33 protein-coding genes and 1 pseudogene (2 of these 34 running past the window's edge) are annotated in these 57,671 nt (G+C 71.8%); 6 read left to right on the top strand and 28 right to left on the bottom strand.

The genetic code is table 11. The annotated features are described in order from the left end of the window. Positions 1-1,222, top strand: the 3' portion of a protein-coding gene (locus tag ACGFNN_RS05670) for an allophanate hydrolase (protein WP_393553276.1). It extends 404 nt beyond the left edge of the window; the window shows 1,222 of its 1,626 coding nt (coding positions 405-1,626); the start codon falls outside the window, past its left edge; the stop codon is at positions 1,220-1,222. Positions 1,223-1,411: 189 nt separating this feature from the next. Here ACGFNN_RS05670 and pntB read toward each other — a convergent pair whose 3' ends face one another. From pntB to ACGFNN_RS05655, 3 genes are all read right to left on the bottom strand, one after another. Beyond that, the gene (gene pntB / locus ACGFNN_RS05665; protein WP_393553274.1) at positions 1,412-2,830 is read right to left on the bottom strand and encodes a Re/Si-specific NAD(P)(+) transhydrogenase subunit beta; all 1,419 of its coding nucleotides are present in this window, start codon (positions 2,828-2,830) and stop codon (positions 1,412-1,414) included. 1 nt (position 2,831) lies between these two features. Beyond that, positions 2,832-4,364: a Re/Si-specific NAD(P)(+) transhydrogenase subunit alpha gene (locus ACGFNN_RS05660; protein ID WP_393553272.1), complete on the bottom strand. Its 1,533-nt coding sequence runs from the start codon at positions 4,362-4,364 to the stop codon at positions 2,832-2,834. Between the two features lie 295 nt (positions 4,365-4,659). Continuing rightward, on the bottom strand, positions 4,660-7,827 hold the full coding sequence (locus ACGFNN_RS05655; protein WP_393553270.1) for a LuxR C-terminal-related transcriptional regulator: 3,168 nt from the start codon (positions 7,825-7,827) through the stop codon (positions 4,660-4,662). Between the two features lie 264 nt (positions 7,828-8,091). Between ACGFNN_RS05655 and ACGFNN_RS05650 the strand changes: the two genes are divergently transcribed. Continuing rightward, complete coding sequence (locus ACGFNN_RS05650; RefSeq protein ID WP_393553268.1) at positions 8,092-9,699, top strand: S8 family peptidase; 1,608 nt, start codon at positions 8,092-8,094, stop codon at positions 9,697-9,699. Between the two features lie 199 nt (positions 9,700-9,898). Here ACGFNN_RS05650 and ACGFNN_RS05645 read toward each other — a convergent pair whose 3' ends face one another. The 3 genes from ACGFNN_RS05645 to ACGFNN_RS05635 all read right to left on the bottom strand — a co-directional run bounded on the left by ACGFNN_RS05645 (position 9,899) and on the right by ACGFNN_RS05635 (position 13,267). After that, complete coding sequence (locus ACGFNN_RS05645; protein WP_393553266.1) at positions 9,899-11,647, bottom strand: glycoside hydrolase domain-containing protein; 1,749 nt, start codon at positions 11,645-11,647, stop codon at positions 9,899-9,901. Between the two features lie 254 nt (positions 11,648-11,901). Next, positions 11,902-12,636, bottom strand: a complete 735-nt coding sequence (locus ACGFNN_RS05640) for a D-Ala-D-Ala carboxypeptidase family metallohydrolase (RefSeq protein WP_393553264.1) — start codon at positions 12,634-12,636, stop codon at positions 11,902-11,904. 220 nt (positions 12,637-12,856) lie between these two features. Then, positions 12,857-13,267, bottom strand: a complete 411-nt coding sequence (locus ACGFNN_RS05635; RefSeq protein WP_362556395.1) for a transcriptional repressor — start codon at positions 13,265-13,267, stop codon at positions 12,857-12,859. A 366-nt stretch (positions 13,268-13,633) separates the two neighbouring features. On the opposite strand from ACGFNN_RS05635, the gene katG reads away from it, so the two are divergent. Together katG and ACGFNN_RS05625 are read left to right on the top strand one after the other, a co-directional pair. Next, positions 13,634-15,889 (top strand): catalase/peroxidase HPI, encoded by a 2,256-nt coding sequence (gene katG / locus ACGFNN_RS05630; RefSeq protein WP_393553262.1) that lies wholly within the window; start codon positions 13,634-13,636, stop codon positions 15,887-15,889. 270 nt (positions 15,890-16,159) lie between these two features. Then, complete coding sequence (locus tag ACGFNN_RS05625; RefSeq protein ID WP_362556399.1) at positions 16,160-16,663, top strand: lamin tail domain-containing protein; 504 nt, start codon at positions 16,160-16,162, stop codon at positions 16,661-16,663. Between the two features lie 150 nt (positions 16,664-16,813). On the opposite strand, the gene ACGFNN_RS05620 is transcribed toward ACGFNN_RS05625, so the two are convergent. The 21 genes and pseudogenes from ACGFNN_RS05620 to ACGFNN_RS05520 form a co-directional block, all read right to left on the bottom strand. Next, positions 16,814-20,134 carry a S8 family serine peptidase gene (locus ACGFNN_RS05620; protein WP_393553260.1) on the bottom strand — a complete coding sequence of 1,107 codons (3,321 nt, stop codon included), beginning with the start codon at positions 20,132-20,134 and terminating at the stop codon, positions 16,814-16,816. A 152-nt stretch (positions 20,135-20,286) separates the two neighbouring features. Further along, positions 20,287-24,087, bottom strand: a complete 3,801-nt coding sequence (locus ACGFNN_RS05615) for a S8 family serine peptidase (RefSeq protein WP_393553258.1) — start codon at positions 24,085-24,087, stop codon at positions 20,287-20,289. Between the two features lie 245 nt (positions 24,088-24,332). Beyond that, positions 24,333-24,554, bottom strand: a complete 222-nt coding sequence (locus ACGFNN_RS05610; RefSeq protein ID WP_362555250.1) for a helix-turn-helix transcriptional regulator — start codon at positions 24,552-24,554, stop codon at positions 24,333-24,335. Then, positions 24,554-25,039 carry a DUF2975 domain-containing protein gene (locus tag ACGFNN_RS05605; protein ID WP_393553256.1) on the bottom strand — a complete coding sequence of 162 codons (486 nt, stop codon included), beginning with the start codon at positions 25,037-25,039 and terminating at the stop codon, positions 24,554-24,556. Before ACGFNN_RS05605 ends, ACGFNN_RS05610 begins: the two co-directional genes overlap by 1 nt. Positions 25,040-25,217: 178 nt before the next feature. Further along, the gene (locus tag ACGFNN_RS05600) at positions 25,218-27,449 is read right to left on the bottom strand and encodes a PQQ-binding-like beta-propeller repeat protein (protein ID WP_393553254.1); all 2,232 of its coding nucleotides are present in this window, start codon (positions 27,447-27,449) and stop codon (positions 25,218-25,220) included. 117 nt (positions 27,450-27,566) lie between these two features. Beyond that, positions 27,567-28,514, bottom strand: coding sequence for a methionyl-tRNA formyltransferase (locus tag ACGFNN_RS05595; protein ID WP_393553252.1), 948 nt, complete (start codon positions 28,512-28,514; stop codon positions 27,567-27,569). 122 nt (positions 28,515-28,636) lie between these two features. Beyond that, on the bottom strand, positions 28,637-30,049 hold the full coding sequence (locus ACGFNN_RS05590) for a DHA2 family efflux MFS transporter permease subunit (RefSeq protein WP_393553251.1): 1,413 nt from the start codon (positions 30,047-30,049) through the stop codon (positions 28,637-28,639). Continuing rightward, positions 30,046-40,038 carry an amino acid adenylation domain-containing protein gene (locus ACGFNN_RS05585; RefSeq protein ID WP_393553249.1) on the bottom strand — a complete coding sequence of 3,331 codons (9,993 nt, stop codon included), beginning with the start codon at positions 40,036-40,038 and terminating at the stop codon, positions 30,046-30,048. Before ACGFNN_RS05585 ends, ACGFNN_RS05590 begins: the two co-directional genes overlap by 4 nt. A 1-nt stretch (position 40,039) precedes the next feature. Continuing rightward, positions 40,040-40,825 (bottom strand): ABC transporter ATP-binding protein, encoded by a 786-nt coding sequence (locus tag ACGFNN_RS05580; RefSeq protein ID WP_393553247.1) that lies wholly within the window; start codon positions 40,823-40,825, stop codon positions 40,040-40,042. Next, positions 40,822-41,751 (bottom strand): FecCD family ABC transporter permease, encoded by a 930-nt coding sequence (locus tag ACGFNN_RS05575; protein WP_393554029.1) that lies wholly within the window; start codon positions 41,749-41,751, stop codon positions 40,822-40,824. The genes ACGFNN_RS05580 and ACGFNN_RS05575 overlap by 4 nt, the downstream gene beginning before the upstream one ends. A 95-nt stretch (positions 41,752-41,846) precedes the next feature. Next, a complete protein-coding gene (locus tag ACGFNN_RS05570) occupies positions 41,847-42,863 on the bottom strand; it encodes a FecCD family ABC transporter permease (protein WP_393553245.1) in 1,017 nt (338 codons plus the stop codon). A gap of 5 nt (positions 42,864-42,868) precedes the next feature. Next, complete coding sequence (locus ACGFNN_RS05565; protein WP_393553243.1) at positions 42,869-43,873, bottom strand: ABC transporter substrate-binding protein; 1,005 nt, start codon at positions 43,871-43,873, stop codon at positions 42,869-42,871. 128 nt (positions 43,874-44,001) lie between these two features. Next, positions 44,002-44,886, bottom strand: a complete 885-nt coding sequence (locus ACGFNN_RS05560) for a siderophore-interacting protein (protein WP_362555232.1) — start codon at positions 44,884-44,886, stop codon at positions 44,002-44,004. Beyond that, complete coding sequence (locus ACGFNN_RS05555) at positions 44,883-45,122, bottom strand: phosphopantetheine-binding protein (RefSeq protein ID WP_362555230.1); 240 nt, start codon at positions 45,120-45,122, stop codon at positions 44,883-44,885. Before ACGFNN_RS05555 ends, ACGFNN_RS05560 begins: the two co-directional genes overlap by 4 nt. 88 nt (positions 45,123-45,210) lie before the next feature. Continuing rightward, the gene (locus ACGFNN_RS05550; protein WP_393553240.1) at positions 45,211-46,407 is read right to left on the bottom strand and encodes an isochorismate synthase; all 1,197 of its coding nucleotides are present in this window, start codon (positions 46,405-46,407) and stop codon (positions 45,211-45,213) included. A 163-nt stretch (positions 46,408-46,570) separates the two neighbouring features. Next, positions 46,571-46,789, bottom strand: a complete 219-nt coding sequence (locus ACGFNN_RS05545) for an MbtH family protein (protein WP_362555226.1) — start codon at positions 46,787-46,789, stop codon at positions 46,571-46,573. A gap of 70 nt (positions 46,790-46,859) precedes the next feature. Next, positions 46,860-48,251, bottom strand: a complete 1,392-nt coding sequence (locus ACGFNN_RS05540; RefSeq protein WP_393553238.1) for a lysine N(6)-hydroxylase/L-ornithine N(5)-oxygenase family protein — start codon at positions 48,249-48,251, stop codon at positions 46,860-46,862. Positions 48,252-48,414: 163 nt separating this feature from the next. Further along, positions 48,415-49,047, bottom strand: coding sequence for an isochorismatase family protein (locus tag ACGFNN_RS05535; protein WP_393553236.1), 633 nt, complete (start codon positions 49,045-49,047; stop codon positions 48,415-48,417). Positions 49,048-49,061: 14 nt separating this feature from the next. Continuing rightward, positions 49,062-50,696 (bottom strand): annotated as a pseudogene (locus tag ACGFNN_RS05530) ((2,3-dihydroxybenzoyl)adenylate synthase); the annotation flags it as partial. 145 nt (positions 50,697-50,841) lie between these two features. Next, entirely contained in the window at positions 50,842-51,645 is an 804-nt protein-coding gene (locus tag ACGFNN_RS05525; RefSeq protein WP_393553234.1) for a 2,3-dihydro-2,3-dihydroxybenzoate dehydrogenase, read from the bottom strand. Positions 51,646-52,012: 367 nt separating this feature from the next. Next, positions 52,013-53,824, bottom strand: a complete 1,812-nt coding sequence (locus ACGFNN_RS05520) for a flavin-containing monooxygenase (RefSeq protein WP_393553232.1) — start codon at positions 53,822-53,824, stop codon at positions 52,013-52,015. 203 nt (positions 53,825-54,027) lie between these two features. Here ACGFNN_RS05520 and ACGFNN_RS05515 point away from each other — a divergent pair, with 203 nt between their 5' ends. Both ACGFNN_RS05515 and ACGFNN_RS05510 read left to right on the top strand, forming a co-directional pair. Next, positions 54,028-55,050 carry an SMP-30/gluconolactonase/LRE family protein gene (locus tag ACGFNN_RS05515; RefSeq protein ID WP_393553230.1) on the top strand — a complete coding sequence of 341 codons (1,023 nt, stop codon included), beginning with the start codon at positions 54,028-54,030 and terminating at the stop codon, positions 55,048-55,050. Between the two features lie 78 nt (positions 55,051-55,128). Continuing rightward, a complete protein-coding gene (locus tag ACGFNN_RS05510; RefSeq protein WP_393553228.1) occupies positions 55,129-55,284 on the top strand; it encodes a hypothetical protein in 156 nt (51 codons plus the stop codon). 117 nt (positions 55,285-55,401) lie between these two features. On the opposite strand, the gene ACGFNN_RS05505 is transcribed toward ACGFNN_RS05510, so the two are convergent. Next, positions 55,402-57,671: the 3' portion of a hypothetical protein gene (locus tag ACGFNN_RS05505; RefSeq protein ID WP_393553226.1), read on the bottom strand. It continues 733 nt past the right edge of the window; only the last 2,270 of its 3,003 coding nucleotides appear in the window; its start codon lies off the right edge, out of view; it ends in the stop codon at positions 55,402-55,404.

Below are 57,671 nucleotides of genomic sequence, written 5' to 3'. Positions count from 1 at the left end.
GATGGCCGACTTCGCGCTCGGCACGGACACCGCGGGGTCGGGGAGGGTGCCCGCCGCCCTCAACGGGATCGTCGGCCTCAAGCCGACCTACGGCACCGTGTCCACCGAGGGCGTCGTCCCGGCCTGCGCGAGCCTGGACTGCGTCACCGTCTTCGCCCGCACCCTGGCGGAGGCCGAGACCGCACTCGCCCACATGACGACAGGGGTGAGCCACCCGCCCGAGCGTGCCCCCGGTCCCTGGCGGGTCGCCGTCCCCGGGCCGGGACAGCTCGGCGAACTGGACCCCGGTGTGGGCGACGCGTACGAGGACGCGGCGGCCCTCCTGGCGGCCGGGGGCGCGCGGTTGCGTCCGCTCGACCTCACGCCGTTCACCGAGGCCGCGGCCATGCTCTACGAGGGCGCGTTCGTCGCGGAGCGCTACACGGCGGTGGGCGAGTTCGTCGACGAGGGGCACCCGGATCTCGACCCGACGGTCGCGGCGATCATCTCCGGGGCCCGTGACGTGGCGGCCCACCGCGTCTACGCCGACCGCGCCCGCCTGGCGTCCCTCCGGACCCGGGCCCTGGACACCCTCGGCGAGGCGGACGCCCTGCTCCTGCCCACGGCGCCGGGCCACCCCACGCTCGCGGAAGTAGCCGCGGACCCTCTCGGCACCAACGCCCGGATGGGCCGCTTCACCAACTCCACCAACCTCTTCGGGCTCGCCGCGGTCGCCGTACCCGCGGGTACGGTGCGCGGTCTGCCCTTCGGGGTCATGCTCATCGGCCCGGCGCACACCGAGTCGCGGCTCACCCGCATCGCCGCGCTGCTCACTGACCCGCCGGTGCGCCTGGCCGTCGTGGGGGCGCATCTGACCGGCCAGCCGCTCAACCCGCAGCTGCTGGCCCTCGGCGCCCGGCAGGTCGCCACCACGACGACCGCGCCGTCGTACCGGCTCCACGCGTTGTCCACCGATCCGCCGAAGCCGGGCCTGGTCCGGGTGACGGACGGCTCGGGGGCTCGGATCGAGGCGGAGGTCTGGGAGCTGCCGGCCGCCGGACTGGGCGCCCTGGTCGCCTCGCTTCCCCGGCCGATGGCGATCGGGCGGGTCGCCCTCGCCGACGGCACGTCGGCGCCCGGCTTCCTCTGCGAGCCGGAGGCGGTCGGTGACGCGCGGGACATCACCGGGTACGGCGGCTGGCGCGCGTACCGCGCCTCCGTCGACCGCGAACGCGACTCCTGACACGCGGAGGCGGCCGGCTCCCCGCCCCGGGCGGGCGAGGGGCACAGCACCCTCCGGTCCCGCGCGTGTCGCACACCGCGCCGGACCGGAGGGCCCTCGCCCCGGGCTCTACCGCTCAGCTCCCGGCCAGGGGCTGTCCGGCGGAGCTTCGCGGGCCCGCGCGGATCCGCCGGACAGGCCCTGAACGCCTCAGAGCGCGCCGACTATGTCCTCGACCCTGGCCTTCGCGTCGCCGAAGAGCATCGAGGTGTTCTCCTTGAAGAACAGCGGATTCTGAACGCCCGCGTATCCGGAGGCCATCGAGCGCTTGAACACGATGACCTTCCCTGCCTCCCAGACGCTGAGGACCGGCATCCCGGCGATCGGGCTGCTGGGGTCCTCGGCGCCCGCCGGGTTGACCGTGTCGTTGGCGCCGATGACGAGGACGACATCGGTACCGGCGAAGTCCTCGTTGATCTCGTCCATCTCCAGGACGATGTCGTACGGCACCTTGGCCTCGGCGAGGAGCACGTTCATGTGGCCGGGCAGCCGGCCGGCCACCGGGTGGATGCCGAAGCGCACGTCGACGCCCTTGGCGCGCAGCTTCGAGGTCAGCTCGGCGACGGGGTACTGGGCCTGGGCGACCGCCATGCCGTACCCGGGTGTGATGACCACGGACCGCGCCGAGCCGAGCAGTTCGGCGGCGCTCTCCGGGGTGATCTCCGTGTGCTCGCCGTAGTCGGTGTCCTGCGCCGATGCCGCCTCGATGCCGAAGCCGCCGGCGATCACCGCGAAGAAGGACCGGTTCATCGCCTTGCACATGATGTAGCTCAGGTAGGCGCCGGACGAGCCGACGAGCGCGCCGGTCACGATCAGCAGGTCGTTGCCGAGCAGGAAGCCCGAGGCCGCCGCGGCCCAGCCGGAGTAGCTGTTGAGCATCGAGACCACGACCGGCATGTCGCCTCCGCCGATCGAGGCCACCAGGTGCCAGCCCAGTGCGAGTGCCAGGACCGTCACGGTGATCAGCAGCCAGAGGTCCGGGGTGATCACGAACCACACCGTCAGGGCGACGAACAGGCCGAGGGAGCCGAGGTTCAGCGCGTTCTTGCCCGGCAGCACCAGCGGCTTCGAGTCGATCTTCGCCGCGAGCTTCAGGTACGCCACGACGGAGCCGGTGAAGGTCACCGCGCCGATGAACAGCCCGATGAACACCTCGGCGTGGTGGATGCCCAGCAGCCCGAGCGTGTCCAGGGTGCCGGCCTCGTGGCCGTCCGGGTCGTGCTCGACGTTCAGGTAGCCGTTCCAGCTGACCAGTACGGCGGCCAGACCGACGAAGGAGTGGAGCAGCGCGATCAGTTCGGGCATGCCGGTCATCTCGACACCCCGGGCCCGCTGCAGGCCGATCGCGGCGCCGATCAGCATCGCGACGGTCATCAGGACGATGCCGGCGGTGCTGACGTCCCCGTCGACGGCGAGCACGGCCGTCGCGGCGAGCGCGACGCCCATGCCGAGCATGCCGAAGGCGTTGCCCAGACGGGCCGTCTCGTGCTTGGAGAGCCCTGCCAGCGCGAGGATGAATAGCAGCGCGGCAACAAGGTAGGCCGCCTGGGCGGCGGTGGTCGCAGACATGTCAGCTCCTGTTGAACATCGCGAGCATGCGGCGGGTCACCGCGAAGCCGCCGAAGACGTTGATACCGGCCAGCAGGATCGCCACGGACGACAGCACGGTGACCGCCGTGCTCGAGTGGCCTATCTGCAGGAGCGCGCCGACGACGATGATCCCGGAGATCGCGTTCGTCACGGACATCAGTGGTGTGTGCAGTGCGTGGTGCACATGGCCGATCACGTAGTAACCGATCACGATCGCCAGCACGAAGACCGTCACATGGGGCAGCAGCGCCGCGGGGGCGAAGCCGGCGGTGAGGAACAGCGCGAGCGCGGCGACTGCCACCCCTCCAAACTTCTGACGTGCTGTCATGGGCTGCTTTGGCGCCGGGAGTTCCGCGACAGCCTTCGAGGGCGCGGGGGCGGGGGCGGGGGCCGCCGAGACCTCCACCGGCGGGGGCGGCCAGGCGAGTTCGCCCTCCCGTACGACGGTGATCGAGCGCTGCACGGGATCGTCCCAGTCGAGGACCAGCCCGGAGTCCTTCTCCGGTGTCATCAGCTTCAGGAGGTTCACCAGGTTGGTGCCGTACAACTGCGAGGCCTGCGCGGGCAGGCGCCCCGCGAGGTCGGTGTAGCCGAGGATCGTCACGCCGTTCTCCGTGACGGTCTTCTCGCCCTTCACGGTGCCTTCGACGTTGCCCCCGTTGGCCGCGGCCATGTCGACGATCACCGAGCCGGGCTTCATGCCCGCCACCATCTCCGCCGTGATCAGCGTGGGTGCGGGGCGGCCGGGTATCAGGGCCGTGGTGATGACGATGTCCGCCTCGAGGCACTGGGCTGCGTAGAGTTCGGCCTCGCGGGCCTTGTAGCCGTCGTCCATCTCCTTGGCGTAGCCGGTCCGGGAGACCTCGGCCTCCGCCGATTCGATCGCCAGGTACTCGCCGCCCAGTGAGCGGACCTGTTCGGCCACCTCCGGACGGGGGTCGGTCGCACGCACGATCGCGCCCAGCGAGCCCGCGGCGCCGATCGCCGCCAGGCCGGCGACTCCCGCCCCCGCGACGAGCACCCTTGCGGGCGGCACCTTGCCCGCGGCCGTCACCTGACCGGTGAAGAACCGCCCGAACTCGTGCGCCGCCTCGATGACGGCCCGGTAGCCGGCGATGTTCGCCATCGAGGACAGTACGTCCATCGACTGGGCACGGCTGATGCGCGGAACGGCGTCCATCGACAGCGCGGTGAATGAACGCCGGCCGAGGTCCTCGGTCATCGCCGGGTCGAAGGCGGGCGAGAAGAGCGCGATGACCGTCGCCTCCGGCCGGACGCGGTCCAACTGGTGCGGAGCGGGGGCGTTGACCCCCAGCACCACGTCGGCCGTCGCCGCGTCGCCGGTGGTCGCTCCCGCGGACTCGTAGGCGCTGTCGACGAAACCGGCGGCGGCTCCCGCACCCGGGTCGACGACCACGCCGTACCCCAGTTTGCGGATCTGTTCGACCGTGCTGGGCGTGGCCGAGACGCGACTCTCACCTGCCCGGGCTTCCTTGAGGACTCCGACAATCACGAGTGTTCTCCGTTCGCTGCGATGGCGGTCAACGGTGTGTTCCCAGATCGATCAGCAGTGCGCGCACCGGCGTCGGCCGGGGCGCGCGGCTCAGCTTGACCGCCCGGAGGTGCTCTTGAACAGCACCCACCGGTGAGGTACGCGGCACACTTCGAGCGCTCCGCGGGTATGCCGCGCGGCCTGCGAGAGCGACGGCGCGTGTTCCGGGGGCGGGCGGGGCGCGCGGGAGCGGCCGGTCGGCGGACCCGGCCCGGCAGGCGCCCGCCGTGCGGGCACGGGGCGCCGCCCGGTCAGGTCAGCGGTGCCGGGAGGGGAGGTTCCGGGCGGCCGGGGCGAGCGCGATGTCCGTCCGGGAGGTGACGTTCAACTTGCGCATGATGCGGGCCACATGGTGCTCGACCGTGCGGGTGGAGAGGACCAGGCTCTCCGCGATGTCCCGGTTGGCGCGGCCCTGGACGACGAGGCCGGCGACCTCCTGCTCGCGGGGGGAGAGCTGGTCGCCGTAGCCGAGGCGGCCGCGCCGGTGCGTGGTGACGATGTCGTGGCGGCGCAGCAGCCGGCCGCAGCGTGCCACGTCCCACCGGGCGCCGAGCGCCCGGTAGACCTCGGTGACCTCCTGGACGGCGGACACCGCGCCTTCGGCGCCCAGGTCGAGCAGGCAGTGGCCCCTGGCCTCGTCGGCCCGGGCCGCGTCGAAGGGCCGGCCGAGCAGGCGCCAGGCGGTCGCCGCCTCGGTCAACAGGGCGCCTGCCTCTTCGGCGCGGCCCTCCGCCCTGGCCAGCAGGGCGCTCGCCGAGGTGAGCGCGGCTCGTGCGGCGGGGGCGTCGCACGCGGCGATCCCGTCCGCGAAGTCGGCGACCAGGTGCCGGGCCCGGGCGGTCTGACCGCTGTGGTGCAGGGCCTCCACGGCCGTCGGCACCACCTCACCTGCCCACACCCAGCCTCCGGTACGCGCCAGACGCCCCAGGGTCTCCTCCAGGGCCTCGCACGCCTGCCCGGGCCGTCCGGCCTCCAGATGGACGCGGGCGAGGGCGGCCGCGGAGGCGGTGAGGATGACTCCGGTGTCGTAGCAGGTGACGCGCGCCGCCTCGGCCAGGTCCTGGCGGGCGCGGGGTACGTCGCCCAGCACGTGCAGGGCCGTCAGGCCGCGCACCAGCAGGGCCTCGGCGGTGAGGTCCGGGATCTCGGCGTAGTGGACCGCGGTGCGGTCGGCCGCCTCGTGGAGCCCGTTCCAGGCACCTTCGTGCCAGGCGAGCACCAGTCGGCCGGTCCGGGTGAGCCCTTCCACATAGGGGCTGCTGGAGTCCGCGAGTCCCGCGGCCGCCAGCCGCAGGAACTCGTGTGCCCGCTCGCCGTACCCGAGTGCGGCGGCGGCGTGTGCCAGGTTGGTCCAGCCGCGGGTGTGGTGCGCGGCCTCCATCGCGGAGGCGGCGGGTCCGCGGAGCGCCTCGGCGGCTTCCCAGCAGTGCGGGTCGCCCAGCAGCATCAGCGCGGTGGCGCGGTTGGCCGCTATGGCCGCCGCGGCCACCGGATCGGTGACATGGGGTCCGAGTGATTCGCAGCGCTCCAGCCAGGCACGGCTGCGGCTCACGGGCCAGCCTTTGATGGAGGGGATGGCGGCGACCGCAGCCGCCCGGGCGGCGGTCTGCGGATCGGAGACGGCGAGGTCGGGAACGGCGCGGGCCACCTCGTTGAGGCTGTCCAGCGCCATGCCGCTCTGGTTGCGCAGTACGACGCCGAGGTGGAGCCGGATCTCGCCGCGCAGCCGGGGCGGCGGGTCGTCCTCGTCCAGTACGCGCCGTACGGCGGCCAGCACCTCCTCGCCGGCGCGGGCGAGTTGCGCGGTGCGTACGAGCTTCACGGCGGTCCGCACCCGCCCATTCGCACCCGGATCCTCGGCGATCGCCCTGGTGTAGAGCTCTGTGGCGGTGGTGTAGTCGCCGGTGGCCGCGGCCCGGTCGGCCGCCGCCACGAGGCACAGCGAGGCCTCACCGGCCCGGCCCGCCGATCCGTACAGCCGTGCCAGCTCCGTCAGGGACGGTGTTCCGTCACAGCCACGTCGCAGTGCCCGGGCGGCCCGCAGGCTCAGCCGGGCGAGGCGGGGCCCGGAGAGCCGGGCCAGCGCGGCGAGGCGGTCCAGCGGATGCCGGAAGCCGCAACGCGGTCCTTGGGCACGCAGCACGGACCCGCGCAGACACTCCTCCACCGCCGCCTCGGCTCTCCGGGGGGTCAGCCCCGCGACCTCGGCCAGCACGTCGACATCAACTTCCCTGCCGAGTACGGCCGCTGCACCGACGACGAGCCGGGCGTCCTCGGTGAGCGGTCCGCACCTCCGCTCGAACTCCCGGGCCACGGTGGCCGGCACACCTGCCGCCCGCACGCGGGCGAGCAACGGCGCAGGAGTGTCGGCTCCGGGCAGGGGCGTGCCCGCCCCACGGCCGGCCGTGGTCATCGGGCCGGGGAGCCGTCCCCGCGCCTGCCCGGGGGCTGGCACCGGCCCGACGGGTGGGCCGGTGTCCACGGCCGGGAGTGAGGAGCGCGGCCGGAAGGCCACGAACTCCCCCCGCGCATGGCCCTGTTCCGCACCTGCGTCCTGAACGGCGCTGGACCAAGGGCCCCCGTACCCGTCGGGCCACAGCTGGGGGGCTTCCGACTCGCACTCCACAGCCCTCAACAGGGCCTCTACAGTGCCTGGCAGACCACCCGTCAGCTCGTGCACGAGTGCGCCGAGGGCCTCTTCCTCGTCCGGTTCCTCCGGACGGTACGGGGCCGGCCGGCGTCTCACGAACTCGACCGTCTCCGCCCGGGTCCACGGCAGGACCGAGACCTCTGTGACGGGCAGCCGCGCCCCTGACTCCACGGCGAAGAGCGGCAGCCCCGGTGCGCTGCACTCGGTGACGAGGAACCTGAGGCCCGGCGGTGGCGCCGACAACAGGTGCCGCAGCAGCGCGAGGGTCTGCCCGTCGGCCCGATGGACGTCCTCGACGACCAGGATCACGTCCCCCAGCGTGTCGAGCAGGGAGGTCACCGCCCGCGGGAGCAGGCGTCGCTGCACCTCCGGGTCGGCCGCGGCGGCCGGGGGCGGCGGGAGCAGATCCGCGAGTTCGGGGACGAGGAGGGCCACCGTACCGGTCGACGGCGGGAGCACCGCCCGGCCCGCCCGATGCGGCAGCCCGGCCAGCGCGTCGGCGACGGGCGCCAGGGGGACCGCGCCCGCCGGGTCCGGGTCGGTCACCTCGGGGCAGCTTCCCCGCAGTTGTGTCCACGCGGCGGCGGCCTCGCTTCGGAGTACCTCGTCCACCAGCCTCGACATACCGGCGCCCCGCTCCCCTCGGACCACCGCCAGGCACGGTCCCTCCCGGAAGGCCTCCCGCAGCCGCCGCAGCGCCGCGTCACGGCCGACGAAGCAGCGCCCGCCCGGTTCCTGCCCGTCCTCCGCCGTAGCCAAGGAGTGTCCCTCCACGACCCACCTCCTGCCGGTGCACGTGGTCTACCGGTCCTCGACGCGGGTCGCAATAGGGGGCCGTTACCTACGGAATGCCGCCCGCCCACGGCGGCGGCGCAGCGCACTTTATGGGTAGCGCTACGGATTGCTGGGCTCCGCGGTCCTGTCCCAGGCTCTGCAACACCGCCGGACCGCACAGGCGGTCGCTTGGGTGTCATGCCCATGGCATTGGCCTGCCGCCCCCACCGCCGGGCCGGCCGTCACGTCATCGAGGGAGAATCCATGAATCTCGACGCCAGAGCCCTACGGCGCCTGTTGGCAGCCTGCGCGGGTGCCGCCGTGCTGGTCACCGCCGGCCAGGCCACGGCGGCGTCCAGCGCCCCCGTGCCACCGCCGAACGGCGAGGGCCGCATCGTCGGTGCCGACCGGCCGGGGGCGATCGACGGGTCCTACATCGTCACCTTCGAGGACTCGGTCGCCCGCGCCGAGATACCCGCCACCGCCAAGGCCCTCGCGAGGGCGCACGACGGCAGTGTGCGCCACACCTACACGGCCGCCCTCCGCGGCTTCGCGGTGCGGATGAGCGAGGCCGACGCCATGGAGCTGGCCGCCGACCCGTCGGTCGCCCGTGTCGAGGCCGACGGCGTGGCGTACGCCGTCGACACCCAGACCGGTCCGCCCTCCTGGGGACTGGACCGCGTCGACCAGCGGGATCTGCCCGTCGATCGCAGCTACAGCTACGCCACGGGTGCCGCGGGCGTGAACGCCTACATCGTGGACACCGGAATCCGCATGACCCACCGCGACTTCGGCGGCCGCGCGGTCAGCGGGTACGACTTCATCGACAACGACTCCAACGCCTCCGACTGCCAGGGCCACGGCACCCATGTCGCCGGCAGCGTCGGCGGAGCTTCGTACGGCGTCGCCAAGAGCGTCAAACTGATCGGCGTACGCGTGCTCAACTGCCAGGGGACCTCCGGCAGCACCTGGGCTCCGGTCCTCTCAGGCATCGACTGGGTGACGAGGAACGCCACGAAGCCCGCCGTGGCCAACATGAGCATCGGGGGCACCAAGCTCCAGTCCGTCAACGACGCGGTGGCGTCCTCCATCGCGTCCGGCGTCACTTGGGTGGTGGCCGCCGGCAACAACAACGCCGACTCCTGTTCGTACTCCCCCTCCTCCACCCCGGCCGCGATCACGGTCGGGGCCACCGACAGCCGTGACGCCCGCGCCTCCGGCTGGAGCAACGGCCAGGGATCCAACTACGGTTCCTGCCTTGACATCTTCGCCCCCGGCGACAGCATCGTCTCGTCCTCCAACTCCGGTGACACCGCGTCACAGACGATGAGCGGCACCTCCATGGCCGCACCGCACGTCGCAGGCGCAGCCGCTCTGCTGCTCGCGGCCAACCCCGGCTGGTCACCCGCGCAGGTACGCGACCGCCTCGTGGCCGACGCCACGGCGAACAAGGTGACCGACGCCCGCACCGGTTCGCCGAACCGGCTGCTGTACACCGGCGCCGGCGGCACCACCCCGCCGCCCACCGGCGCCAGGTTCGAGAGCACCGACGACTACCAGATCCGGGACAACGCCACCGTGGAGTCGCCTCTGCCGGTCACCGGCGTCACCGGCAACGCCCCGGCCGGCCTGTCCGTCACGGTGGACATCCGCCACACCTTCCGCGGAGACCTGAAGGCCGAACTGGTCGCCCCCGACGGCACCGCCTACCTGCTGAAGAACTACAACAGCGCCGACGGCGCCGACAACGTCCAGGCGACGTACACCGTGGACGCCTCCGGCGAGACCGCCGACGGCACCTGGAAGCTGCGCGTCACCGACAACTGGGTCAACGACACCGGCTACATCAACGCCTGGTCCCTCCAGTTCTGACCCCGCGTCGGCCGGCTCCGCAAGCCACCCCCACGCGCACGTCAGGAGAGGGCCGGCCGGTGAAGGAGGCGAGCCGGCTGCGGGACCACGGGTGACACCCGGGTCCCGCAGCCGGCTCACGAACAGCCGCAGGAGCGGCGACCCGGTGCGGGTCGCGGGGATCCCGCGCCCGCGCGGCGCCCTCGCCCAGCTCTCCCGATCACCTGCCGGCCTGGAGGGCGCCCCAGGTGGCGGCTCCGACGACCCCGTCGGAGCCAAGCCCGCGCGAGGACTGGTAGTCGCGTACGGCCTGCTCGGTGCCCGACCCGAAGACACCGTCGACGGACACCGTCCGGCCGAGCGCGGCGGTCAGCGCGCGCTGCAGGCGGCTGACGGCCTCCCCCGTGGAACCGTTGCGGACGGTCGTGGTGGCTCCGCGGGACAGCAGTGCGGTCCAGGTCTTCGCCCCGACCACACCGTCAGCGGTGAGCCCCTTGGAGGACTGGAAGTTCCGGGCCGCGGTGGCGGTGCCGGACCCGAAGATCCCGTCAGGGGTACCGGGGTCGAACCCCGCGGCCTTGAGCAGGCACTGGGCCGCCTTGACCTGCTCCCCTGTGGAGCCACTGCGGACGGTGGGGTAGGCGGTGAAGCCGAGGTTCGCCCCCGTGCAGGTGGGCGCGGGCGTGGCGACGTCGCCGACATCCAGGTAGTCGCGGTCGATGTTGATCGAATAACCGCCGTAGGACTCGGTGACCTCGCCCGCGTACTGGTGGATCCTCTGATGGCCCGACCAGTACGAAGCCGGCACGTAGGAACCGGTGCCGGTGTCGGCGGCGCCGTTCCACCACGCGTAGAACAGGTGGTCCACCCGGGTGTAGGCGCCGTTGCCGTACTCGGCGGCGGCGTCCTTGATGCCGGAGGCCGCGCTGGAGTAGAAGCCCGAGAGATAGCCGCTGCTGTGCAGCCGCTCGGTCCAGCCGGAGAGGTACGACAGCACGGACGCCTTGCAGGACGGCGTGGAGGTGTAGGCCTCGATGTCGCTGTAGATGGCGCTGCCCGCCGGGATCCCGAGGCCCGACGCGGCGCTGATGGCCCCGGCTGCCGCCGTGACCCCCTGGGCCTTGGCCGTTGCCGGATCGGTGGACATCTTCAGCGAGTAGTTGGTGCACGGTGCCTGCCGGCCCACGTCGATGGGGAACAGGTGCCACCCGTTGCCGGTCTGGTGGGTCACCCAGCTCGCGGTCAGATTCGGCTGCGCACAGCCGCGGAAGGAACCGCTGATGTAGACCCCGACCGCGCTGTACGGCGAGCTCGCCTGCCATGCGTCCATGGCGGCCTGCGAGGGCGCGGCACAGGCGTCGAAGCCCTTGCCGAGGTAGTCGCCGGGCTGCGGTCCGGCCGCCGCCAGGGGCACGGCGTCGGCCCGCCGGGCCGTGCTCGGCAGTGCGGCGGGCTCGGCGCCCTCGGTGAGTTCGGCGGTGGCGAGGACACCACGGACGAGCGTCTCGGTCCCGGGTGTGTGGGCGGCGGTCACCAGGACACCCGCGTCCTCGACAGCGACCTGGATGCTGTCGTTGCTGGACGCGGCGGAAGGGGCGACGGCCGTGCCCCGAGGGGCACGCGCGGTCGCCGCCGTGGTCCGGGCGGCCGCACCGGCGGTGAGGGGTTCCACGACGATGCCCGCCGAACGGCCGACGACCCCGGCGGGGCAGTCGCTCTGCGCGGCGGGCTCGCCCAGGTAGACGGCCGGTCTGTCGAAGCGCAGGCACGCGCGTGGGTTCTCGGTCAGATCGACGACCTGCCAGTCGGACGGCACCTCGATGCGGTAGCCGTGGTAGGCGACACTCCGGGTGGTCCCGGGCGCGGGATCCGCCTGGGCGGGGCCCGGTACTGCCAGGGCTCCGACAACGGCGAGCACCGCCGGAAGGGCTGCTCGGGCGCGGGTGCGCCAAGGGGTCCGGAACGACATCGGTTCACTCCTGCTCGGACGCGGGGAAGGTTCGGACGCGGGGAAGGTTCGGGACAGCGGGGCATCGGACGCGGAGAAGGTTCGGGACAGCGGCGCGGCGGGTCGGCTCCGGTTCGGCCGCCGGCGGCGACCCGGCCGCGGCCGGATGCCGATCCGCCGTACCTCTGCGGGACGGTGCGGGCCCGACGCCACCGGACCTGGGCCGGCCCGGAAGAATCGTGCCGTTCGTGCGTACGTGTACGCGAACGCTTGGATCAGACCCCGCAGTTGGGCGCGGACCAGGAGCGGCCGGTGCGTCCGTCCACATGGGTGTGATCGTTGTGGTCGGGGTAGCCGGGGCCGAAGATGCCGCCGAAGCCGTGCGAGCGGGCGCGCTGGGCAAGTGCGCAGAAGGACGGGCTCCCGATCAGGTCCGCGGCGTCGCCGTAGAGGTGCCGGCTGTTCGAGGCGCCTCCGGCAGCGTTGTTGCAGGCCGTCGAACGGAATCCGCTGGAGACGGTGATGGGCACGTCACCCATGGCGTGCCGCAGGGCCTCCAGCTTCCACATCGTGCGCAGGCCGTTGGACTTGGCCGTAGCGGCGCTGACGGCACCGCCGGACCAGTCCGAATTGCACTTGTTCAGCTCCGCGTAGGTGAAGTGAACGGGCGTGCAGTCCGGGTCCTGGAGCGCGTAGATCTCGGCGAACGTCCGGGAACCCGCCACACCGTCCGCGCCGAGGCCGTAGGCCTGCTGGAACTTGACGACGGCCGCCTTGGTTCGCGGGCCGAAGTTCCCGTCGACAGTAAGGATTTCGCCTTGGTCGACATGTCCGGCGACCCGGATCTGCAGTTCGGTCACATCCGCTCCGGACATCCCCTCGGAGAGGGTGCGGCCCCAGGTGTAGCACTCGTCGGCCTGGGCCGGGGCGGCGGTGGCGAGCATCCCACCCAGAGTGGTAGCCATGATCATGACAAACGAGAGTCCGAGCTGGATCGTACGCCTCAGCATGGCGCCTCCATCGTGAGCGCTCCCGATTCCCACCGGGCGGTCTGAGGCGAGTGTGACCTCCCCGTCCGCACCCTGTCCACAAGGTCACCATCTGCCACAGGACCAGACCTTCGGAACAACACCCTTGAAGTATGGGGAAGTTGGCGGCCTCACCGGCGTCCGGCGTCTCGATCCGCCCGGACCGGGGGCACACCGCGGCCCGCGGCGGGCGAGGTCGATGTCAGGCGCAGTCCGGGCACAGGCCTCGGTAGGTGATCTCCGCCGAGCCCACGGTGAACCCGAACCGTTCCGCCTCCGGAAGGTCGTCCAGGGCGTTGCCCACCGGGTGGACGTCACGCACCGCGCCGCAACCTGAGCACACCAGGTGCTGATGGGGGCGGTGTGCGTTCGGGTCGTAGCGCTTGGCCCGGCCCACCGTGGAGACCTCCAGCACCTCACCGAGGGCCACGAGCTCCCCCAGCGTGTTGTAGACGGTCGCGCGGGAGATCTCGGGCAGCCGCTCGGCGGCCCGCAGATGCACCTCGTCCGCCGTCAGATGGACATGATCCCCGTCGAGGACCTCCGCCACGACACGCCGCTGCGAGGTCATCCGCCAGCCACAGCCCCGCAGCCGTTGAAGGAGGTCACTCATCCCGTTTCACCTGCTCCGCCTCACGGGGGCGCTCCGCCGGACCGGAAACGGAACCGACTACGCCGCACCTCTGCCGCCATCACTTTGCGTACTTCTTGACTTGGACGAAGTCCATCGTAGGATCGATCCCGGCGACATCCAAGAGACAGGAAGACTCCGGTACGGCAGCAGAGACATGTGACGGGTACACCGCCGGTCGAGCGCCGTCCGCGTGGCACCCGCCGGGAAGCACCCGGTCAGCCGGCCCTCCAGGCGCCGGTCCCCGCCCGCGGTGACCCCGGCACACAGCGTGCCTCTTCTGCACGGCCCGAATCCTCCTCCCCTGTTCAGCGCTCCCATGACCCACCGGGTCCGGAAGGATTGGCCATGCCTGAGAACCACGAGTCGCACATCTTCGATCCCGTCACCCCGGATTCGCCCGAGACGGCCGTCCCCGAGGTGCCCGAGGCGCAGGCGAGCGGGTGCCCGGTGGCACACGGCCGCGCCCCGCACCCCACCCAGGGCGGCGGTAACCGCCAGTGGTGGCCGGACCGTCTCAACGTGAAGATCCTCGCCAAGAACCCCGCGATCGCGAACCCGCTCGGCGAGGACTTCGACTACGCGGCGGCGTTCCAGGCGCTCGACCTGCCCGCGGTGAAGCGCGACATCGCCGAGGTCCTCACGACGTCGCAGGACTGGTGGCCTGCCGACTTCGGCAACTACGGCCCGCTGATGATCCGGATGGCCTGGCACAGCGCCGGCACGTACCGCATCAGTGACGGCCGCGGTGGCGCGGGCGCCGGTCAGCAGCGTTTCGCCCCGCTGAACAGCTGGCCGGACAACGGCAACCTGGACAAGGCCCGCCGCCTGCTGTGGCCCGTCAAGAAGAAGTACGGCCAGTCGATCTCCTGGGCCGACCTGATGATCCTCACCGGCAACGTCGCCCTGGAGACCATGGGCTTCAAGACCTTCGGCTTCGCCGGCGGCCGCGAGGACGTCTGGGAGTCGGAGGAGGACGTCTACTGGGGCCCGGAGACCACCTGGCTCGACGACGAGCGCTACACCGGCGACCGTGAGCTGGAGAACCCGCTCGGCGCCGTCCAGATGGGCCTGATCTACGTCAACCCCGAGGGCCCCAACGGCAACCCGGACCCGATCGCGGCCGCCCGCGACATCCGTGAGACGTTCCGCCGGATGGCGATGAACGACGAGGAGACCGTTGCCCTCATCGCCGGTGGCCACACCTTCGGCAAGACGCACGGTGCGGGCCCGGCCGAGAGCGTCGGCGCGGACCCCGAGGGCGCCTCGATGGAGGAGCAGGGCCTCGGCTGGCGCAGCTCCCACCGGACGGGCAAGGGCGGGGACGCGATCACCAGCGGTCTGGAGGTGACCTGGACCAGCACCCCGACCAGGTGGGGCAACGAGTTCTTCCACAACCTCTTCGCCTACGAGTACGAGCTGACCGAGTCGCCGGCCGGTGCGAAGCAGTGGATCGCCAAGGACGCCGAGGCGACCGTCCCGGACGCGCACGACCCGTCGAAGAAGCACAAGCCGCAGATGCTCACCACCGACCTGTCGCTGCGCTTCGACCCCGCCTACGAGCAGATCTCGCGACGCTTCCACGAGAACCCGGAAGAGTTCGCTGACGCCTTCGCCCGCGCCTGGTACAAGCTCACGCACCGCGACATGGGCCCCATCCAGCGCTACCTCGGCCCCGAGGTCCCCTCCGAGGTGCTCCTGTGGCAGGACCCGCTGCCGCAGCGCACCGGTGAGCCTCTGGACGCCTCGGAGATCGCCGCGCTCAAGGAGCAGGTGCTGGCCACCGACCTGACGGTGTCCCAGCTGGTCTCGGCCGCCTGGGCCTCCGCCTCGACCTTCCGCGGCAGCGACAAGCGCGGTGGCGCCAACGGTGCCCGGGTCCGTCTGGAGCCGCAGCGCGGCTGGGAGGCCAACAACCCGGACGAGCTGTCCCAGGTGCTGCGCGCCCTGGAAGGCATCCAGCAGTCCTTCGACGCCAAGGGCGGCAAGAAGGTCTCGCTGGCCGACCTGATCGTCCTCGCGGGCAACGCGGCCGTCGAGCAGGCGGCCAAGGACGCCGGCGTCGAGGTACAGGTCCCCTTCACCCCGGGCCGCGTCGACGCCTCGCAGGAGCAGACGGACATCGAGTCGTTCGCCGCCCTGGAACCCTCCCACGACGGCTTCCGCAACTACGTCGGCAAGGGAACCCGCCTTCCCGCCGAGTACCTGCTCCTGGACCGGGCCAACCTGCTGACGCTGAGCGCCCCGGAGACCACCGTCCTGGTCGGCGGTCTGCGCGTGCTGGGCGCCAACACCGGCGGCTCGAAGCACGGTGTACTCACCGACCGGCCGGGCACCCTGACCAACGACTTCTTCGTGAACCTGCTCGACATGGGCGTCACCTGGAAGTCGACGTCCTCGGCTCAGGACGAGTTCGAGGCGCGCGACGAGGCCGGTCAGGTCAAGTGGACCGGGACCCGCGCGGACCTGGTCTTCGGCTCGAACTCCGAGCTGCGCGCCCTCGCCGAGGTGTACGCGAGCGACGACGCCCGCCAGAAGTTCGTGACGGACTTCGTCGCCGCCTGGGCCAAGGTCATGGACCTCGACCGCTACGACCTGGGCTAGGCAGCCCCTCCGGGAATCGCGCCGCTCGCCGCACCGACCCGTGCGACACCGCGTGACGCCCGGCTGGAATTGCGCCGCCGGGTACAGGGCATCAGCCCTGTACCCGGCGGCGTTCTCGTTCCGCGACCGCGGGGGCCGTCCGGGTGTCCTCGGCTGCCGGCCCCCTGACGCCCGGAGCGTTAGTCACATTTTCTTCACATGTACTACATCTGTTGATCACATTGGATAAGCTCCGGTCGCTCCATCCGCACCAATGAGGGGGGATTCCTCATGAGCTTTCGTCGCACCCTGTTCACCTGCGCCGCCACCGCGGCCGTTGCCGCGCTCGGCCTGTCCGCGGCCGTTCCGGCGCAGGCCACCGAGTACACCTCGGCCCTGAAGGTCAAGGGCGTGCAGTACAACGCCCCGGGCACCGACTCCAACAAGTGCTCCGGCGGGAACACCAGGAACGAGTACCTGACGATCAAGAACTACTCGAAGACGAAGTCCGTGAACCTGAAGGGCTACAAGGTCAGGGACGCCACGGGCAACACCTTCACCTTCACCAACAGCCACACGCTCCAGCCCGGCGACTACGCGAGCCTGCGCGGGGGCCGCGGCACCGACTCGGACAGCGGCAACGTGGTCTACCGCCAGAACTGCAACTTCATCTGGAACAACGACAAGGACACCATCTACCTCTACAAGCCCACCGGCGACCGCGCCGACGTCCACTCCTACACGGCCACGGGCAACGACCGGGACGGCAACGGGTACATCACCTACCACGGCTGACCGGAGACCGCCTCGGCAACGGGCGTTGCCGGCACCCCCTGGGGGCCGCGATGAGACCGGACGGGGCCGCCCGTGCGTGGATCCCTCCACACGCGGGCGGCCCCTCAGGCCGTCGGCTCCGGTGGCGGCGCGCCACCCGGGCCGTCCGGCCTACGGTCCGGCGAAGGAGACCTCGGCGGTGGCTGAGCAGTGGTCCTTGCCCACGTCGCACAACCGGTAGGTGTAGGACCGGCGCCGGGGGCCGGGGATCAGATCGGTGAAGCGCCCGGTGTTCGCCACCCTCGCCACCACCCGGCCGTCACGGACCACCTCGACCTCGGCGGTCGTCGCTCCGTTCCAGGCGAGGGCGGCCCGTCGCAGGAGTGAACCCTGACCTGTGGCGGTCAGTTCGTAGCGTGCGCCCACCCTGACCTTGACGACCCGGCCGGGCGCCGTCTTCGTTCCGAAGTACGCGTAGTCGCCGCGCGGGTCGATGACGGCCGAGATGAGGGCGTCCTCCTTCTCGGCGAGAGCGACGTAGCCGGCTGACTCGAAGCGTTCGAGGTCGACGGTGACCACCCTTCCCGGCAGACTGAGCGTCCCGAAGACGGCGTACCGGCCGGTGGGGTCCATCACCGCCGAGAAGAACGCCCCACCGCCCGTGGGTGCCAGTACCTGATCGCGGGTGAAGCTCTTCAGATCGAGCCGGATGATCTTGCCGCTGCTCCCCTCGCCTGTGCCGAAGTAGGCGTACCGGTCGTCGGGAGCGATGACCGCCGAGCGCAGGGGGCCTTCCCCGGGATCCAGGGTGACCGACCCCACCTCCCGCATGGCCGTCAGGTCGATCTTGGCGACGCGTCCCTGCGGACTGGTGACCGTGCCGACGTAGGCGAACTGACCCTTGGAGTCGATGACTCCCGCGTCCAGGTAGTCCTCCCCGGCTCCGAGCGTGACCGCGCCGACCCGGGTGAACGTGGCCAGGTCGACCTTGACGAGGCGGCCCGGACTGGTTCCCGTGCCGAAGTAGGCGTAGGCACCCGACGGGTCCATGAGCGCCGAGCGGAGGTTGTCCTCACCCGTGCCGAGAACCAGGATCTTGTCCAGGGTGAAGGTCTCCAGGTCGACGCGGACCACCCGCCCCGGGGACGCGGCGACGACGAAGTAGGCGTACTTCCCCGCCGGGTCGATGACCGCGTCCTGGAGCATCTTCTGGCCGATGCCCACGGAGAGGGTGGCGACCCGCTTGAAGGTCTTCAGGTCGATCTTCGTGATGTAACCGGGCAGCGGATCCTGGGCGTTGTCCGTGCCGAAGTAGGCGTAGCGGCCCTCGGGGTCCACGGCCGCGGCATGCAGGCTCTTCTGCAGGCTCGATGTACTGAGGCTTCCGGAGCGGGCAGGTATCGGTGTGCCGCTGCCCCGCACCACTACCGTGTGCGCCCATCCGGCGGCATTGTTCCGGATGGTGATCGACCCGTCCTGGTCGCCGTCCGCGGTGGGCCGGAACGAGATGCCGAGGGTGCAGTGCTCCTTGCGGGCGAGAGTGAAGGGCGCCCTGCCGCAGGTGCCGGGCTCGGAGACGAAAGCCCCGTCGTGGTCGGTGACATGAATGACCGTCACCGGCTTGCTGCCGAGGCTGGTGAGTGTGACGGTGACGGGCCCGCCCGTCGTGCCGATGGGCACGGCGCCGAAGTCGGCGTCGTCCGGTGTGACGGAGAGGACCCTGCCGGGGCGGGCCGCCAGTGCGAAGTCGGCTGTCGCGTGCGCCGATTCACCGACGGTGACGCCGGACTTCGCGGTGGTGTAGGCCGCTTGCGCCACGGACATGGTGTAGTCGCCGGCTGTGGCGGTCATCGAGTAGCCGCCGTCCTCACCGGTCGCCACCGGCAGCCCCACCGCTCCCGCAGCCGTGGTGAGCTGCACGGTGGCTCCCCCGACAGGCTCCCCCGTCCGCTCGTCGGTGACGGTTCCGCTCACCGTGCCCGTGATGCCTCGCGGCGCGTTCTCCACGGCCGAGTAGGCGTCGAGACGCCCTTGTCCGTACACGTTGTTGTTCTCCGGGGTGCCACCACAGGTCACATCGGGTACGTCGGCGGCGGTCTCGTCGAGGAGACGGCGGGTGGCATCGATGTTCCGGCTGACCGCGGGGGCCGCCGACCACAGCAGTGCGATGGTGCCCGCCACGTGCGGAGCGGCCATGGAGGTCCCGCTGGCGACGGCGTACTTGCCACCCGGGTACGTGGAGCGGATCGCCACGCCAGGTGCGGACACGTTCGGCTTGATCAGGTCGTCGCCGTTCTCCGACGGTCCCCGGCTGGAGAACGAGGCGACGGCGCCATCGGCGTCGAAGGCGCCGACCCCGTAGCTCTCCTCCATGTTCGCCGGGTTGGCGTCGGTGCCGCAGTCCGGTCCCTCGTTGCCGTTGGAGAAGACCGGGAAGATCCCGGCCGCGACCCACGCCTGCACGGTCTGCTTGAACCACGGGTCGCTCCCCGCGGCTGCGCTGCCCCACGAGTTGTTCACCACGTGCGGTCTGAGCTCGGGGCGGGGGTTCTTGCCCCTGGCATCGGTGGGCGCCAGCATGAACTGGCCGGCGGCCAGCAGGGCGCTCTGGGTGCAACTGCTGGACGCGCAGCCCTTGGCGGCGATCCACTGTGCACCGGGGGCCACCCCGACGTGGTTGCCGGGGCCGCCGTCGCCGACCATGGTGCCGACGGTGTGCGTCCCGTGCCCTACGTTGTCGCACGGGACGCTGGTGACGATCCCGCAACTATGCGTGGGGTCGTACCAGTTGTAGTCGTGGGTGAAGGAGCCGTCGGCGTTCGCCCCCCGGTACCGCTTCACCAGCGCCGGGTGGTCGAACTGGACACCGGAGTCGATGCTGCCGACGACGATCCCCTCCCCGGTGGCCCCGAAGTCCTCCCACGCCTTCGGGGCGCCGATCCTGTCGACGCCCCACTCGACGTCGTCGACGGTCGGCTCGTCGTCGGTCTCCCGGAGTTCCGGGAGCGCGTACGTCCGGTCGCCGGTGACGCTTTCGACGTCCGGGAGAGCGGTGATCCGCTTCAGCAGCTTCGCGTCACCCTTCACCTGAACGGCGTTGGCGATCCAGAAGGACTTGTACGTGGCGCCGGCGTCCCGGAGTACGTCGATGAGGGCGGACTGGCCCTCCCGCGCGTTCTCCTGGAGACGGCTCCGCACCTCGTGGCCCTGGCGCGTCCTGTCCTTGATCCTCCCGGCGCTGCGAAGATCGGCCTTCCCGCGGAGGTAGACCCAGAACGTCGAGGTGTCGTCGCCCTTCAGGTCGTCGACCACCTCACGCTCGACGGAGGGTGCGGAGAGGCTGCTCGCGGTGGCGACGGGAGAGGCGTGTGCCGCCTGGGGAAGTCCGGCCGCGGCGAGTCCCGCGGCGAGGAGGAGTGCCCAGGCGCGTGGGAGGCGCCGTCGTGCGGGTCGTGGGGTGAGTGCGCCCCGTCGGCCTGCTCTCGGTCTCATGGAATCGGAACCCTTCCTCGGTCGTGGGCTTCGTCGTCGGGCGGTCCTTGCGGGTGAGCGGTGCCGGCCGGCGAAGCGTGCCAGTGTCCGACGCACGCCCCGGGTGCTCGGGGCAGGGGCGTGCCCGACGGCACGCCCCCTGGCCCCGGGGGTCAGCCGCGCAAGGCGTAGGCGCGGAGCACGGTCTGCTGTGTGCGGCTGCCCGCGTCGTCCCACGCCGTGACACGGAGCGCAACGTGCGCCGCGCCGTCCGTTCGCGGGTGGTGCAGGACGGCGGTGGCCGATCCGTCCGCGCGCACGTGCGGCTCGACGGGCCGGCTCCAGGTGACGCCGTCGTCGTACGAGGCCTCGACCCGGATTCCCTTGACGCGTGCTCCGCGGTGCCCCTCGGGGCGGAGGGTGCCGATCCGCACCGGGAACGCCCTCCCCGCGGGTGCGGTGTTGGCTCCGTCCACGCCGAGGCCGTAGCTGAGCAGGATCACCGGCAGGACGGCGCACGGGTGGCCTGCGCCGTAGACCTCGGCACACCCCGGAGCCGTGTCACCCGCCTCAGGCGCCTTCGAACGGAATGTGTACGAGGTGTCCGTCCGGGTTCCGAGGGTCTCCAGGGCGTTGGTCATTCGGAGCACGGTCTGGTCGATGCGGTACTCGGCCTCCTCGTGGACGAACAACTGGGCCGCGGGGACCTCCTGGCCGTCGCGCCGGTAGGTGAAGGCACTGGTGGAGGCGCCCATGCCGAAGTGTCCGGGCTCGCCGTCGCCGTAGGGAGCGAGCAGGAATGCGGCGCCCTGGTCCGCGCGGCACAGGGGGCAGCTGATGCGACGCGGCAGGGTCGGGTGCACGGCTGCGCGCCCCCATGTCAGGCGCTCGGTGCTGCCCGCCCGGTACTCGGCCGGGTACTCCTCCATGTAGGTGCTGGACAGGTCGGAGGCGCGGACGGTCCGCATGTAGCGGCTGTCCGCCGCGTACACGTGGTCGGTGCGTGTCCCGGGGGCGAGGTGGCGGGCGCCGAGACGGAAGCCGGCCTTCTCCCACGGGTGCCAGGTGGTCAGCACGTCATCGGCGATGCGGGCCGCCCCGTCGGCGTGGAAGGTGCTGACCAGGCTCGCGAAGCGGTCGGCCCGGGTGATGAGGGCTGTCTGCTGCGGCACGGCGCCGGCGGCGTGGAAGGGCGCCGTGTAGGTGAAGCGGCTGTCGGAGCGACCCGTGAGGGTCACCGTGACCGGCTGCGCGGTGAGGGCTGCGAGCAGCTCCGCGCCCTCGTCGCGGCCGGTCGCAAAGGCCGGAACGACGCTGTTCCCGTCGTCCTGGACGAGGGTGGTGCCGTCGTCGGGGCGGATCGCGAGCACGGCGGCCGCTCCGTGGCGGGCGGCGGTGGCGAGGGCCGGCACCAGCCAGCCGTTGGCGCGGACCACGGCGATCTTGCCGGTGAGGTCGCGGCCCGCGTAGTCGGCCTCGGTACCGGTGCCGACGTCGACCGCGGCCAGCCTCCGCGTCCCGACGAAACGGCGCCCCAGGTCCGGCGTGAGCACCTCGTCGATCCGGTGGGTGCGGCCCGCGGCCGTCCACGTCGCGCGGAGGAGCGGATCGCGCAGCCTGTGCTCGGCGGTGAGGTGGAAGGTGCCGCGCACGGCCTCGGTGTGCGAGGCGATCGCCCCGTACCGGGTGGTGCGGTCACTGACCCCGGTGCTGAGGCCGATCGCGGCGGTCGCTCCGTCGTCCAGGGTGCGGCGCGCGGTGACCGCCAGAGCGGCACGCTCCAGCGGGCGGGACTCCCCCTGCACCCGGGCGGTCAGCGGGTGTGCTTCGCGGGCGTCGATGTGCACGGTGCGGTCGCCGTCCACGGTGAACTCCGGTTCGGCGAAGGTGTCCACGGCGAGTGGGATGCGGTTCGAGTCATAGGTGGTCACCAGCGCCTGGAGGGCGTAGTGCCCCTCGCGGAGCCGGGTCTGCCAGGTGTTCTCTCCCATGAAGGTGACGCTGCTCAGCTCGGCCTCGCCGGTGGTGAGGTCGAGGATCTGCAGGTTGGTCTGTCCGCCGGCCTTTCCGTCTCGGCCGGTGAAGGTGAAGTCGACTGTGTGGCGCGGGGGTTGCTCGGTCCAGCCGACCACGGTCGTCAGGGTGGTGCCGTCACCGGTGGCGGTCAGGTAACCGTCGTACCGGCCGGGTCCGGTGCGGGACGGGTCGACGGTGAGGGTCACGGCGGCGGTGCCGTGCGCGGGGACCGTGACCGTGTCATCGGCGAGGACGGCCGCGCCCTCGGGTACCTCTGCTCCCCGGTCCAGGGCGAGGTCGAGCGCGAGGGTCACGTCGTGGTCGCCGTCGTTCGTGTAGACGATGTCCCGGCCGGAGGGCTGCTGCTGGTCGCGGAGGTCACCGAAGTCGGCGGTCGCGGAAGCGGTCACCTGTTGCGCGGACGCACGGTCGACGGCCAGGCGGCCGGCGCCCTGCTCGTAGACGTCCTGGTCCGGAGCGGTCTTCGCGGCGGAGACCAGGGCGTCCTTGAGTCGGGTGCCGTTCCACCCGGGGTGCTGCTGGGCGAGGAGTGCCGCGGCGCCGGCGACGTGCGGGGTGGACATGGAGGTGCCGTCCAAGGCCGTGTAGTACTCGCCCACGTTCGTGCCGAGGCGGGTCCCCGCGGCGCGAGCGGCGACGATCCCCACACCCGGCGCGGTGATCTCCGGCTTGAGTGCCCCGCTCGCGGTCGGACCACGGCCGGAGAACCCGGCGAGGCGGTCCCGTGCGTCCACCGCGCCGACGGTGAGCGCGGTGCGGGCCGTGCCCGGGCTGGCGACGGTGGACCTGCCGGGTCCGGTGTTGCCCGCGGCGATGACGAAGAGGGCGCCGGAGGACTCACTGAGCGCGTCGACGGCGTCGCTCAGCATGTCGCTGCCTTCGTCCGTCGGAGCGCCGAGGCTCATGGAGACGATGTCGGCACCTTGGGCGACGGCCCACTCCATCCCGGCGATGACGGTGGACTCGTCACCGCTGCCCGAGTTGTCGAGCACCTTCCCGACGAGCAGGCCGGCCCCGGGGGCGACTCCCTTGTACCTGCCCTCGGATGCCGCCCCGCTGCCGGCGACGGTGCTCGCCACGTGGGTGCCGTGGCCCCGGCCGTCCTGCACCCCCTGGCCGTCGATGAAGCTCTTGGAGTCCAGTACCCGCCCCGTGAGGTCGGGGTGGGCGAGGTCGATGCCGGTGTCCAGGACCGCCACCTTCACACCGCTGCCGTCGTAGCCGCTCTTCCAGACCGCGGGGGCACCGATCTGGGGCACGCTCACGTCGAGGGTGGCCCGCACCCTGCGGTCGGGGCGCAGCACTGCCTCGGGTCCGTCGAGCACATCCTGGTAGAAGGCCCGCGCCTTGCCCTTGTCGACATCGACGGCGGTGGCGCCGAGCGAGGTGAGCGCGGTGCGGTCGACGACTCCGGGAGCCTCCTCCGCACGGGCCGTCAGGGTGGCCCGGGTGGGGGCGGCCGCGTAGTCGACGATCAGCGGAAGGGTGTCGCGCTCCCCTGCGGCCCGCTGGTCGGCGACGAGCCGGGTGACGTTGAACAGCTCGCGGTCGAGCCTTCCGTCCGCGAGCCCCTCCCCCGCACCGTCCGGGATCACGTAGGTGTCGCCGGAGGGTGCCTCCTCGGTGTGGAAGGTGGCCGATGTCCCTGGCGCGGCTTCCGTGTCGAACGACGTACGCCCGTGGGCCGTGGTGACGCGCACGGTGTCGCCGGTGACGAGAGTGACGGTGTCGGTCCTCGCCGCGGGAGAGGCGGCTCCGGTGGTGATGCCGACCGGGCCTGGATCCGCCGTGGCGGCCGCCTGAGCGGGCAGAACGGGTCCGACGAGGGCCAGGACGAGCGCGGCGGTGAACAACCCGGTTCTTCGGTGGCCGCCGCGACCGGGCGCGGCGGCTCCACGGATACGTCTGCCGGTCTGCGGGACGGAACAGGTCGGCATGGCGGCCTCCTGGCGGGTGCGGCCGCGGCACCGGCGGCCGGGCGGGGGACGGACGGGTCCGGGCCCGCCACTGCCCGGGGGCAGCCGCACGGCTCGACGGCCGTAATCCTCGGCCCCGTGTCATGGCGACGACAAGGGGTGCCTGTGGCGAGCGTGCGACATGTCGCACGCTCGCCGTCGGCCGGACACACCGTCACAGAGACGCTGCCACGGAGACCGCCGCCCGCGAGACGCGCGACAGGGCATCACACCCCCGAGGCGTCCTCGGCCTCCCAGCGCAGCAGATCGGCCGGCTGGCACTCGAGCACCTCGCAGAGTGCGGCGAGCGTGGCGAAGCGAACCGCCTTGGCACGGCCGTTCTTGAGCACCGCGAGGTTGGCCGGGGTGATGCCCACGCGTTCCGCCAGTTCACCCACGGACATCTTCCGCCTGGCCAGCATCACGTCGATGCTGACGACGATCGGCATCAGATCACCTCGTCGAGCTCGGCCCGCATCCGTGTCGCCTCGGCATCGCGCGCGACGGCCTGGGCGAGGAGCATGCGAAGCACGAGCACGATGAGCGCGACTCCCAGGATGGCCAGGCCGATCCCGCCCATGATGACGGTGACGCCCGGGTCCTCACGCTGCCCCGGCGCGTTGAGGGCGGTGACGGTGAACCACACCAGGGCGACCGCCACGATCGCTCCGATCACGACGTCGACGTGCCGGAAGGCGGCGAAGGAGAAGACGGTTCCGCGCCGCACCATGGTCACCAGCTTCCACACGCTGACCAGGGCGACCTGGACCGCCACGACTCCCAGGACCGTCACCACGCGCAGCGCGTCCAGCGGAAGCGTTCCACGCTCCGGGTCGGTCGCCAGCGCCCACACCATCAGCACCTGTACGCCCGCGCTTCCGGCGAGCACCACAGCGAGCACGGCGCGCAGCGCGCGCACCGTCATCGTTCCCATAACTCGTCCCTCCCATCGAATGACGATATGAATCTATCGAAAATCGATAGATCTGGCAATGACGGTCCGCTCGGGGACTCAGCAAGGGCTCTCACCGGAGGCGAAGCAGCTCCGGAAGGGCGCCAGCGCGTGCACGGTCCGGAAACGGCGTCGGCGCGGGCGCGGCCGGGAAACGGCGTCAGCGCGAACGCGGCGGCTTCTTCCCGTCGAAGGCGAAGAGGGTGTTCCCGTCGGCGGCCACGACCACCACACGCCCCGCGACGGTCACGCGCGGGCTCGCGCCCTGCTCGCCCGTCAGCCCGTCGGCCCGCGGGTCGGTGGCCCACAGTCGCTCGCCGTCGTCCGACGACAGCGCGATCACCCTGCCGGTGGCCGAGCTGAAGTACACCGCGCCAAGACCCGCGACGGGACCCGAGGCGCCCTCCACCTCCGTCTGCCTCGTCCACTTCTCCCGGCCGGTGGCGGGGTCGAGCGCCGCGATGGATCCTGTCTGCCCGCTCACGTAGACGGTGTCGCCCGCCATGCCGGGCGTGCCCCCGTACGTCTTCGCCAGCGGGGACCGGTCGACCTTCCGCGTGGCGGGATCGACCCGCACCACTCCGTCATAGCCCGTGAGGGCCGTGCCCTCCCGGTGCTCCTGGAGGAGTACGAGCCTGCCGCCGGAGTCGCCGACCGGCACGGCGGGGCCGTCGACCGCGATGGGCCCGCCGAGCTCCCCGGTGGCACCGTCGACCGTGCGGATCGTGGGACGGCGCACCTCCAGGGCGTCCACTTCCGCACGCGTGGCGCACATCGCGAGGATCTGTGCGCCCATCAGGACGGGAGCGCACTGCGCGCCCGCGGGGAACTCGGCCCGCCAGGCCGTGTCACCGCTGTGGGCGTCGCGTGCCTCGAAGCGGGAGTTGGCGGCGTCGACGGTGACGACGAGCGAGCCGGCCACGACGGCGTCCTGGGTCCGGCCCGTGACCGCCGTCGACTGGGCACCGGTCGGCACGGACCACAGCTCGCGGCCGCTCACCGCGTCGAGGGCCACCACCTCGGCCCGCGGGTCCTGCGGGGCGTCCTCGGCGGCGAAGCGGTACCCGAGCACCGCGTCCTCGGTGGCGCCCACCAGATGAAGCCCTTGGACGGGTACGCCCGGGCTCTTCGCCGTCCACTCGGACGAGCCGTCCAGGACGCTGACACGGGTCGCCACGACACTGCCTCCGCCGCAGAAGAGCGCGTCGCCGCGGGCGACGCAGCGCAGTTCGTCGGGGATGTCCGCACGGCCCCCCTTCACCGTCCTGCTCCACGGTTCGAAGCCGTCAGGAAGCGCGGGGCCCGGTGCGACGGCACTGTCGCCCTTGCCGCCTTCACCGCTGCCCCCGACGTCACCTGCCCGCAGTGCGGCGACTCCCCCGCCGATCACCGCCACGGCCGCGACCGCCGCGAGCACCGGCCGCCAGCCACCGCGCAGGCGACGGCCCGCCGGAACACCGACACCGGTCACGGGCGGAACGGGAGGAGCGACAGGCACCGGGGTGGGCGCCACCGCGAGGTGAGGCTCGGTGGCCATGTCACGGACCCGGCCCGCGGCAGCGCCGATCGCGGCGGCCCCGCCGAGATCCGCGGGCAGGTCCCGCAGCAGTACGAGGAGTTCGTCCGCCGACGGACGCCCCTCGGGTTCCTTGTCCAGGCACAGATCGACGATCGCCCGCAGGGCCTCGGGCACCGCGCCCAGCGACGGTTCCTCGTGCACGACCTGATACGCCGTCATATACGGGCTGTCCGAATCGAAAGGGCCGCGACCGGTCGCGGAGTACACCAGCAGTGTCCCCAGGGAGAAGACGTCGGACCGCGGCCCCACTCCTCGCGGCTCCCGCAGCTGTTCCGGTGACATGAAGGGCGGGGTGCCGATCACCCGGCCTGTCATCGTCAGTGTCTGCTGGTCGGCGGCGCGCGAGATACCGAAGTCGATGACGCGTGGCCCCTCGGACGAGAGCACGACGTTCGACGGCTTCAGGTCCCGGTGGACGACCCCCGCACGGTGGATGTCGCGCAGTGCCTCCGCCAGCCCGATGGCGAGACTCCTCAACTCCGCCCCGCCCAACGGACCTTCGGCGGCGATTCGCTGGGCCAGCGTGTCACCCGGGATGAAGGCCGTTGCCATCCAGGGCTGTTCGGCCTCCGGAGCGGCATCGACCACGGCGGCGGTGAAGGCACCGCTCACCCGCCGAGCCGCCGCCACCTCCTGCCGGAAACGGATGCGGAACTCGTCGTCGGCCGCGAACTGCTGGTGGATCAGCTTGATCGCGATGGGCCGCCCCGAACTCGTGCGGGCGAGGAAGACGGTGCCCATGCCGCCCGTACCGAGCCGCGCCTCCAGCGGATAACCGCCGATCTCGGCTGGATCACCTACGCGCAGCGACACTCTTCCCGCCCTCCCGCCCCATCCGTCTCCGGGCGCGCCTGACCGCCCTGCACACAAACTAGTCGCAGGGCGGTCGGCCCGCTCGACGCGGGTGACGCTCCGGAGGGTCCGAGGAGGTCAGGGACGGTCGGTGAGGTATCCGCCCATCCTGGCGAAGTACTCGGAGGCGGGCAGCTCCAGACCGTCCTCGGTGCGCACCCGTGTGACGGCGAGACCGTGGTTACGGCCGGCCCTGGCGTCCGCACCCGCGACGATCACGACGCCCTCGCCCTCACGGTAGAAGATCCGGCCGGGAGTTCCCCCGTAGCGCTGCTCGGAGACGAACGCGGAGAGGATCTCCAGCCGCTTGCCCTTGTGGTAGGTGAAGGCGGCGGGATAGGGCGCCGACTGTGCCCGGATCAGGCGGTGGAGTTCCTCCGCCTGCCAGCCCCAGTCGATCCGGATGTCCTCCTCCGCGCGCTTGTGGAAGAAGGTGGCCTGCGACCTGTCCTGCGGGGTGAACTCGGTCTGCCCCGAGGCGATCAGGTCGAGGGAACCGATGGTGACGGGGGCGATCAGGTCGACGGTCTTGTGGAAGAGGTCGGTCGCCGTGTCCTCGGGGCCCACCTTGACTGATCGCTGGACCACGATGTCCCCGGCGTCGAGGGTCTCGTCCATCAGATGCCCGGTGACCCCGACCTCGGGCTCGCCGTTGATGAGCGCCCAGATGATCGGTGAGAAGCCGGCGTACTTCGGCAGCAGCGAGTCGTGGACGTTGAGGGTTCCGTGCCGCGGCAGGTTGTAGATGCGCGGCGGGATCCAGGTACGCCAGTTGTTGGCCACGATGATGTCCGGGTCGGCGTCCTTGAGGAGCTCGAAGAGCTCCTCGTCGTCCGGCCGGTTGCGGATGATGACCGGGACACCGTGCTCGGCGGCCAGGTCGGCGACGGAGTCGCTCCAGATCTTCTCGTAGGCGTGCTCGCTCTTCGGATGGGTCACCACCGTGACCACTTCGTGGGTGGAGTCGAGCAGTGCCTGCAGGGTGCGATGACCCCAGGTCTGATAACCGAACATGACGACGCGCATGAATCGCTCCTTGGGGGTGGTGCGGGAGGTGATGGGGTGGTTTCGGGAGGGCCGGCGCTCAGGCTGCGCTCGCCGACGTCGGGGACAGGGCCGTCACAGCTCGGCCCATGTGTGGGGCGGGGTCATCCGCGCACGGTGGCTTGGGTTCCGGGCAGCCGGGTGGTCCCGGCCGCGGCGAGCAGTCCGAGACCGACCACCCACCAGAAGGTGTCGGAGAACGCCGCGGTGACGTCCTGGTGCCGCGCGTCGAGCCGGCTCTGCAGGACCACGGCCAGGGCGGCGGTGCCGAGCGAACCGCCGACCGTGTTCAGCATGTTGAGGGCACCGGAGGCACGGGCCACGTGCGCGGACTCCATCCGGCTGTAGACGATGTTCATCAACGGGGCACTGATCATGGCCATCCCGAAACCGCGCACCACGAGGGATGCGAGCATCGCGGCGTCCGGCAGCCCGTGATCGAGCTGGGTGAACGGGACGGTACCGGCGAGGACGAGGCCGACTCCGCTGACGACCAGGGCCCGGGGGGACACCGCGCTGACGGTCCGGGTGACCAGCACGGAGCCCGCCGCCGCTCCCACCCCCTGGGGCGCCATCATCAGCCCGGCCTCCCAGGCGGACAGTCCTTCGCCCGTCTGCAGGTAGAGGGGCAGCAGGAAGGCGGTGCCGAAGACCGAGGCGCCGAGGACGAGCAGGGCGAGCGCGGCCGGGCCGAACGGCGGACGCGCGAAGAGTCGCGGGTCGATCAGCGGGGTGCCTCGCGTGCGCAGTCCGTGTACCACGAACGCGACCAGCATCAGCACCCCCGCGCCGGCGCCGAGAACGGCGGGGAGCCGGTGCCCGTCGGCCGCCTCGGTCAGCCCGTAGACGAGTGCGGCGAGGCCCGGGGAGAGCAGCAGGGCTCCCCGCACGTCGAAGGGGACGCCCTTCGACGCGGGCGGTACCACCGGCACGTACCGTCGCGCGAGCAGCATCGCGACGGCCCCGATCGGCAGGTTGACCAGGAACAGCCACTCCCAGGACGCCACCGAGAGCAGCGCGCCGCCCGCCACGGGACCGAACACCGGGGACAGCAGCGGCACCACGGCCACGACGCTGATCACCTTCCCGATGCGGGACGGGCCCGCGATCCGGGCGAGCAGTGCCTGCCCGGTCGGCGGGAGCAGCCCACCGCCGAGTCCCTGGACCACGCGGAAGACGATGAGGCTCGTCGCCGACCAGGACAGGGCGCACAGTGCCGAGCCGGCCAGGAACAGGGCCACGGCGGCCAGCCAGACCCGCCGGCCGCCGAAGCGGTCGGCGAGCCAGCCGGAGGCGGGCACCGCGGTGACGACGGCCAGCAGGTAGGCGGTGCCCACCCACTGGATGTCCCCCACGTCGGCGTCGAACTCCCCGGCCAGGGTGTCGATTCCGACGTTGACGATGGTGGCGTCCAGGGTGGCCATGAAGGTGCCGAGCACCAGGACGAAGGCGATGCGCAGCAGGTCCTTGCCGACCTTCACCGGCGGGGTCTCGGCCGGAGCGGTCTGCTTGCTCATGCTCCCTCCAGCAGGGTGCGGACGTCCTGGTCGAGATGGGCGGCGAGGGAGCGGAGGATTCCGAGGAACTCCTCGGCGAGCGCCTGTGTGTCCGCTTCCGTCCGGTTGCCGAGTACGCAGATCCAGCCGTCGCCCTCGGGCATCACGGTGAGGGTGACCGGGTGGTGGGTGGCCTCGCGGAAGCGGGTGCCGACCAGGGTCAGGCCGGGGGCGGGTTCGCGCAGACGGTCGCGGTCGACCGGGTAGTTCTCGAAGACGACCATGCTGTCGAAGAGCCGTCGGCGGCCGGTCAGCCGCTCCAGCTCGGACAGGTCGACGTGCTGCTCGTCCACCAGGTTCCGCTGGCTGTCCTGGACGGCGGCCAGCGTCCCGGCGAGGGTACCGGTGAGCCGGGCCCGTACGGGCACCGTGTTGGCCAGCAGTCCGATGATCTCCTCGACGCCCTCCAGCTCCGGTGGCCGGCAGGCGACCATGGCGCCGAAGCAGACGTCCGTCCGGCCCGCGTGGCGCGCGAGAAGGACCGACCAGGCGCCCTGGACCAGGGTGTTGCGGGTCAGTCCACGCTCGGCGGCCAGCTCCCCCAGCGCTGCGACCAGTTCGGGTTCGACGGAGGCGACGGCGGGCTCCTGCCAGGCGGGGCCCGGCTCGCCCGTACCGAAGTGGTCGCCGTCGGGGAGGTCCGCCAGCGCCTCGGCCCAGGCGGTGAGGTCGGGCTGGTTGGCCGCCCGCCAGTCCAGGTACCGGGTGAACGGCACCGGCTCCGGCATCTGCACCTTCTCGCCCGTCAGCCGTGCGGTGTAGTGGGCGAAGAGCTCGCCCAGGATCCTCGGCGCCGACCAGCCGTCGGAGAGGACGTGATGGGTGGTCAGGACCAGGTCGAAGCCGTCCTGGTCGTGGCGGATCACGGTCAGCCGGACGAGGGGCCCGGCGGCGAGGTCGAACCCTTCGGCGAGGTCGGCGGCGAGTGCGTCCTCGGCCGGTCCGTCGACGACCCGGAAGTCCGGTCGCGCGGTCCGCGGGACGAGCCCGAGGTCGCCGGGGAACACGGCCCCCAGGTTCGGATGACGGGCCAACAGGTCTGCTCCGGCCTCCCTGAGGGCGTCCACGTCGAGTGCTCCGTCGAGGGAGAAGCAGGACTGGACGGTGTAGGGGTCGGGGCGCTCGGTGCGGGAGTGGTCCAGCATGACCGCCTGCAGCGGGGAGAGCGCCTGCACCTCCACGACCGTGCGGCCGTCACCGAGCGAGACGAGTTCGTCCGCGTCCGCGGCGGTCTCCCTCAGAGCGGTCTCCAGGTGACCGGCGAGCTCCTCGATCTCCGTGGCGGTGAACAGCTCGGAGGGCCAGGTCAGGCGGACGCCCAGCCGGTCGTCGCGTACCAGGGCGTTGACCGTCAGGGCGTACGGGAGCGGGAGTTCGTCGGTGGCTCCGGAGCCGAGCGGGCCGGCGTCCGGCGGTGACTGCCAGGGGGTCTCCTGGCCGGGGGCTCCCGCGTAGCGGCCCAGGTAGTTCCAGGCGACGTCGGGGCGGACCGGGTCGAGCAGCCCCGCGGTGGTGAGTATGCCGTGGCCGAGTCCGTCTCCGTGGGCGCGCAGCATCTCCCCCACCGCCACCGGGTCGTCCCCGGCGTCGAGCAGTACGGGGTGGATCGCGGTGAACCAGCCGACGGTCTGTGAGAGGTCCACGTGGCTGGGACGGCCGTGGCTCTCCAGGGCGACCAGCAGCCTCTGGTCGCCACGCCAGGCGCGTACCGCCCGGGCGAGGGCCGTGAGCAGGCCCGCGTCGGGTGTGGCGCGCAGGGCGCCGGGCAGGGTGGTGACGAGCGCGCGGGTGGACTCCGCGTCCAGCAGGATCTCGTGGTGCACCGCGGTGGCGACGGTGTCCCGGGCCGGGTCGAGCGGCCGGGCCGCCAGAGCCGGGGTGGGCTCGATCCGCCGCCAGTGCGGCAGTTCGGACCGCCGGTCGGCTTCACGCAGGGAACGCGCCCAGGCCAGGAACGACAGACCGTGCCGGGCGGGGGTGCCGCCCTCGTAGGCGTGCTGGAGGTCGTCGAGCAGGATCCGCCAGGAGACGCCGTCCACCAGGAGGTGATGGGCGATCAGGACGAGCCTGCCCGGGGTGTCCGGCCCCGCGTCCACCCAGAGGGCGCGCAGCAGCGGCCCAGTGGCGGGTGCCATGCCCGCGCGCGCCTCGGCGAGCCAGGCGTCGATCAGTGCGCGGGTCTCCGCCACGGGGAGTTCCCCGCTCACGGAGGTCCGGTGGAGCACCTCGGCGGCGGTCACGGTACCGGCGGGCGGGATGCGGAGCATGTCGCCCGCCAGGTGGGCACGGAGTACGTCGTGCCGCTCCAGCACGGCGTCGAGGACGCGCAGCCAGCGTTCCTCGTCGCCGCCTGCGGGAACGCTGATCTCGAGCCACTGGCAGAAGCCGTCGGCGTCCTCTCCGGCGCGGTCCAGCAGGTCCCTCATCACGGGGGTGAGCGGGGCGTCGCCGACGGCCGGCGCCTCGGCCTCCCCGAGCGTGTGGGCGCGGGCGGCGATGCCGGCGACCGTGGCGCCCTCGAAGACGTCGCGGGCGCGCAGTCCGAGCCCCTTGCGACGGGCCCGTGAGACCACCTGGAGGGAGACGATGCTGTCGCCGCCGACGGCGAAGAAGTCGTCGTCCGGTCCGATGTCCTCGTTGCCGAGGATCTCCCGCAGGACGGCCAGCAGTACGGCCTCGGCGGGGTTCGCCGCCTCCCGGCGGCGGGTAACGGCGGTCTCCGGGGCGGGCAGTGCGGAGGCGTCCAGCTTGCCGCTGGGGCTCAGCGGAAGCCGGTCGATCAGCACCAGGGCGGTGGGAACCATGTGGTCCGGCAGTTCCCTGGCGATCTGGGCGCGGACCTCGGTGACGTCGGGGGTGGCTCCGTCCGCGGGGATCAGGTAGCCGACGAGCCGGCCCTCCCTCATGATCACGGCGCTGGCACGGACCTCGGGGTGCCGGGTCAGCGCGGACTCGATCTCGCCGAGTTCGACGCGGAATCCGCGGATCTTCACCTGGTGGTCGACCCGGCCGAGGAAGACGATCTGGCCGTCCGGGCGCCACTGGACGAGGTCGCCGGTACGGTACATGCGCTCTCCGGGCGGCCCGAAGGGGTCGGCCACGAAGGCGCTCGCGGTCAGCGCGGGACGGCCGAGGTAGCCCCGGGCGAGGCTGGGCCCGGCGAGGTGGAGCTCACCTGTCACACCGGTGCCGACGGGCTGGAGACCCCGGTCGAGCACATAGGCGCGGACGTTGGGGTCGGGGCGGCCGATCGGCAGCGGTCCCGCGTCGTCCTGCTCGTAGGTCCAGGTGACGGAGTTGATGGTGACCTCGGTGGGACCGTACGCGTTGAACAGGGCGCGGCGTCCCGTGCCCCAGCGGCGGGCCAGTTCGGGGTCGAGCCGTTCGGCGCCGACGACGAAGAGGACGTCGGGATCCACGGTGCGGTCGTCCGGCATGGCCGCCAGGAAGGACGGCAGCAGGTTCACGCCGGTCACCCGGTGTTCGACGATGTAGTCGAGGAGTTCGTCCCCGGGGACGCGTACTTCCTCCGGGGCGATCACCGAGGTGCCGCCGGAGAGCAGCGGGACCATGGTCTGCCAGAACGCCACGTCGAAGCCGGTCGTGGCGAAGTGCAGGTAACGGTCGTTCTCGGTGATGCCGACGACCTCCTCCTGCAGCGCGACCAGATCGGGCACACCGCGGTGGGTGACCCCGACTCCCTTGGGGCGCCCGGTGGTTCCCGAGGTGTAGATGACGTAGGCCAGGGAGTCCTCGGTGAGTCCGGCGCGGGCCTCGGCCGGGTCGGTGTCCGGGACGCCGTCGAGGGTGGCCGGGTCGTCGAGCCGCAGTACGGGTATCCCACGCTCCACGGGCAGTTGTGCACCGGTGGTGACGGCGGCGGCCGGGGCTATGTCGTCCAGCATGTACGCCAGCCGGTCGGCGGGGTAGCTCGGGTCCATCGGCACGTAGACCGCGCCCGCCTTGGCGACCCCGAAGAGCGCCACGGTCATCTCCACGTCACGGCCGAGGAGTACCGCGACGGGGTCCTGCGGACGCACCCCCCGCGCGCGCAGCGCGTGGGCGAGACGGTTGGCCTGCCGGTCGAGTTCCTCGTAGGTGAGGCTGCGGTCGCGGCAGACCAGTGCCTCGGCCGACGGCTTGCGACTGACCCAGGAGGCGAAGATGTCGAGCCAGGGACCGTACTCGCGGGTGGGGAGGTACCGGGTGCCGGTGTGCAGCATCCGCTCCCGCTCCTCCGGTTCGAGCACGGGGAGGGCCAGGGCGGGCCGCCGGGGGTCTCGGACGATCTCCCGCAGCAGGTGGTGGAGCCAGCGGCCGATGTCGCGTATCCGGGTCTCGCTGAACGCGCTCGGCTGGTAGCCGAGGCCGACGGTGATGGCGTCGTCGGGGATCACGATCACGGTGAGCGGGTAGTGGGTGGCGTCGGTGATGTCCACCGCCGCCAGGTCGAGGCCGGGTGCGAAGGGGGTGCGCTTGCGGCTGGAGAGCGGGAAGTTCTCCATCACCAGCATGGTGTCGAAGAGTTCACCGGCTCCGGCGAGGCGCTGGATCTCGGGCAGCCCGAGGTGGTGGTGGTCGGCGAGCCTGACGCTCTCGGCGTGCACCTCGGCGAGGAGGTCGCGGGTGGTCCGGTCCTGGTCGTGGCGTACCCGGACCGGGATGGTGGTGCCGAGCTGGCCGATCATCGACTCGACGCCCTCGACCTCGGCGGGCCGTCCGGAGACGGGTCCGCCGAACACCACGTCGGTGCGTCCGGTGAGCCGGCCGAGGAGGAGACCCCAGGCGGTCTGGAGGACCGTGGTCAGGGTGACGCCCTCGTCGCGGGCGAAGGCGCGGAGCTCCTCGCTGAACTCCTTGCCGAGGTCGACCGAGATCCGTTCGGGGCGCTCCACCGTGGCGCCGACGGTGGCGGGGGCGAGCCGGGTCGCCCCGTCCACCCCTTCCAGCGCCTGCCGCCATGCCTCCTGGGAGGCGTCGCGGTCGCGGGCGTCCAGCCAGCGGTAGTACTCGGCCAGGTCGGCGGCCGGGGGGACGGCGGGGCCGCCGCCGAGTTCGGCGTAGAGGCCGAGCAGGGCACGGCCGACCAGCGGCATGGACCAGCCGTCGAGGAGCGCGTGGTGGTTGGTGATGGCCAGCTTGTGCGTCTGCGGGCCGGTGCGGGAGAGCAGGAAGCGGATCAGCGGCGGGGTGGCGGGGTCGAAGGGCCTCGCCAGCTCCTCGCGTGCGGCGGTCTCGAAGTCGTCGTCCTGCCGCCAGTCCACCGCGACCTCGGCGGGTACCACCTGGACCACGTCGTCGCCGACCGAGGCGATGTGGATCCTGAGCGAGGGGTGGCGGCGCAGCAGTTCCTTCGCCGCCTCGGCCATACGGGCGGGGTCCAGGTCGCCTTCGAGGGTGGTGACCGCCTGGACGACGTACACGTCGGTGTCGTCCTCGTCGCGTACCAGGGTGTGGAAGGAGAGGCCGACCTGAAGCGAGGTGGCGGGCCAGACGTCCTGCACGCTGCCCCGGCTCTCCAGGGCGTTGATGGTGTCCTGGCCGAGCCGGACGAACGGCAGGTCGGAGGGGGTGAGCCCGCCGGTGGCGTGCTCGGCGTGCTCGGCCAGGGTCTCCAGGGCGCGGTCCCAGGCCTGCTGGAGGCGGGCGAGCGCGGCACTGTCCAGTACCCGGCCGGCCGCGGTCCACTCGACGGCGAGGCGGGGCTCGTCCTCCTCGAGAACGAAGCAGTTGAGGGCAAGCACCTGTTCGAGGGACTTGGCGCCGGGTTCGATGACGGAGAACGCCTCCTGCTCCGGCAGCCGCCAGCCCTCGCCCGAGGGCGTGGTGAAGCGGCCCAGGTAGTTCAGCAGGACGTCCGGGGCGGGAACGGCGGCGAGGGAGGCGCCTTCCGGGTCCAGGTGGCGCAGGATCCCGTAGCCGAGGCCGTTGCCGGGCGACTGGCGCTTGGCCTCCTTGGCGGCGCGCAGGACGTCCGCGAGGCCACCGGTGGTGGCTGTCCGTACCGGGTACTCACTGGTGAACCAGCCGACGGTGCGGGAGAGGTCGAGGTCCTCGCGGCCGTGCGACTCCAGGGTGACGGCGACTGCGTCGTGGTCGCCGGTCTCGCGCAGGGCGAGAGCGAGCGCCGCGAGCAGCACCTCGTCCACGCCGGCCCGGTAGGCGGCGGGCAGGGTGGACAGCAGGGCCCCGGTGACGGCCGGGGAGGCGTGGGTGACCGAGCGGTGGGCGGTGGCGACGGTGTCCAGGGCCGGGTCGAGGGTACGGGCGCCCAGCCGGGTCGCGGAGTCCAGGACCGACTGCCAGTGGGTGAGTTCACCGCGGCAGGCGCCGGTCCGGCCGCGATCGGCGAGGAGTTCGGCGTGCCGGCGCCAGGAGGCGCCGACCGGCTCCGGCTTCCCGCCGGTGCAGGCCGCTTCGAGGTCGGGGACGATGATGCGCCAGGACACCCCGTCGACGGCCAGGTGGTGGATGACCACGACCACCTCGTCGGGCTGTCCAACCGCCGTACGGACCAGGGCGGCACGCAGCAGGTCGCCGCGGCGCGGGTCGAGTTCGCCTGCCAGCCGCCCGGCGACGGTCTCGGCGTCCTCGCCGTGGACCTCTGTGACCCTGGCGGCGACCGTGCCGCGGGGCAGCACCTCGGTGCCGGATTCGCCCGCGGCCAGGCGCAGCGCGTCCTGGTGGTCCAGGAGGGTGCGTACCCCGGAGGTGAGGTCGCCGAGCGAGACCTCTCCGACGCTCAGTGAGGTCCACTGTGCGTAGCTCGCGACCGTGTCCACGTCGGGGTGGGGGTCGAGGAGCTGGCGGACGATGGGTGGGGCGGTGACCGGCCCGCTCGGCTCGTCGGCGGGCTCGGCGGCGGCCGACTCGGTGGCGGACGCGGCGAGCGCGGCGAAGGTGCGGCGGGCCAGCAGGTCCCTGGGGCGCAGTTCGAGGCCGGCGGCCCGCAGCCGGCTGCTGACGGTGATGGCGGTGATGCTGTCTCCGCCGAGGGCGAAGAAGTCGTCGTCGACGCCGACCCGTTCGGCCTCGAAGACCTCGGCGAGCACCTGGCAGAGCACGCGTTCCTTCTCGGTGCGTGCCTCCCGTCCGCCGCCCGCCGTCGCGGGGGCGGGGAGGGCGGCACGGTCGAGCTTGCCGTTGGGGGTCAGGGGCAGTGCTTCGAGGACCACCACCGCGGCGGGCACCAGGTGTTCGGGCAGCCGCTCGGACAGGGCGGTACGTACGCCGTCCGGGGTGACCGCCGCACCGGCGGCGGGGACCACGTAGCCGATCAGGCGCGAGGAGCGGACGTCGGCGCCTGCGGCGGTGACGCCGTCCAGCGCGGCTAGGGCGGACTCGACCTCGCCGATCTCCACGCGGTGACCGCGGACCTTGACCTGGCCGTCGGCGCGGCCGAGGTAGTCGAGCCCGCGTCCGGGGACCCAGCGGGCGAGGTCGCCGGTGCGGTACATCCGGGAGCCGGGCGGACCGTAGGGGTCGGCGACGAAGCGTTCCGCCGTGGTGCCGGGCATGCCGAGGTATCCGCGGGCCAGGTGGGGGCCCGCGAGGTGGAGCTCGCCTGCCGCACCCGCGGGGACGGGCTGCAGGGCGTGGTCCAGTACGTGGACCCTGGTCCCCGCGAGGGGGTGCCCGATGGTCGGCTCCGTGCCGGACAGGACGGCGGTCGCGGCGTCGACGGTGGCCTCGGTGGGCCCGTACATGTTGCGGGCGTTGACCCCGGCCGCGGTGATCCGCTGCCAGAGGGCGGCGGGGGTGGCCTCGCCGCCGAGCACCAGGAGCGCCGGCCCGAGGTCCAGCAGTCCGCCGTCGATCAGCGGTGCCGCCATCGAGGGGGTTGTGTCGACGATGTCGATGCCGTCGCGAGCGTAGGCGGCGAGCAGCAGGTCGGCGTCGCGGACGGTCTCGGCGTCGTAGACGTGGAGTTCGTGTCCGCAGAGCAGCCAGACCAGGTGGTCGAATGCCGAGTCGAAGGCGAAGGAGTACGTGTGGGCGACCCGCAGTCGCCGGCCCGCGGAACGCTCGGCCTCCGCGACGACGGTGGACCGCTGGTGGTGCAGCAGGGAGGCGAGCCCGCCCGACCGGCCCAGTACGCCCTTGGGGCGGCCGGAGGAGCCGGAGGTGTGGATCACGTAGGCGAGCTGCTCGGGGTGGTACGGGGCGGAGAGCTCGGCGGGTTCCAGCGGTGCGCCGGGGAGGCCGTCCGCCTCGTCCAGCAGCGTCCTCCAGTCGGTTCCGGCGATCGCGGCCCGCTCGCCGGAGGTGACGACGAGGGCGGGGCGGGTGTCCTCGACGAGGGCCCGCAGCCGTTCGGCGGGGTAGGCGGCGTCGAGGGGCAGGAAGGCGGCTCCGGCGTCGAGCACGGCGAGCAGTGCGACGACCATCTCGGCGGAGCGGGGCAGGGCGAGTGCCACCACGTCCTCGGAGCCGACTCCGCGGGCGCGCAGGGCGCGTGCCACCCGGTGTACCCGGGTGGCCAGTTCAGCGGCGGTCAGGCGGTCGTCGCCGCAGACCAGGGCCGTGCTTCCGGGGTCTGCGGCTGCCACCGCGTCGAGGGCCTCGGGTACGGACACAGGGGTGCCCGGCAGGGCCTGCGGGGCCCACTCGGCCGGGGCCCCTGCCGGGTTCATGGAGATGCGGCCCACCGGCTGTCCGTCGGCCAGCCCGGTCAGCAGGGCGCGCAGGCCTTCCAGCTTGGCGTCCACGGTGGACTGGTCGTTGTCCCGGGCGTCCACCTCGAAGCCGAGGAGGAGTCCTCCGCCGGCAGTGGGCAGTACCGACAGGCCCATGTCCTCGGGCGGACCGCCGGCCACGTTGCGCATCACTCCGTGCGCACCGGCGAAGTCCATCGTGAGGTCGAAGGCCTTGAGGTTGATGCCCCTGCCGTGCAGCAGGGCGCCCGCACCCGGGACGGCGAGGTCACGCGGCAGGTCCTCGCCCCGGTAGCGCTGGTGCTTGCGCATCTCGCGCAGGATCCGGGCGATGCGCCGGGTCAGACCGGCGAGGGTGTCGGCGGGAGCGACACGGGCGCGCACGGGGAGCACGTTGACACCCATCGAGGGGGTGCGCAGTTCCACCCCGGCGGTGCGGCACATCATCGGCAGGGCGAAGACGACCTCGTCGTCGCCGGTCACCCGGTGGAGGAAGGCGGCGTAGCAGGCGATCATCGCCTCGCCCCAGGTGACGTTCTCCTCCTTGGCGAAGGTGTGGAGGCGTGCCATCTCCTCCGGGCCCAGTTCCACCCGGGCGACCAGTGAACTGCCGGACGGTGCGACGGGTGCCGCCGCTTCGCCGAGCTCGGGCAGCGGGGTGAAGCGGTCCACCCAGTACGCCCGGTCGCGTTGCGCCCGCTCGCTGTCGCGGTACTCACGGTCCGCGGCGACCAGGGCCTCCATGGTGCCGAAGGCGCACGGCGCGACGTCGGTGCCGCGGACGAGGGCGGTGTAGTGGGCGGCGGTCCGGCGGGCGACCATGGCACCGCTGTAGCCGTCGAAGACGAGGTGGTGGCCGAGCTGGGTGTACCAGACCTCGGTGTCCGACAGCCGGATGACGACCGGTGTGTAGAGGGACCGCTCGGTCATCTCCCGGCAGTGCTCCGCGGCCCGGGCGCGTTCGGCCGCGACCAGTTCCTCCGCCTCGGCGGCAGGGTCCTCCCGGTCGCTCAGGTCGATGACGCGGGGAAGCCGCACCGGTTCCTCGCTGACCGACTGGCGCGGACCGTCCTGCGTCTCGTGCACGCGCAGGCGCAGGCTCTCGGCCTCCTGGGTGGTGGCGCGGACAGCCTCGGCCACGGCCTCGGCATCCACCGGTTCCTGGCCGGAGATCTCCACGACGTCGCCGACCACGTAGTACGGGGAGTCGGGTTCGAGACGCTGGGCGTTCCAGATGCCCAGCTGGGCACCGGTCAGGGGCAGCAGTCGGTCGACGGGGACGTGTGGGGTGGTCAACTCATTCTCCTTGCAGGGTGGGGACGACCATCGGGGTGCCGGCGACCGGGTCGGGAACGATGACGCTCGGCAGCTCGAACACCTCCTTGATCAATGCGGCGTCCACGATGTCCGCGGGTCGTCCCTCGGCCACCACTTCCCCGTCTCGCATGGCGACGAGGTGGTCGGCGAAGCGGCAGGCCTGGTTGATGTCGTGCAGTACGGCGACGATGGTGCGACCTTCGTCCCGCAACCGGGCGAGCAGGTGCAGCAGTTGGTACTGGTGGGTGATGTCGAGGAAGGAGGTCGGCTCGTCGAGGAGCAGGTAGGGGGTCTCCTGAGCCAGTGCCATGGCGATCCAGACGCGCTGCCGCTGACCGCCGGAGAGTTCCTGTACGGGCCGGTCCGCCAGCTCGGTGACACCGGCCGCCGCCATGGCGTCGCGTACGGCGTTCTCGTCCTGTTCCGAGCGGAGCGAGAGCAGGGACTGGTGGGGGAAGCGGCCCCGGGCCACCAGCTGGCGGACCTTGACGTCCTCCGGCGCGAGCGGATCCTGCGGCAGGAATCCGACCTGCCGGGCGAGTTCCTTCGAGTGGTACGAGCCGACGGCCCGGCCGTCCAGCTCGACCTGGCCCTCGGTGGGGCGCAGCAGGCGGACGAAGGACCGCAGGAGGGTGGACTTCCCGCAGGCGTTGGGGCCCACGACGGCGGTGAAGGAGCCGTCGGGTATGTCGAGGCTGAGCCGTGTGGACACCACACGGTCGCCGTAGCGCAGGGTGATGTCCCGCGCGGTCAGGCGTGCGCTCATGCGCGCCTCACCTCCTTGGTCAGCAGCCAGATCAGATAACAGCCGCCGACCGCGGTACTCACCACGCCGACGGGGAGGGCCTGGGGCGCCAGCAGCGCCTGGGCGAGCAGGTCCGCGCCCTGCAGCAGGACGGCACCGGTCAGAGCGGCCGGGAGCAGCGGCACTCCGGGCGAGCCGGTGAGGCGCCGGCCGATCTGCGGGGCGGCCAGCGCGATGAAGACGATCGGCCCGGCTACCGCGGTGACGGTCGCCGTGCAGCCGACGCCGACCAGGACCATCAGAAGGCGGAGCCGCCCGAGCCCGACGCCGGTGGTGACCGCGAGGGAGTCCCCGAGCTGGGTCTGGTGCATGGCGCGGGTCCGCAGGGAGATCACCACGAACAGCAGGCCGATGACCCAGAAGGGGATGGTCAGGTCGTCCCAGTCGACGCCGTTGAGGGAGCCCGCGCTCCAGCCCACCGCGGCGATGGCCACGTCGGTGTCGGCGCGGAGCACGATCCACGAGTTGAAGGCGGTGACCATCGCGTTGACCGCGATACCGATGACGACCAGGCGCATTCCGGAGAAGCCGCGGTCGAAGGAGAGCAGGTACACCACCAGGGTGGCGACCAGCCCGCCGATCACCGAGAACAGGGCCAGCTGGGCGGAGGTTCCGGCGAGCGCGTAGATCGCGAACAGGGCTCCGGTGTAGGCGCCGGAGTCCAGGCCGATGACGTCGGGGCTGCCCAGCGGGTTGCGGGTCAGGTTCTGGAACAGGGCACCGGACACGCCGAGAGCCGCCCCGAAGACCAGGCCGGCCGTGACCCGGGGCAGCCGCCACTCGGTGATGGCCACGGAGGGGTCGGTGCCGGTGAGTGCGGCGAACACCTCGGCCGGGGTGGACCAGGAGGCTCCGTAGCACAGTCCGGTGAGGCCGAGGGCGGCCATCAGGGCGATCAGGCAGACGGAGACCAGCAGGGGGCGCCGCTCCACCCGGAGGCCGGGGAGGTGACGGGCCACCACCCGGGGTACGTACGTGTCGCTCACAGTGCCCCCGCCCCGTACTTGCGCACGGTCCAGATCAGCATCGGGCCCCCCAGGAAGGCGGTGACGATCGCCACCGGCACCTCACCGGTGGGAAGGAGTACGCGGGCCGCGGAGTCCGCGACCAGCAGGAGGACGGGGCCGAGTACCACCGAGAGGGCCAGCAGCCAGGGCACCGATCCCTGGGCGATCCTGCGGACCAGGTGCGGGACGATCAGTCCGACGAAGAGGATCGGTCCGGCCACGGCGGTGGCGGCACCGCACAGGACGGTGATCACCACCAGGGTGACCGCGCGGACGCGGATCACGTCCACACCGAGGGTGCGGGCGACGTCCTCCCCCATGCTCAGCGCGTTCAGGCCCCGGCTCATCGCCAGTGCCACCGCCAGACAGATCGCGATGCCGAGCAGGGGCAGGGTCAGGGGTTCCTGCTCCCGCCCCGCCAGGGTTCCCACCGACCAGTACCGGTACGTGTCGAAGGTGTCGGGGTCCATCAGCCGCATCCCCAGGGCGACTCCGCTGAGTACCGCGGTGAGGGCGGTCCCGGTGAGCACCAGCCGCAGGGGCGAGCTCCGTCCCACCGCCGCCACGAGGAGGGCGGCGACGACGGAACCCGCGATCGCGCAGAGCAGTTGTCCGCCCTGACCGGCGGCGATGCCGAGGCCCGCGCCGAGGGTGACGGCGAAGCCGGCCCCCGCGGTGACCCCGAGGACGCCGGGCTCGGCCAGCGGGTTGCGGGCCAGGGTCTGGATCAGTGCCCCGGCTGTGGCCAGGGCGGCGCCGACCGCCGTCGCCAGTACCGCACGCGGCAGCCGGACGTCACGCACGATCACGTGGTCGTCGACGCTGCCGTCGTAGTGGAACAGTGCCCGGAGTACTTCCCCGGGGGGCACCTCATGGGCGCCCACTCCGAGGCTGAGCACGGCGACGGCGACCAGCAGGACCAGTCCGCCGAGGAGCGCAGTCGCCCGCGGCAGGGTCCGGCGGTCCGCAGGCTTCTCGACGGAACGGTCCATGGTGGTCACTTGTTCAGCAGCGGTGCGAGCGACTTGTCGATCGCGTCAAGGGTCTTCATAGCGTCGCCGTAGGTGGCTGCCTCGGTGAACGCGATCGGGAAGGCCTGCTTGTTCTTCACGGCCGGCAGGTTCTTCCACAGCTTGGAGTCGAGGACGGCCTGAACTGCGTCGGGGACACTGCCGTCGGCGTTGACGGAGTAGGTGATGACGTCCGACGTGCCGAGGGAGTCCGGCAGTTCCTCCATGGAGGGGTACTCACTGACCGACTTGGAGCCGGGGCCCGGGTTCTTGGGCTTGCCGACGTAGTCCGCGCCGACGTCCTGGGCGGCGTTGGTGCCCCAGGAGCCGTTGAACTCACGCTGGAAGGTGCCCTTGGAGGTGTCGCCGTAGGAGCCGACGTGGCCGAACTTCAGTCCCTTGAGGGCGTCGGCGTACTTCGTCTTGAGCCCGGCGGCCTTGGTCTCGTACTCGCCCTGCGACTTCTCGTAGTTCTTCAGGACGCCGGCGGCGTCGGCGTGCTGGCGGGACACCTCACGCCACTCGGAGGGCACCATCGGGCCGACCGCGACGACCGGGGCGATCGACTTCAGACGCTTCATGTCGATGTCGCCGAGCACGGGGATCGGCACACCCAGGATGATGAGGTCCGGCTCGGCCTCGGCTATCGCCTCGTAGTTGGTCTCGGAGGCGAGCTCACCGGCGACCTTGGGCAGCTTGTCGTAGGTGGCCTTCTCCTCGGTGTCCATCATCGGCTCGCCGCGCTTCCACGACGAGATGCCGACCAGCGGGGCGTCGGACTCGATGAGGGTGGGCACGGCGTATCCGGTGGCCACGATGCGCTCGGGGTGGGCGGGGATGGAGACCTTCTCCTTGCCCACGGTGAACTCGCGGGTGGTCTCCTCCTTCTCCTTGGCCTTGTCCGACGAATCGCTGTCCGAGGACCCGCAGGCTGTGAGGGCCAGGGCGAGTGCCACGGCACCGGCCAGACCCGAGGTTCTGCGAGCGAACATGTGCGACTCCTTCTGTTGCGCGAGACCGGCCCGCTTGGAACGGCGGTGCTCTGCTCGGTCTGTGACTCCCCGGCAGGTAGTCGGGGAGGTTCGATGTGTGTGTGGGGGTGAGCCAGGGCCGGGAGGCCTCAGTGCTCGTGGGGCTCGTGGTGGTGGGGCTCGTGGTCGTGCTCGTCGTCAAAGTTGTCGACTCCGCGCTTCCAGTAGCCGGTGATGTCGAAGTCCGTACGCGGCAGGCGCAGTTCGTCCCGTACCCAGTGGCGCAGGGGCTTGATCTGCCCTGCCTCACCGGCGATCCAGGCGTACAGCCGCTCGCCCTCCGGCACGGTGACGGCGGTGACGGAGCGCTCCATGAGGTCTCCGGTGCCTGCCGGGCGGTCACCTCGGTGCAGCCAGCGCACCTCGATGCCGTCCGGGGCGGACAGCGGGATCTCCTCCGAGGCGTCGGCGACCTCCACGAAGGCCCATCCGCGTGCGTCCCGGGGCAGTTGCTCCAGCCAGCAGGCGACCGCGGGGAGCGCCGTGATGTCACCGACCAGCAGGTAGCGGTCGTAGACGTGCGGCACGATCAGTCCGCCGGGCGGGCCCGCGACATGGGCGACGGCACCGGGCTTCACGGCCTGCGCCCAGTCCGATGCGAGGCCACCCGGGTGCGGGGCGATGTCGATGTCGATCTCGCCGGCCACCGGGTCGTGACGGCGTACGGTGTACTGCCGTGAGACCGGCGCCGGGCGGGGCCAGCGCAGCATGTCGCCGTTCGGTTCGGGCAGGCGCAGGGAGCCGTCCGGCTCCGGGAAGATCAGCTTGACGTGGTCGATCGGCGAGTGGGACTCGAAGCCCTCGACACCGGGGCCGCCGAGGGTCAGCCGCAGCAGTCCGGTCCCCACCATGGTGGAGCGTACGACCTCCGTCTCGCGGACCCGGATGGGGTAGCGGACCTTCTTCGGCACATCCCCCTCCCGGACCTCCGCGATCCGGTCCAGGTGGCGGTGCCGGTCACCGGCGTCCGTCATCGCTTCTCCCCCGTCAGCAGGGTGCTCCAGTAGGCGATCTCGGGACGCTCGGCGAGATCGGGCAGCTCCAGCTGGTGAGCACCGGCGGAACGCCAGCGCTCGATCAGGGTCATCAGCCGCACCGAGTCCAGTCCGAGGTCGTAGAGGTTGTCCTCGGGACCGATCTCCGAGGTGTCACAGCCGAGAATCTCGGCGACGTCCCCGAGTATCCGTTCGTACGACAGCGACTCGTTCACCTGTGTGCTCCTGTGTTCTTGACGGCGGACCGGGCGGTCGGCGAGAGGGGTGGGAGAGGACGCCCGGACTGTGCGGGCCGTGGGTGGGTCACGCCACCCCGCCGAGGCCCAGCGCCTCGAGCAGGGTGCGGAACTTGGCTGTGGTTTCCGCCAGTTCGGCGGCGGGCTGTGAGTCGGCGACGACGCCGGCTCCCGCGAAGACGCGCACCGTGCGATCGTCGACCTCGGCGCTGCGGATGGCCACGGCCCATTCGCCGTCGCCGTTCAGGTCGTTCCAGCCGACCATACCGGCGTAGTAGCCGCGGTCCGCCGGCTCGAGTTCCGCGATGGCCTCGACCGCCGCGGCGGCGGGAACCCCGCCGACAGCCGGGGTGGGGTGCAGCGCCTCCGCCAGACCGAGGGCCGAGGAGGCCGGGTCCCCGGCGTCGCGCAGCCTGCCGGTGATCCGCGTGGACAGGTGCCACATGGTGGGGGTGCCGATGACCTCGGGTCCGTCGGGGACCACGAGATCGGAGCAGAACCGGCCGAGAACCTCCGCCACCTGTCCGGCGGTATGGGCGTGTTCACCGAGGTCCTTCGCCGAGTCCCGCAGCCGGGCGACGCGTTCGCGGTTCACCGCCTCGTCGTCGGAGCGCGGGGCGGAACCGGCCAGGGGGTTGGCGCTCACGGTCATGCCCTGCCGGGAGACCAGGAGTTCGGGACTGGCGCCGACCAGGGTGCGGAAGGCGCGGTCGCCGGGGGCGGTGACATCGGCTGCGAACGCGTAGGCGGCCGGGTTGGCGCGAACCAGACGGGCCAGCAGCGCGGGCACCCGGACCGGGGCGTCCGCGGTGAGTTCGAGGCAGCGCGCGAGGACGACCTTGCGGAGCTTCTCGTCCTGGATGAGTTCGACCGCTCGGCGGACACCGTCGGCGTAGCCCTCGGGCTCCGGCACGGGACGGACCCGCCAGCCCTGGCCCGCCGGGGTGGCGGGCGCCGGCAGGTACCCCGGCGCACCTGCGCGCCGCACCGCCGCGGGCACCACGAGGGATGCCTGCGCCTCGGGACGGAAGCCGACGGCTCCGACCACCACGGGAGACGGCAGTCCGGCTGAGGCCGCCTCCTCCAGCGCCCGGGCCGCGGCGGCCGCCCTGAGACCCGTGGTCTTCTGGACCCGGGAGTACACCCCGTCCGCCAGCATCGTGCCGCGTGCGGAGGAGAAGTAGAACGATCCCGTCAGATAGGCCGCCAGCAGGTCGGCGGCCTCGTGCACGGGGTGAGGGCGCACCGGTGTGGTTACGGACACGTCTGCGAATCCTTTGCTCCGGCTTGGCGGGTGGGGCCCGGATCGGGCTGCGGGTGGTGCTGTCGAGGTGTGTGCCGGAGCCGCCGATGGGCGCGGACGTCCTGGGACTGCCCTGTGAGGCGTCCGGCACCGGTCGCCGGCGTGCGTGCCGCCGGCGGGCGGTTCAGCGTGTGCGTCCGGCGTGCGCGACCAGGCTCGCGGGGCGCATGTCCGTCCAGTGCTCCTCGACGTAGGCCAGGCAGGCGGCCCGGGAGTCCTCGCCGTGCGCCACCGTCCACCCGCCGGGGACCTCGGCGAACGCGGGCCACAAGGAGTGCTGGTTCTCCTGGTTGACCAGGACGAGGAAGCGGGCGTCTTCGTCGTCGAAGGGGTTGGCACCCATGGGGGGTCTCCTTGGTGGGGTGAAGTGGGGTGAAGTGGGGTGGCGAGGTTCCGGTGGAACGGCTCGTGGCTCAGTCGGTCGCGGCGGCGAGGTTCTCGGCCGTGTCCACCGCGGCTGCCGGAACCGGCACCTTCCGTCCGGCACGGTCGAGCAGCAGGGCGTCACAGATCTCGCCCGAGCGGACCGCGAGGGTGGACAGCAGGGAGGACGTGATCCCATGGGTGTGCTGGGCGATCGCGCCCTGCACGAAGATTCCCGCGCTCACCCTCGGCGTGGTGAGGACCCGGTGGTCGCGCCCGATCCGCAGCCGTCCCTGACCGTCCGTCAGGCACTCTTCGTACAGGTCGCCGAGCAGGTTCCGCGGATCGGCGGGCCTGAACCCGGTGGCCATCACCACGGCGTCGCAGTCCAGGGTGTACGGATCCCCTTCGACCAGCGGGCGCAGATGGAGGCGGACGTCGTCCTCGCGCTCCTCGACGGCGGTCAGCGACGTGGTGTTGAGGAATCGCAGCCGTTCGGCACCCGCGATCTTCTCCTGGTAGGAGGTGCGGTACAGCTGCTCGATCAGGTCGGGGTCGACGACCGAGTAGTTGGTGTTGGAGTGGTAGGTCAGCAGGGACTGCTTGACCTCTTCGGGCGCGGCGTAGAAGTGGTCCACGGCCTCGGGGTCGAAGATCCGGTTGGCGAAGGGGCTGTCGTCCGCGGGGCTGTAGCCGTAGCGGTTGAAGACCGCGCAGACCTCGGCGTCAGGGAACTCCCGGTGAAGGAAGTCGACCGTCTCCGCGGCGGACTGGCCCGCCCCTATGACGGCGAAGCGACGGTGCGGCCGGGTGGCCAGCGAGCGGTGGCTGGGGAGCAGATCCCGGTTGTGCCACACGCGCGGGCCCAGTTCGACGCCCTCGGGGAGCTTCGGTGCCAGTCCGGTGCCGACCACGAGGTTCCGGGTCCGCAGCGTCTCGACCGGGCCCGTGAGGTCGCCGGTCGGGGTGGAGCCCACCTCGAGGACGTCGACGGGACCGCTCCCGCCGGCCGGCCGTACCGAGTGTGCCTGCCGGCCGTACCGCACCTGGTCGTTCACGGCGGCCGCGCACCAGCTCAGGTACTCGTGGAACTCGATGCGGGTGGGGAAGAAGGTCTTCTGGTTCAGGAAGTCCACCAGGCGGCCGCGTTCGTGCAGGAACCGCAGGAAGGTGAAGCGGCTGCTGGGGTCGCGCATCGTGGCCAGGTCCTTGAGGAAGGACACCTGCATGGTGGCGCCGGCCAGGAGCATGCCCCGGTGCCAGCCGAACTCCCGCTGGCGTTCGACGAAGGCGGTGCGCAGTGCGCGGGCGCCGCCGCTGTGCGCGTTGTGCTCGGCGATCGCGATGGCCAGAGCGAGGTTGGCGGGGCCGAAGCCCACGCCTACCACGTCGTGGACCGGCTGCTGGTCGTACAGCTCCGCGTCTGCGTGCCCTGCTGACATCCTCATCCTTTGCTCGGGGCCCACCGGGACCGCCTCCGAGATGCTCGGGGAACTCGTTATTAGGTAAGGCTTAGCTAACCTTTCCTATCGGCCGCGCGGTGTCAAGTCCGGCCTCCCGGCCCCCGCCGGACAGCGCGCGATTCCGGCCGTTCGTGACGCATCGTCAATTCACTTCCAGGACACGGTCCGTGGTCGTCACCACCGCACAGCGGCCCGCGGACCACCGCAGCGCCGTCTCGTGTTGCTCCCGTGAGAAATCCGCCGTGGCGTCGGCCACCACGAAGGCCTGGATGTCCCGCATCCAGGCGTCGCAGGCCGTCATCATCACGCCGATGTGGGCGTAGACCCCGACGATGACGAGCTGGTCACGACCCTGGGCACGCATCCGGTCCTCGAGATCCGTGCGGGCGAAGGCGCTGTACTTCCATTTGGTCAGGACGGTGTCCCCCGGTTCCGGGGCCACCTCGGCCGGCATCGCCAGCATCGCGGGATCATCGGCGACGCCCGGCCCCCAGAAGTCGAGCTGGAGGCCTCGCTGCTCCGGACTCTGCCCGCCGATCTGCGTGGAGTAGACGACCGGGACGCCCACGCCACGTGCGTGCGCCAGCAGCCGCGCGGTATTGGTGAGCATGCCCTTCAGCGGCTGTTCACCGGACGGGAAGGCCGACAGGAAGTGCTGTTGCAGGTCGTGGACGAGCAGAACCGAACGCGCCGGGTCCACCGTCCAGGAGACCCGGTTGCCGGGCAGTTCCTCCGGCGTGGGGAGCGGGTAGGCGGCGATCGCGGGAAGTGCCATGGCTGGCGGGCCTCTCAGAGCTGTTCGGGGGCGGTCACGACGGAGCGCAGGGCCTTCTTGCTGACCTTGCCGACGCCCGTCCGCGGGAAGGTGTCCACGAAGCGGACGAGGTCCGGGATCTTGTACGCGGCGACCCCGCGGGACCGTACGAACGCCTTGACGTCGGCGGGCCGGAGCCGTTCGGCGTTCTCGCGCAGGATCACGTGGGCGAGTGTCCGTTCGCCCAGGAACTCGTCGGGCACGGAGACGAGTGAGACGTCGTGGACGGCGGGGTGGGCGAGGATGATGTTCTCGATCTCCTCGGGGGCGATCTTCTCGCCGCCCCGGTTGATCTGGTCCTTGGCCCGCCCTTCCACCACCAGGTGCCCGGTCGGCGTCCGGCGGACGACGTCTCCGGTGCGGTAGAAGCCGTCCGGGGTGAACGACCGGGCGTTGTGCTCGGGCGCCCGCCAGTAGCCGCGGATGGTGTACGGGCCGCGGGTGAGCAGGTGACCCGGCTCTCCTTCGGGCACGTCCCGGTCGGTGTCGTCGACGATCCTCACCTCGTCGTCCGGTGAGATCGGCAGGCCCTGAGTGGTGACGACGGTCTCCGGATCGTCGTCAAGGCGGGTGTAGTTGACCAGCCCTTCCGCCATCCCGAAGACCTGCATCAGCCGGCACCCGAGGGCCGGCTCCAGACGTCGCGCCGCCTGTTCGCTGTACTTGGCGCCGCCGACCAGGACCAGACGGAGGGAGGTCAGGTCGTGCTCACCCCGGGCGGCGGCCTCCGTCCACAGGTGGGCGAGCGGAGGTACCAGGCCGGTGAGGGTGGCGCCTTCACGCTCGATCAGGGGGAACGCGACGGACGGTTCGGGCCGGGGGCACAGCAGCACCGTGCCGCCCGCGTAGAGGGTGCCGAGCCAACCGGGAGAACTCATCGGGAAGTTGTGCGCCGCAGGCAGCGTCACCAGGTACCGGGTGCGCTCGTCCACCCCGCAGATCTCGTTGGATCCGCGCAGCGAGTAGATGTAGTCGTCGTGGGTGCGGGGAATCAGCTTGGACACCCCGGTGGTTCCGCCGGAGAGCTGGAGGAAGGCGAGTTCGTGCGGCTCGGGACCGGGCAGCGGGCCGGAGGGTTCGCGGGGAACCCCGGCCAGCGGAGTGTGGTCACCCGCCTCGCCCAGCACGAACACCCACTTCAGCAGCGGGCAGTTCGCCCGGACCCGGGAGGCCAGTTCACAGTGGTCGAAACCGGCGAGCCGGTCCGGGACGACGTAGGCCACCGCCTCGCTGAAGGAGCAGAAGTGCAGGATCTCCGTCTCCCTGTGGGCCGGCAGCGCGAACACCGGCAGGGCCCCGATCCGGAACAGCGCGAAGACCACCTCGACGAACTCGGCGACGTTCGGGAGCTGGACGACGACACGGTCCCCGCGCCCGATCCCCCGCTCGGCGAATCCGGCCGCGAGCCGGTCGGCCGCCTCGTCCAGTTCCCGGTAGGTACGGGTTCTGCGCCGGGGCGCGGGGTCCACCAACGCGATGCGGTCGGGGTGTGCCGCGGCCCGCTCACGCAGCACTCCCCCGAAGGTCTCGCCACGCCAGTAGCCCCGCTCCCGGTACCGGCCGGCGAACTCGGGCGGCCAGGTGGGAGCGTCGGCACCCGGTGTGAGCGCGTCCGGGAGGCGTGGGGATGGTCAGCAGTCATGGCGGACTCCGGAGTCATGCGGGACGAGGTCGGGACGGGAGAACGGCCGGGTGCGCCGGACCGGGTGCGCCGGCCCGCCACCTCCGCAGGCCCCTCGGACCCGGGGCCGGGGGTCAGGCGCGCAGAGTGGCTCCGCCGTCCACGTAGAGGTCGTGCATGGTGATGTGCCGTGCCCGGTCCGAGGCGAGGAAGACCACGGCATCGGCGATGTCGGCGGGCTCGGCGATCCGGCCGAGCGGGATACCGGTGCGGTACGAGGCGGGATCTCCCTCGATGACGCCCCGCCTTCCGGCGTCGGCGCCTCCGGGGGCCTTTTCCCACATGGCCTGCTGCATGTCCGTCAGCGTGGAACCCGGGGAGACGGTGTTGCACCGCACACCCAGGGGCGCGACCTCGAGGCCGAGGCATTTGGTGAACATCACCGCGGCCGCCTTGGAGGCCGCGTACGCCGCCATTCCGGCACGTGGGACACCTGCCGCGTTGGAGGCGACGGTCACGATGCCGCCCCGGCCCCGAAGGGTCATCCGGCGCGCCACGGCACGGGAGACGTGCATCACACCGTTGGTGTTGACTGCGAACACGGCCGCCCAGTCGGCATCGTCCAGTTCGAGCACGGGCCCCCCGCGGAGCATGCCCGCCACGTTCACCAGGATGTCCAGCGGCCCCAGTTCACACTCGGCCACGTCGACCACGGCCTCGACGGCGTTCGCGTCGCTCACGTCGAGCTCGCGCGCGAGGACGTCCGCGCCCGCCTCCGTGTGAGCCTTGGCGACGGCCGCCACCGCGGCGCCGTCCACGTCGGTGGCACAGACCCGGGCGCCATGGCCGACGAGAGCGGCCACCACGGCGGCACCTATACCCCGGCCCGCTCCCGTGACCAGAGCCGTCCGCCCTTCCAGCTCGCGCACACGGCTCACCTGTCGCCCGTGATCGCTCGCACCGAGGCCCCGCGACACGTTCCGGCGACGAGAACGCCGCCGGAATCACGCGAGGAATGTGACGGACAGCGCGGGGACGGCGTCATGGCCTCGAATTCTCCTGCAGTCTGCTCTCCGGCCGCACACGACAAGGCAGCCCCCGGTCACCACTTAGGCAAGGCTAACCATAGCGTCGACCACAAGCGATCGCCAGTCCGGGGTTTCTCCGAACTCCCGCCTCGGACAGCGGAGATGAGTCGGGCCGGGAGACACGGCGGATTTCAGGCCGATGCCTCCCCAATCCTCAAGAGGGAGAACGGGGAGGCACTGAAATACTTTATGACGTTATGAGCTGTTCAGTGATCTTTCAGTTCGTTTCTACCGCGGTCCTGGGACGCAGTACCTCAGCGATCGACTCCTCGCGCCACCGCCTGAGCAGCTCGTGGAAGGCGACGGCTCCGTGGGGGAAGGCGCTCGCGGTGTTCGGCCTGCCGAGCCCTTCGCGGTTGTAGTAGCCGGGAGTGCACTCGGCGTGGAACCACTCGTGGTCCGCCGCACCCTTGGCCAGGACGGCCAGCCAGGCATCCTCCGCCTCGGGCGACGGCTCGACGACGGCCCGCCCGGCTTCGGCGGCGGCGACGAGAGCGGCGGCGTGGACGGCCTGCTCGTCGAGTACGTGTGTGAAGTTGACGCTGCTGGCGTTGTGCAGGGAGCCCATGTGGATCAGGTTCGGGAAGCCGTTGCCGGTGAAGCCGTGCAGGGTCCGCGGCCCCTGCTGGGCCCACGCGTGCAGCAGCTGGGTTCCGCCCCGTCCGTGCACGGGAAGCTTGCCGGAGAGGATGCCGGAGACCCCGACGGAGAATCCCGTGGCGAAGATCAGGCAGTCGAGCTCGTACGTACGGTCGCCGACGACCGCCCCGTGCTCGGTGATGCGTTCGATGCCGTGGGTGTCGGCGGTGTCGACCAGGGAAACGTTGTCGCGGTTGAACGCCGCGTAGTACTTGTCGGAGAACGTGGGGCGCTTGCAGGCGTACCGGTACCAGGGCTTGAGCTTCTCCGCCGTCGCCGCGTCGTCGACCGACCGCTCGACGCGGGCGCGCAGCTCGTTCATCTTCACCGCGTCCGCAACTTCGTACTCGGCTTCGAAGGACGGTCCTTCCTGCGCGCGGCGGAAGCTGGGCAGAAGCTTCTCCAGGAGCGCGGCCGATGCGGTCCAGCCGTCGGCCACCAGGTCACGGACGGCGGGCTCTCCGGAGACGATGCGCAGGAAGTTCTCCCGCCGCTCGTGTGCCCAGCCCTCGCGATCGGCACCGACGTCCTCGGCCGTGGTCCGGCGGTTGTCGCGCACATCGACGCTGGAGGGGGTGCGCTGGAACACGTATACGTGCTCGGCGTCCTCGGCCAGCATCGGGATCACCTGAACGCCGGTGGCGCCGGTGCCGACGATCCCCACCCGCTTCCCCTTGAGTCCGCTCAAACCGCCCCCCGGGGTGCCACCGGTGTAGGAGTAGTCCCAGCGCGATGTGTGGAAGGTGTGACCCCGGAAGCTCTCGATGCCGGGTATGCCCGGCAGCTTCGGCTCGGACATGGTCCCGGTCGAGGTGACGACGTACGTGGCGTGGAAGCGGTCACCGCGATCGGTGGCCACGATCCACGTCTCGGTCGCCTCGTCCCAGGTCAGTGAGGTGACGGCGGTGGAGAACAGCGCGTCCGGGTAGAGGTCGTACTTCTCCGCGATGCGCACGGCATGACGGCGGATCTCCTCGCCGGGCGCGTACTTCCACTCCGGCACGTAACCGGTCTCGTCGAGCATCGGCAGATAGACGTGCGACTCGATGTCGCAGTGGATGCCCGGGTAGCGGTTCCAGTACCAGGTGCCGCCGAAGTCGCCTCCCTTCTCGACGATCCGTACACGTCCTACGCCCTGCTGCCGCATCCGCGCGCCCGCGAGGATGCCGCCGAACCCGCCACCGACCACGGCGACGTCGACGGTGTCCTTCAGCGGCTCGCGCCCGGCGACCCCGTCCACGTACGGATCGGCGGCGTAGTACCCGAAGTCGGCTTCGGCGGGGCGGTATTGACGGGCGCCGTCGGGGCGCACCCGGCGTTCACGTTCGAGGCTGTAGCGCTGCCTGAGGGTGTCGAGTTCATCGGGGTCAGGCAGGTGAGTGGTTGTCATGTGGGGGTCTCACTCCAATCGCTCGGCCGCCCGGGAACGAGCAGCCGTCCGCTACGGTAGCAACAACCGGACACCACTGTCCGGTTGCGGCACGGGTGGCCCCCACACACGTGCCGGGCGCCTCGGCGCCCCCGTGCGGACCACGCCGAACGGCCGGCCGACGGGCCTTTCGCAGCTTTCGCGAACAGAGAAGAGATCCCCCCATGCGACGACTCCCGGTCCGATCCCTCGCGGCACTCGCCGCCGTCGGAACCCTCACCCTCACCGGATGCGGTACGGAGACGAATGGCACCGCCGACGGCGCTCCGGCCGCAGGCGGTGCGGACAGGACCATCCGCGCACACCAGGTCATGCAGCTGACGAAGGTGCACGAAGAGACCGGCATGACCCTGCTCGAGGGCCCCACCTTCGACAAGGACGGCGATCTGCTCGTCGTCGACGTCACCGCGCCGGCCGGTGATCCGAAGGTGCTGCGCGTCGACGTGCGCAAGAGGACGTCCCGGACCGCCCATACGGACGACCGGGGCAACTACACCTCCGCGCAGACCAGCCCGTACGACGGCCGGCTGTACCTGACCGACTACTCCCACGGCGAGGTCGTCAGCCTGGCCCCGGACGGGAGCGACCTGAGGACCTTCTTCTCGGGCGAGGTCGACGGAGCGAGGATGAATCCGGACGACATCGCCTTCGACCAGCAGGGCAACCTGTACGTCAGTGACTCCAGGAGCCAGTCCCCGGGTGACGCCAGGGGACGTGTGGTGCGGATCGATCGTGACGGCGCGAAGGCCGGCGTCGTCGCCGACAGCCTGGCCTCGCCGAACGGAATCTCCTTCGACGAGGACTACCGGGGGCTGTGGGTGAGTGAGCTCACCCAGAACCGGATCTCCTATGTCCGCCTCGACGAGGAGGGGACCATGACGTCCCGGCACACGGCGATCCGGGTGGACGCCGGGATCGCCCAGACCGACTCGATCGCCGTGGACGCGGACGGCAACCTCTACCAGGCACTCCACGGACGAGCCGCGATGGCCGTGTACAGCCGGACCGGCGAACACCTGGCGACGGTCGAGGTCCCCGCCCGCGCCGAGGGGCTCGAGTCGGCGACCAATGTGGCCATCACGCCTGGCGGGACCAAGGCGTACATGACCGTCAGCGGACCGGCCGGCGGCTATCTCTACACCTTCGACGCACTCGCTGAGGGCATCAGGCAGTCCAACGGCGGCTGACGACGCCCCTCCATCGGCCCGCGGGTGGCAGTGGTCCGGACCCACCGGAAGCTGGCTGACCCCTATGTCCAGGAGGTGATGAAGCGCTGCACTGCGCAGAGCTTCGAGGTGCTCGGAGATCCCGACGCCGACGTGGCGGCGGGAGTACGGTCCGCCCTCGGCGAGCAGGGCGGCCGCACGTTCAGCCCGCGCATCGCCGGCTTCGTCCGCTTCTCCTCCGAGGCCCGCGACTGACTCACTTCTACGGGCACGGCCGCGGCCCCGGGGCCCGGCGCGGTGCACGGTGCCGTCGTTCGATACCGACAGCGCCGGTGCACGGCCGGACCCCGGGGCCGGCTGACCGGCGCCGATTCAGCGGCTCTCGGCCAGGCGCGACGTGTAGTCCTCCCGCAAGGCGTCGAGGATCTGCGCCGCCTCGGGGAGGCCTGCCTTCCGGCAGCGCTCCGATGCCGTCGTCAGCCGGTCGACGGCCTCCTTGAACCGGAGCAGCGCGTTGCCCTCGATCAGCGCGGCGATCCGGACCGCTTCGGCGCGGGCCGACTCGCCGTGCTCGCCGCCCAGTTCGTGGGAAGCGACGGCGGCCTCCGTCTCGGCCAAGGCCTCCTCGAACCGCTCCGCCTCCGCCAGGACACGTCCCCGGCGGTAGTGCACGGTGCCCCGCTCGAACCACGGCTCGAAGCACTCGGTGCCCTCGGGCACCGACGTCACCAGCGCGTCCGCCTCGACGAGATACCTCAGCGCCGTCTCCAGGCCCTCGGCACCTTGCGCAACCATGACCAGACGCGCGAACTCGCACATCATGTGCGTCAGCAGGGACGGGTTGGGGGCCTGGGTGTGCGCCTCCAAGGCTCGCCCGTACGCCGCGCCGGCCGCGTCCCAGCGGTCCGCCAGAGCCAGCGCCACGGCAGTTTCGGCACTCACCATGGTCCGGACGGGGGCGTCGTCGTCCTCCCAGTCGGACACGGTGTCCGCCAGCCGCAGGAACTCCTCCGCGGACGGCAGGTACTCCTCCAGTTCGCGCAGTCCCCGCGCGAGCATGAGCCTGGCCTGGGCGACGACCCGCTCGTCGAGCGCGGCCGCCGCGTCCTCGGCGACCAGGGACTCGAGGACCGCCACGGCGTCGCCCTGCCGGCCCGTCCTCATCAGGACGTCGACCAGTTGCAACCGCACGTCGGTCGCTTCCCGCACGGATCCCGACCGGTCGAACCGCACGGCCGCCTCCGACAGGTGGCGTACGGCACCCGCGTGATCGCCGGTGTGCGAGACCGCGTGGCCGAGGATCGCGTACGTCGGCGCCATCGGGAAGTCCTCGTCGTCGTACCGCACGGCGTCGGCGATCGCCTGGTGCAGCAGTTCCACGGCCTCCTGTGGCCGGTCCTGCGCCATCAGGGTCTGGGCCAGCTGCACGCGTGGCCGAGGACCGCGCCACGGCCGGCCGGCGGCCTCCAGCTCCTTCAGCGCGGTACGGAGTTCTTCCTCGGCCTGTGCGAACTCGCCCCGGCCGGCGGCCTCGTTCGCGGTGAACTGCCGTGCGTTGGCGACCTGGTGGGGCATGTCCAGCCGCTCCGCCTCGGTGTGCAGGGCCTGGACGCACATCTCGAAGCGCTCGACGCGGTCGGGGGAGGGCTCCACGTCCTCGCGTCCCAGCGCTCGGAAGGCCGTGAAGGTACGCGCCCAGAGCACCCCGAGGTACGCCAGTTTGCGCGCCTGTTCGAGGTCGTCGCAGGAAGCCGCCTCCGCCGTCCCGAGGGGCTCACCCGTGAACGGGGCTGCCGTGCGCAGCACTTCCGCCTCGCGAAGGAGTTCGTCGAGGGCGTCCCGCGTCCCGTCCGGGTCCAGCCGCTCGGCCCCCCCGGCCTGCTCGGCGGCCCCGTCGGCCGGCGGCTCCGGCCAGGCGAGGGCGCGGGCCCTCATCGACAGCGCCTGCCACGGCATGTCGAGCCGCTCGTAGAGTTCGGCGGCCCGGAGCGCCTCCGCGGTGGCCTCGTCGGTACGTTCGGCCGACGCCAGCTCCGCCGCCCGCTGCTCGGCGAGTTCCGCCCGCAGCAGTTCCTGGGGGCCCAGCACGTCGTCGTGCGCCGCGCTTCCATCGGCCAGGCGCTCCGAGATCCGGGTCCACAGCCGGGCGTCACCGGGATGGCCGACGCTCGCCATCCGTCGTGCCTCGCGTACCAGGGTCACGAAGTCGTCGGGCACCGCGACGGCAGGAGCGGTCACCGGCGGGGCCGAGCCCGTCACCGGGCGGGTGACGGACGTCCGCAGACCCAGCGGGAGCGGCGAGTCGAGCAGCGGACGCTGCGAGAGGCGCTCACGGCGGCGGTCACCGACCGCCGCCGTGCCGTTGCGTGCGTCGAACGCCGCGGTCAGCCGGTCCCCCTCGGTGCGTACGTGTGCCAGCAGTTCGTCCGCCGTCCAGCTCCGTCCCGGCGGGCCCGCGACGACCGTGCCGGCGTGCCCGTCCTCGACGATCCGGGCGAGCAGCAGTTCGACGCCGGTCAGGAAGTCCAGATGGGCGAGCGGGGCACCGGTCGCCTCGAACAGCGGACGGTTCTCGGTGAGGATCTCCAGGCCGCGTCCCTCGTTGCGGGACAGTACGCAGAACTCCAGGTGCCTGCCGACCC

It is taken from the genome of Streptomyces sp. NPDC048590 (assembly GCF_043199535.1).
Taxonomy (GTDB): domain Bacteria; phylum Actinomycetota; class Actinomycetes; order Streptomycetales; family Streptomycetaceae; genus Streptomyces.
The sequence above is the reverse complement of the archived record's forward strand: the minus strand, read 5'-3'. Positions and strand labels throughout refer to the sequence as shown.

What these genes read in the sequence shown, in the direction of transcription:
- pntB (WP_393553274.1), bottom strand. Translation starts at nt 2,830, where the DNA reads ATGTCTGCGACCACCGCCGCCCAGGCGGCCTACCTTGTTGCCGCGCTG.
- ACGFNN_RS05650 (WP_393553268.1), top strand. Translation starts at nt 8,092, where the DNA reads ATGAATCTCGACGCCAGAGCCCTACGGCGCCTGTTGGCAGCCTGCGCG.
- ACGFNN_RS05645 (WP_393553266.1), bottom strand. Translation starts at nt 11,647, where the DNA reads ATGTCGTTCCGGACCCCTTGGCGCACCCGCGCCCGAGCAGCCCTTCCG.
- ACGFNN_RS05640 (WP_393553264.1), bottom strand. Translation starts at nt 12,636, where the DNA reads ATGCTGAGGCGTACGATCCAGCTCGGACTCTCGTTTGTCATGATCATG.
- ACGFNN_RS05635 (WP_362556395.1), bottom strand. Translation starts at nt 13,267, where the DNA reads ATGAGTGACCTCCTTCAACGGCTGCGGGGCTGTGGCTGGCGGATGACC.
- katG (WP_393553262.1), top strand. Translation starts at nt 13,634, where the DNA reads ATGCCTGAGAACCACGAGTCGCACATCTTCGATCCCGTCACCCCGGAT.
- ACGFNN_RS05625 (WP_362556399.1), top strand. Translation starts at nt 16,160, where the DNA reads ATGAGCTTTCGTCGCACCCTGTTCACCTGCGCCGCCACCGCGGCCGTT.
- ACGFNN_RS05620 (WP_393553260.1), bottom strand. Translation starts at nt 20,134, where the DNA reads ATGAGACCGAGAGCAGGCCGACGGGGCGCACTCACCCCACGACCCGCA.
- ACGFNN_RS05615 (WP_393553258.1), bottom strand. Translation starts at nt 24,087, where the DNA reads ATGCCGACCTGTTCCGTCCCGCAGACCGGCAGACGTATCCGTGGAGCC.
- ACGFNN_RS05610 (WP_362555250.1), bottom strand. Translation starts at nt 24,554, where the DNA reads ATGCCGATCGTCGTCAGCATCGACGTGATGCTGGCCAGGCGGAAGATG.
- ACGFNN_RS05605 (WP_393553256.1), bottom strand. Translation starts at nt 25,039, where the DNA reads ATGGGAACGATGACGGTGCGCGCGCTGCGCGCCGTGCTCGCTGTGGTG.
- ACGFNN_RS05595 (WP_393553252.1), bottom strand. Translation starts at nt 28,514, where the DNA reads ATGCGCGTCGTCATGTTCGGTTATCAGACCTGGGGTCATCGCACCCTG.
- ACGFNN_RS05590 (WP_393553251.1), bottom strand. Translation starts at nt 30,049, where the DNA reads ATGAGCAAGCAGACCGCTCCGGCCGAGACCCCGCCGGTGAAGGTCGGC.
- ACGFNN_RS05580 (WP_393553247.1), bottom strand. Translation starts at nt 40,825, where the DNA reads ATGAGCGCACGCCTGACCGCGCGGGACATCACCCTGCGCTACGGCGAC.
- ACGFNN_RS05575 (WP_393554029.1), bottom strand. Translation starts at nt 41,751, where the DNA reads ATGGCCGCCCTCGGCCTCACCGGACTGTGCTACGGAGCCTCCTGGTCC.
- ACGFNN_RS05570 (WP_393553245.1), bottom strand. Translation starts at nt 42,863, where the DNA reads ATGGACCGTTCCGTCGAGAAGCCTGCGGACCGCCGGACCCTGCCGCGG.
- ACGFNN_RS05565 (WP_393553243.1), bottom strand. Translation starts at nt 43,873, where the DNA reads ATGTTCGCTCGCAGAACCTCGGGTCTGGCCGGTGCCGTGGCACTCGCC.
- ACGFNN_RS05560 (WP_362555232.1), bottom strand. Translation starts at nt 44,886, where the DNA reads ATGACGGACGCCGGTGACCGGCACCGCCACCTGGACCGGATCGCGGAG.
- ACGFNN_RS05545 (WP_362555226.1), bottom strand. Translation starts at nt 46,789, where the DNA reads ATGGGTGCCAACCCCTTCGACGACGAAGACGCCCGCTTCCTCGTCCTG.
- ACGFNN_RS05540 (WP_393553238.1), bottom strand. Translation starts at nt 48,251, where the DNA reads ATGTCAGCAGGGCACGCAGACGCGGAGCTGTACGACCAGCAGCCGGTC.
- ACGFNN_RS05535 (WP_393553236.1), bottom strand. Translation starts at nt 49,047, where the DNA reads ATGGCACTTCCCGCGATCGCCGCCTACCCGCTCCCCACGCCGGAGGAA.
- ACGFNN_RS05520 (WP_393553232.1), bottom strand. Translation starts at nt 53,824, where the DNA reads ATGACAACCACTCACCTGCCTGACCCCGATGAACTCGACACCCTCAGG.
- ACGFNN_RS05515 (WP_393553230.1), top strand. Translation starts at nt 54,028, where the DNA reads ATGCGACGACTCCCGGTCCGATCCCTCGCGGCACTCGCCGCCGTCGGA.
- ACGFNN_RS05510 (WP_393553228.1), top strand. Translation starts at nt 55,129, where the DNA reads ATGAAGCGCTGCACTGCGCAGAGCTTCGAGGTGCTCGGAGATCCCGAC.